This is a genomic window from Morganella sp. Je.2.23 (genome assembly GCF_051129855.1).
GTDB classification, from domain to species: Bacteria; Pseudomonadota; Gammaproteobacteria; order Enterobacterales; family Enterobacteriaceae; genus Morganella; species Morganella sibonii.
Genome location: NZ_JBCPSQ010000008.1, coordinates 1 through 57,671, shown reverse-complemented (window position 1 = coordinate 57,671; position 57,671 = coordinate 1). Strand labels below are relative to the sequence as shown.

At 52.3% G+C, this 57,671-nt stretch carries 53 protein-coding genes and 3 tRNA genes (1 of these 56 running past the window's edge); 34 read left to right on the top strand and 22 right to left on the bottom strand.

The genetic code is table 11. The features are described from left to right. The 3 genes in view from ptrA to recD are tightly spaced (at most 4 nt apart) and all read left to right on the top strand, a layout consistent with a single transcriptional unit that may run on beyond the window. A protein-coding gene (gene ptrA / locus AAZR23_RS18700; protein WP_434694291.1) for a pitrilysin crosses the window boundary here: on the top strand, window positions 1-611 show its 3' end. It extends 2,281 nt beyond the left edge of the window; only the last 611 of its 2,892 coding nucleotides appear in the window; its start codon lies off the left edge, out of view; its stop codon occupies window positions 609-611. A gap of 4 nt (window positions 612-615) precedes the next feature. After that, window positions 616-4,248, top strand: coding sequence for an exodeoxyribonuclease V subunit beta (recB, locus tag AAZR23_RS18695; protein WP_434694289.1), 3,633 nt, complete (start codon window positions 616-618; stop codon window positions 4,246-4,248). After that, window positions 4,248-6,080, top strand: a complete 1,833-nt coding sequence (gene recD / locus AAZR23_RS18690; RefSeq protein ID WP_434694288.1) for an exodeoxyribonuclease V subunit alpha — start codon at window positions 4,248-4,250, stop codon at window positions 6,078-6,080. Before recB ends, recD begins: the two co-directional genes overlap by 1 nt. A gap of 9 nt (window positions 6,081-6,089) precedes the next feature. On the opposite strand, the gene argA is transcribed toward recD, so the two are convergent. Further along, the gene (argA, locus tag AAZR23_RS18685; protein WP_046894167.1) at window positions 6,090-7,418 is read right to left on the bottom strand and encodes an amino-acid N-acetyltransferase; all 1,329 of its coding nucleotides are present in this window, start codon (window positions 7,416-7,418) and stop codon (window positions 6,090-6,092) included. Window positions 7,419-7,698: 280 nt separating this feature from the next. Between argA and amiC the strand changes: the two genes are divergently transcribed. Beyond that, on the top strand, window positions 7,699-8,949 hold the full coding sequence (amiC, locus tag AAZR23_RS18680) for an N-acetylmuramoyl-L-alanine amidase AmiC (RefSeq protein WP_046894168.1): 1,251 nt from the start codon (window positions 7,699-7,701) through the stop codon (window positions 8,947-8,949). 157 nt (window positions 8,950-9,106) lie between these two features. Here amiC and AAZR23_RS18675 read toward each other — a convergent pair. From AAZR23_RS18675 to AAZR23_RS18665, 3 genes are all read right to left on the bottom strand, one after another. After that, window positions 9,107-9,183 (bottom strand) — tRNA-Met (locus AAZR23_RS18675). A gap of 26 nt (window positions 9,184-9,209) precedes the next feature. Further along, a tRNA-Met gene (locus AAZR23_RS18670) sits at window positions 9,210-9,286 on the bottom strand. Between the two features lie 83 nt (window positions 9,287-9,369). After that, window positions 9,370-9,446 (bottom strand) — tRNA-Met (locus tag AAZR23_RS18665). 229 nt (window positions 9,447-9,675) lie between these two features. On the opposite strand from AAZR23_RS18665, the gene mltA reads away from it, so the two are divergent. Then, window positions 9,676-10,773: a murein transglycosylase A gene (gene mltA / locus AAZR23_RS18660; RefSeq protein WP_054425217.1), complete on the top strand. Its 1,098-nt coding sequence runs from the start codon at window positions 9,676-9,678 to the stop codon at window positions 10,771-10,773. Between the two features lie 94 nt (window positions 10,774-10,867). Next, window positions 10,868-11,683: a tRNA cyclic N6-threonylcarbamoyladenosine(37) synthase TcdA gene (gene tcdA / locus AAZR23_RS18655; RefSeq protein WP_166706991.1), complete on the top strand. Its 816-nt coding sequence runs from the start codon at window positions 10,868-10,870 to the stop codon at window positions 11,681-11,683. Window positions 11,684-11,688: 5 nt separating this feature from the next. On the opposite strand, the gene csdE is transcribed toward tcdA, so the two are convergent. Further along, window positions 11,689-12,135 carry a cysteine desulfurase sulfur acceptor subunit CsdE gene (gene csdE, locus AAZR23_RS18650; protein ID WP_218427411.1) on the bottom strand — a complete coding sequence of 149 codons (447 nt, stop codon included), beginning with the start codon at window positions 12,133-12,135 and terminating at the stop codon, window positions 11,689-11,691. 9 nt (window positions 12,136-12,144) lie between these two features. Further along, entirely contained in the window at window positions 12,145-13,356 is a 1,212-nt protein-coding gene (csdA, locus tag AAZR23_RS18645) for a cysteine desulfurase CsdA (protein ID WP_434694286.1), read from the bottom strand. A 510-nt stretch (window positions 13,357-13,866) separates the two neighbouring features. On the opposite strand from csdA, the gene AAZR23_RS18640 reads away from it, so the two are divergent. From AAZR23_RS18640 to rlmM, 3 genes are read left to right on the top strand one after another with little or no spacing between them, the layout of a single operon-like run. Next, complete coding sequence (locus AAZR23_RS18640; RefSeq protein ID WP_046894173.1) at window positions 13,867-14,793, top strand: transcriptional regulator GcvA; 927 nt, start codon at window positions 13,867-13,869, stop codon at window positions 14,791-14,793. A 26-nt stretch (window positions 14,794-14,819) separates the two neighbouring features. Next, on the top strand, window positions 14,820-15,215 hold the full coding sequence (locus AAZR23_RS18635; protein ID WP_107680648.1) for a DUF423 domain-containing protein: 396 nt from the start codon (window positions 14,820-14,822) through the stop codon (window positions 15,213-15,215). After that, the gene (gene rlmM, locus AAZR23_RS18630; RefSeq protein WP_107680647.1) at window positions 15,208-16,305 is read left to right on the top strand and encodes a 23S rRNA (cytidine(2498)-2'-O)-methyltransferase RlmM; all 1,098 of its coding nucleotides are present in this window, start codon (window positions 15,208-15,210) and stop codon (window positions 16,303-16,305) included. The genes AAZR23_RS18635 and rlmM overlap by 8 nt, the downstream gene beginning before the upstream one ends. Window positions 16,306-16,369: 64 nt before the next feature. Here rlmM and AAZR23_RS18625 read toward each other — a convergent pair whose 3' ends face one another. Genes AAZR23_RS18625 through queF form a run of 4 tightly spaced genes read right to left on the bottom strand, consistent with a single transcriptional unit; the run spans window position 16,370 to window position 20,186 of the window. After that, on the bottom strand, window positions 16,370-17,065 hold the full coding sequence (locus AAZR23_RS18625; RefSeq protein ID WP_166706994.1) for a DUF3592 domain-containing protein: 696 nt from the start codon (window positions 17,063-17,065) through the stop codon (window positions 16,370-16,372). Window positions 17,066-17,085: 20 nt separating this feature from the next. Then, window positions 17,086-17,850, bottom strand: a complete 765-nt coding sequence (xni, locus tag AAZR23_RS18620; protein WP_434694284.1) for a flap endonuclease Xni — start codon at window positions 17,848-17,850, stop codon at window positions 17,086-17,088. A gap of 56 nt (window positions 17,851-17,906) precedes the next feature. Then, a complete protein-coding gene (gene ppnN, locus AAZR23_RS18615; RefSeq protein WP_434694282.1) occupies window positions 17,907-19,274 on the bottom strand; it encodes a nucleotide 5'-monophosphate nucleosidase PpnN in 1,368 nt (455 codons plus the stop codon). Window positions 19,275-19,334: 60 nt separating this feature from the next. Beyond that, window positions 19,335-20,186 (bottom strand): NADPH-dependent 7-cyano-7-deazaguanine reductase QueF, encoded by an 852-nt coding sequence (queF, locus tag AAZR23_RS18610; protein ID WP_434694281.1) that lies wholly within the window; start codon window positions 20,184-20,186, stop codon window positions 19,335-19,337. A 108-nt stretch (window positions 20,187-20,294) separates the two neighbouring features. On the opposite strand from queF, the gene syd reads away from it, so the two are divergent. The 4 genes from syd to AAZR23_RS18590 all read left to right on the top strand — a co-directional run bounded on the left by syd (window position 20,295) and on the right by AAZR23_RS18590 (window position 22,861). Beyond that, a complete protein-coding gene (gene syd / locus AAZR23_RS18605; protein WP_112550048.1) occupies window positions 20,295-20,846 on the top strand; it encodes a SecY-interacting protein in 552 nt (183 codons plus the stop codon). A 415-nt stretch (window positions 20,847-21,261) separates the two neighbouring features. Beyond that, a complete protein-coding gene (locus tag AAZR23_RS18600) occupies window positions 21,262-21,585 on the top strand; it encodes a YqcC family protein (RefSeq protein WP_052926351.1) in 324 nt (107 codons plus the stop codon). Between the two features lie 8 nt (window positions 21,586-21,593). Further along, the gene (gene truC, locus AAZR23_RS18595; protein ID WP_434694362.1) at window positions 21,594-22,370 is read left to right on the top strand and encodes a tRNA pseudouridine(65) synthase TruC; all 777 of its coding nucleotides are present in this window, start codon (window positions 21,594-21,596) and stop codon (window positions 22,368-22,370) included. Window positions 22,371-22,411: 41 nt separating this feature from the next. Continuing rightward, window positions 22,412-22,861 carry a flavodoxin gene (locus AAZR23_RS18590; protein ID WP_046892779.1) on the top strand — a complete coding sequence of 150 codons (450 nt, stop codon included), beginning with the start codon at window positions 22,412-22,414 and terminating at the stop codon, window positions 22,859-22,861. A gap of 55 nt (window positions 22,862-22,916) precedes the next feature. On the opposite strand, the gene AAZR23_RS18585 is transcribed toward AAZR23_RS18590, so the two are convergent. The 5 genes from AAZR23_RS18585 to map form a co-directional block, all read right to left on the bottom strand. Next, the gene (locus AAZR23_RS18585; RefSeq protein ID WP_004237217.1) at window positions 22,917-23,303 is read right to left on the bottom strand and encodes a DUF3461 family protein; all 387 of its coding nucleotides are present in this window, start codon (window positions 23,301-23,303) and stop codon (window positions 22,917-22,919) included. A gap of 106 nt (window positions 23,304-23,409) precedes the next feature. After that, window positions 23,410-24,234: a 2,3,4,5-tetrahydropyridine-2,6-dicarboxylate N-succinyltransferase gene (dapD, locus tag AAZR23_RS18580; RefSeq protein ID WP_004242209.1), complete on the bottom strand. Its 825-nt coding sequence runs from the start codon at window positions 24,232-24,234 to the stop codon at window positions 23,410-23,412. 37 nt (window positions 24,235-24,271) lie between these two features. Then, complete coding sequence (gene glnD, locus AAZR23_RS18575) at window positions 24,272-26,926, bottom strand: bifunctional uridylyltransferase/uridylyl-removing protein GlnD (protein WP_434694277.1); 2,655 nt, start codon at window positions 26,924-26,926, stop codon at window positions 24,272-24,274. Window positions 26,927-27,010: 84 nt separating this feature from the next. Continuing rightward, complete coding sequence (locus tag AAZR23_RS18570) at window positions 27,011-27,727, bottom strand: hypothetical protein (RefSeq protein ID WP_218427423.1); 717 nt, start codon at window positions 27,725-27,727, stop codon at window positions 27,011-27,013. 76 nt (window positions 27,728-27,803) lie between these two features. Then, window positions 27,804-28,601, bottom strand: coding sequence for a type I methionyl aminopeptidase (map, locus tag AAZR23_RS18565; protein ID WP_054425207.1), 798 nt, complete (start codon window positions 28,599-28,601; stop codon window positions 27,804-27,806). An 88-nt stretch (window positions 28,602-28,689) separates the two neighbouring features. Here map and AAZR23_RS18560 point away from each other — a divergent pair, with 88 nt between their 5' ends. The 19 genes from AAZR23_RS18560 to tilS all read left to right on the top strand — a co-directional run bounded on the left by AAZR23_RS18560 (window position 28,690) and on the right by tilS (window position 49,813). Further along, window positions 28,690-28,830 carry a hypothetical protein gene (locus AAZR23_RS18560; protein ID WP_166707002.1) on the top strand — a complete coding sequence of 47 codons (141 nt, stop codon included), beginning with the start codon at window positions 28,690-28,692 and terminating at the stop codon, window positions 28,828-28,830. 133 nt (window positions 28,831-28,963) lie between these two features. Beyond that, window positions 28,964-29,683, top strand: coding sequence for a 30S ribosomal protein S2 (gene rpsB, locus AAZR23_RS18555; protein ID WP_004242214.1), 720 nt, complete (start codon window positions 28,964-28,966; stop codon window positions 29,681-29,683). Window positions 29,684-29,823: 140 nt separating this feature from the next. Beyond that, the gene (gene tsf, locus AAZR23_RS18550) at window positions 29,824-30,675 is read left to right on the top strand and encodes a translation elongation factor Ts (protein WP_046892783.1); all 852 of its coding nucleotides are present in this window, start codon (window positions 29,824-29,826) and stop codon (window positions 30,673-30,675) included. 120 nt (window positions 30,676-30,795) lie between these two features. Continuing rightward, window positions 30,796-31,524: a UMP kinase gene (pyrH, locus tag AAZR23_RS18545; protein ID WP_107680637.1), complete on the top strand. Its 729-nt coding sequence runs from the start codon at window positions 30,796-30,798 to the stop codon at window positions 31,522-31,524. Window positions 31,525-31,641: 117 nt separating this feature from the next. Continuing rightward, complete coding sequence (frr, locus tag AAZR23_RS18540; protein ID WP_052926354.1) at window positions 31,642-32,199, top strand: ribosome recycling factor; 558 nt, start codon at window positions 31,642-31,644, stop codon at window positions 32,197-32,199. 155 nt (window positions 32,200-32,354) lie between these two features. Beyond that, on the top strand, window positions 32,355-33,551 hold the full coding sequence (gene ispC, locus AAZR23_RS18535; RefSeq protein ID WP_046892786.1) for a 1-deoxy-D-xylulose-5-phosphate reductoisomerase: 1,197 nt from the start codon (window positions 32,355-32,357) through the stop codon (window positions 33,549-33,551). 265 nt (window positions 33,552-33,816) lie between these two features. Next, window positions 33,817-34,530 carry a polyprenyl diphosphate synthase gene (gene uppS / locus AAZR23_RS18530; protein ID WP_230061373.1) on the top strand — a complete coding sequence of 238 codons (714 nt, stop codon included), beginning with the start codon at window positions 33,817-33,819 and terminating at the stop codon, window positions 34,528-34,530. Beyond that, complete coding sequence (gene cdsA / locus AAZR23_RS18525) at window positions 34,523-35,380, top strand: phosphatidate cytidylyltransferase (protein ID WP_166708907.1); 858 nt, start codon at window positions 34,523-34,525, stop codon at window positions 35,378-35,380. Before uppS ends, cdsA begins: the two co-directional genes overlap by 8 nt. 26 nt (window positions 35,381-35,406) lie before the next feature. Next, window positions 35,407-36,762 carry a sigma E protease regulator RseP gene (rseP, locus tag AAZR23_RS18520; RefSeq protein ID WP_080947971.1) on the top strand — a complete coding sequence of 452 codons (1,356 nt, stop codon included), beginning with the start codon at window positions 35,407-35,409 and terminating at the stop codon, window positions 36,760-36,762. A gap of 41 nt (window positions 36,763-36,803) precedes the next feature. Beyond that, the gene (gene bamA / locus AAZR23_RS18515) at window positions 36,804-39,200 is read left to right on the top strand and encodes an outer membrane protein assembly factor BamA (protein ID WP_052926356.1); all 2,397 of its coding nucleotides are present in this window, start codon (window positions 36,804-36,806) and stop codon (window positions 39,198-39,200) included. A 110-nt stretch (window positions 39,201-39,310) separates the two neighbouring features. Then, a complete protein-coding gene (locus AAZR23_RS18510) occupies window positions 39,311-39,811 on the top strand; it encodes an OmpH family outer membrane protein (RefSeq protein WP_046892788.1) in 501 nt (166 codons plus the stop codon). A 3-nt stretch (window positions 39,812-39,814) separates the two neighbouring features. Beyond that, window positions 39,815-40,843: a UDP-3-O-(3-hydroxymyristoyl)glucosamine N-acyltransferase gene (lpxD, locus tag AAZR23_RS18505; RefSeq protein WP_107680630.1), complete on the top strand. Its 1,029-nt coding sequence runs from the start codon at window positions 39,815-39,817 to the stop codon at window positions 40,841-40,843. Window positions 40,844-40,946: 103 nt separating this feature from the next. Further along, window positions 40,947-41,399 (top strand): 3-hydroxyacyl-ACP dehydratase FabZ, encoded by a 453-nt coding sequence (fabZ, locus tag AAZR23_RS18500; RefSeq protein ID WP_004237234.1) that lies wholly within the window; start codon window positions 40,947-40,949, stop codon window positions 41,397-41,399. A 3-nt stretch (window positions 41,400-41,402) separates the two neighbouring features. After that, window positions 41,403-42,194 (top strand): acyl-ACP--UDP-N-acetylglucosamine O-acyltransferase, encoded by a 792-nt coding sequence (lpxA, locus tag AAZR23_RS18495; protein WP_046892790.1) that lies wholly within the window; start codon window positions 41,403-41,405, stop codon window positions 42,192-42,194. A 14-nt stretch (window positions 42,195-42,208) separates the two neighbouring features. After that, on the top strand, window positions 42,209-43,363 hold the full coding sequence (gene lpxB, locus AAZR23_RS18490; RefSeq protein ID WP_434694273.1) for a lipid-A-disaccharide synthase: 1,155 nt from the start codon (window positions 42,209-42,211) through the stop codon (window positions 43,361-43,363). Next, the gene (gene rnhB, locus AAZR23_RS18485; protein WP_434694271.1) at window positions 43,363-43,959 is read left to right on the top strand and encodes a ribonuclease HII; all 597 of its coding nucleotides are present in this window, start codon (window positions 43,363-43,365) and stop codon (window positions 43,957-43,959) included. The genes lpxB and rnhB overlap by 1 nt, the downstream gene beginning before the upstream one ends. A 10-nt stretch (window positions 43,960-43,969) precedes the next feature. Then, window positions 43,970-47,449: a DNA polymerase III subunit alpha gene (dnaE, locus tag AAZR23_RS18480; RefSeq protein WP_166707005.1), complete on the top strand. Its 3,480-nt coding sequence runs from the start codon at window positions 43,970-43,972 to the stop codon at window positions 47,447-47,449. Window positions 47,450-47,461: 12 nt separating this feature from the next. After that, complete coding sequence (gene accA / locus AAZR23_RS18475; RefSeq protein ID WP_166707006.1) at window positions 47,462-48,421, top strand: acetyl-CoA carboxylase carboxyl transferase subunit alpha; 960 nt, start codon at window positions 47,462-47,464, stop codon at window positions 48,419-48,421. Window positions 48,422-48,430: 9 nt separating this feature from the next. Next, window positions 48,431-49,813, top strand: a complete 1,383-nt coding sequence (gene tilS / locus AAZR23_RS18470; RefSeq protein ID WP_434694269.1) for a tRNA lysidine(34) synthetase TilS — start codon at window positions 48,431-48,433, stop codon at window positions 49,811-49,813. Here the strand turns inward: tilS and rof are convergent. After that, on the bottom strand, window positions 49,791-50,057 hold the full coding sequence (gene rof / locus AAZR23_RS18465) for a Rho-binding antiterminator (protein WP_046892795.1): 267 nt from the start codon (window positions 50,055-50,057) through the stop codon (window positions 49,791-49,793). The two genes, tilS and rof, sit on opposite strands and share 23 nt — an antisense overlap. A gap of 268 nt (window positions 50,058-50,325) precedes the next feature. Between rof and nlpE the strand changes: the two genes are divergently transcribed. After that, on the top strand, window positions 50,326-50,985 hold the full coding sequence (gene nlpE / locus AAZR23_RS18460) for an envelope stress response activation lipoprotein NlpE (protein ID WP_046892806.1): 660 nt from the start codon (window positions 50,326-50,328) through the stop codon (window positions 50,983-50,985). A gap of 73 nt (window positions 50,986-51,058) precedes the next feature. Here the strand turns inward: nlpE and proS are convergent, their stop codons facing one another. From proS to metN, 6 genes are all read right to left on the bottom strand, one after another. Then, entirely contained in the window at window positions 51,059-52,780 is a 1,722-nt protein-coding gene (proS, locus tag AAZR23_RS18455) for a proline--tRNA ligase (RefSeq protein WP_349417502.1), read from the bottom strand. Window positions 52,781-52,899: 119 nt separating this feature from the next. Further along, window positions 52,900-53,607 carry a tRNA (N6-threonylcarbamoyladenosine(37)-N6)-methyltransferase TrmO gene (gene tsaA, locus AAZR23_RS18450; protein WP_166708909.1) on the bottom strand — a complete coding sequence of 236 codons (708 nt, stop codon included), beginning with the start codon at window positions 53,605-53,607 and terminating at the stop codon, window positions 52,900-52,902. Then, window positions 53,600-54,010, bottom strand: coding sequence for an Rcs stress response system protein RcsF (rcsF, locus tag AAZR23_RS18445; RefSeq protein ID WP_052926363.1), 411 nt, complete (start codon window positions 54,008-54,010; stop codon window positions 53,600-53,602). Before rcsF ends, tsaA begins: the two co-directional genes overlap by 8 nt. A 180-nt stretch (window positions 54,011-54,190) precedes the next feature. Continuing rightward, window positions 54,191-55,006 carry a MetQ/NlpA family lipoprotein gene (locus tag AAZR23_RS18440; protein WP_107680621.1) on the bottom strand — a complete coding sequence of 272 codons (816 nt, stop codon included), beginning with the start codon at window positions 55,004-55,006 and terminating at the stop codon, window positions 54,191-54,193. A 59-nt stretch (window positions 55,007-55,065) separates the two neighbouring features. After that, the gene (locus AAZR23_RS18435) at window positions 55,066-55,719 is read right to left on the bottom strand and encodes a methionine ABC transporter permease MetI (RefSeq protein WP_166707009.1); all 654 of its coding nucleotides are present in this window, start codon (window positions 55,717-55,719) and stop codon (window positions 55,066-55,068) included. Beyond that, window positions 55,712-56,746, bottom strand: a complete 1,035-nt coding sequence (gene metN / locus AAZR23_RS18430) for a methionine ABC transporter ATP-binding protein MetN (RefSeq protein WP_107680620.1) — start codon at window positions 56,744-56,746, stop codon at window positions 55,712-55,714. Before metN ends, AAZR23_RS18435 begins: the two co-directional genes overlap by 8 nt. Before the next feature lie 170 nt (window positions 56,747-56,916). Between metN and gmhB the strand changes: the two genes are divergently transcribed. Next, window positions 56,917-57,498, top strand: a complete 582-nt coding sequence (gene gmhB, locus AAZR23_RS18425) for a D-glycero-beta-D-manno-heptose 1,7-bisphosphate 7-phosphatase (RefSeq protein ID WP_434694266.1) — start codon at window positions 56,917-56,919, stop codon at window positions 57,496-57,498. Window positions 57,499-57,671 lie beyond the last annotated feature (173 nt).

Below are 57,671 nucleotides of genomic sequence, written 5' to 3'. Positions count from 1 at the left end.
CCAATATCTTTATTCCGACCGGGTATTCACGGACGGAAGGCGCGGCATTCTCGTCTGTGCTGTCGAAAATTCTGCATCCGTGGTTCTATGATCAGTTGCGGACACAGGAGCAGCTGGGCTATGCCTTGTTTGCATTTAACCCGAATTTCGGCCGCCAGTGGGGGATCGGTTTCCTGCTGCAAAGCAATGAAAAGAACCCGGCGTACCTGTCACAGCGCTTTGATGATTTTTATATTAATGCGGAGAAACGCCTGAAAGCACTGGATAATGCGGAATTCGATAAATACCGTAATGCGCTCCTGACTGAAATGACACAGCCGCCGGAAACCTTTGAGGAAGAGGCCTCCCGTTATTCATTTGATTTCAAAAATAATTACTTTGATTTCAATACCCGCGAGCAAACTATCGCTGCGGTGAAAAAAATGACCAAACAGGATGTGGTGACCTTCTATGAGAACGCGGTGATGTCGAAAAATGGTCTGGCGCTTTACTCTCAGGTGACCGGAACCGGCGGTAAAGCGGATGATTACGCAAAACCGGCCGGATGGACCACTTATCCGTCCGTAACGGCGTTCCAGTCGCTGTTACCTGTCAAAGAAGAAATACGGTAAGGCAATGGCGGCTGAATCTTTAAACCCGATGACAATACCGCTGCAGGGGCAGCGGTTAATTGAGGCATCTGCCGGTACAGGAAAAACCTATACGCTGGCACGGCTCTATCTGCGTCTGCTGCTCGGAATCGGTGACGGGGCCTTTGTCCGGCCGTTATCGGCGGAAGAAATCCTGGTGGTGACCTTTACCGAAGCCGCAACGAATGAGCTGCGCGGGCGTATCCGTGAGAATATTCATCAGCTGCGGATAGCCTGCCTGCGTCATGAGGAAGGCGGGGAACCGGCGGATGATGACGGGTTTGGTCCGCTTCTGGATCTGATTGAAGATAAACAGAGTGCGGCTCATCGCCTGCTGCTGGCTGAACGGCAGATGGATGAAGCCGCCATTTTTACCATCCACGGTTTTTGTCAGCGAATGCTGACTCACAACGCTTTTGAATCCGGCGTACTTTTTGAACAGACACTGATTCAGGATGAGCACCCTGTCCGTAAGCAGGCCTGTGAGGACTTCTGGCGGCGTCATTGTTATCCGCTGCCCGTAGAGCTGGCCAGAGCCATTAAACAGCTCTGGTCTGATCCTGAGGCGCTGCTGCGGGATATTTACCCCTGGCTGCAGGGCGAATTACCCGGAATTACCGATGCACCGGAATCCGATGAAACATTGCTGTCCCGCCATGAGCAGATTATTGCCGCGATTGATGAGGTTAAACAGTGCTGGCGGAAAAGTGATGTTGATTTTGTCAGCCTTATTCAGAACTCTGATCTGAATAAAAGCAGTTACCGCGCCAATCTGGTGCCCGGATGGATTGCCGGGATTAATGACTGGGCGGAGGAAGAGGAAACCACACATTACGCACTGCCGAAAAATCTGGAGCGTTTCAGTCAGGCGGTGCTGGATGAAAAAACCAAAAAGGGCGGCACGCCGCCGTCACATCCGGTATTTTCTGCAATTGAAGCACTGACGGAGCAGGCACTGACGCTGGAAGATGTCCTGTTTACCCGTGCGGTATACGAGATCCGTCAGACCATCACAGAGGAAAAACAGGCCCGGGGTGAAATGGGGTTTGATGACCTGCTGACCCGGCTGGATAATGCGCTGCGTCAGGAAAACGGGGCACTGCTGGCACAGACACTGCGCAGACGTTTTCCGGTGGCGATGATTGATGAATTCCAGGATACCGACCCCCAGCAATACCGGATCTTCCGCACTATTTATCAGGAAACGGCGTATCAGGAGACGGCCGGTGATAACGGCACTCCGGCAGAGCCGTACGGACTGTTGTTTATCGGTGACCCGAAACAGGCGATTTATGCTTTCCGGGGGGCGGATATTTTCACTTATATCAAAGCGCGCCGGGATGTCAGTGCGCATTATACCCTCGGGACTAACTTCCGTTCCGCAAAGACGATGGTCGACAGCGTCAACAAGCTGTTTTTACAGGCGGATGAGCCTTTCTGCTTTAAACAGATCCCGTTTCAGCCGGTCAGTTCCGCACCTGCAAATGATGATGCCGCTTTTATTATTGCCGGAAAAACACAACCGGCAGTGCAGTTCTGGTGGCAGGCCGCGGAGGGCGTCAGCAGCGGTGATTATGAACGGACAATGGCCGGCGTGTGCGCCGGACAGATCCGTGACTGGCTGGATGCCGGACAAAACGGTACAGCCCTGATTGGCCCCCCCGGGAAACAACGTCCGGTCAGTGCGGCGGATATCACCGTACTGGTGCGCAGCCGCCGGGAAGCTCAACTGATAAAAGATGCGCTCAATCAGCGGGCGATCCCGTCCGTTTTTCTTTCAAACCGCGATAGTGTATTTGAAACGCCGGAAGCCCGTGAACTGTTGTGGCTGCTCCAGGCGGTGCTGAATCCGGAAAAAGAACGGCTGCTGCGCAGTGCGCTGGCTTCCGGGCTGTTTGGCCTGAACGCGGCGGAGATTGATGCGCTCAATCAGGATGAAGCCGCCCGCGACAGGCTGGTGGATGAATTCGCCGGTTACGGGCAGATCTGGCAGCAGCAGGGCGTTCTGCCGATGCTGCGCCGGGTACTCAGCCAGCGCAAAATAGCTGAAAACCTGCTGGCGGGGCCGGACGGCGAACGGCGCTTAACCGATATTATGCATATCAGCGAATTACTTCAGGAAACATCCCTGACGCTGGAAAATGAACATGCACTGGTGCGCTGGCTTGCACAGCAGGTATTACGGCCGGATGCGCAATCGGAAAGTCAGCAGATGCGGCTGGAAAGCGATCAGCATCTGGTTCAGATCTGCACGATCCACAAATCCAAAGGGCTGGAATACCCGCTGGTGTGGCTGCCGTTTATCTGTAATTTTCAGGCAGGCGGCCAGCGTCTTTACCATGACGAAACCACCTTTGAGCCCTGTCTGACACTGTCACCGGATGAAACTCAGGTTGCGCTGGCGGATAAAGAACGTCTGGCAGAGGATTTGCGCCTGCTGTATGTGGCGGTGACTCGGGCGGTTTATCATTGCAGTCTCGGGGTTGCGCCCATTATCAAAGGGAACCGTAAAAAAACGGGCAATACCGATTTGCATCTTAACGGGCTGGGGTATCTGCTTCAGAACGGACAGGCGTGTGACAGCACTGCACTGGCGGAGCGGCTGGATGCCTTTTGCCGGAGCGACAGCGCGGCTGCCGTTACCCGGATAACAGAACCGCAGCTGCAACTGTGGCAGCCCGGCGTTTCACTGCCGCCGTCCCTGGCGGTGAAGCCGTTTACCCGGACTGTCAGCAGCCGCTGGCGGGTAACCAGTTACAGCGGCCTGAGTTACGGCGCATCATCCGGTGGCAGCGTATATACACAGGACAGGCAGGAAGAGATGATGGCGATGATCCGCTCTCTCAGCCCGTCACTGGACACCGATACCCTCGGAGAAGTACAGGACGAAACGGTAACGCAGCAGACGGCTTATACCTTCCCGCGTGGTGCACTGGCGGGGACATTCCTGCACAGTTTATTTGAAGAGCTTGAATTTGATAGTGAGCCCTCACTTGAGTGGCTCACTGAACAGTTGTTGTCATACGGATTTTCAGCGGAGTGGGCGCCGTTTCTGCAAACCTGGTTTACGGATCTGGTGAATACACCACTGTCAGCAGAAGGGCCGGTGCTCAGTGCGATCCCGGTGCGTTACAAACAGGATGAAATGCAGTTTTTCCTGCCGATAGACGGCGACCTGACTGCGCAAAAACTGGATGCACTGACGCGGCAATATGATCCGCTGTCAGCGCAGGCCGCACCGCTGGATTTTGCTGCGGTGACGGGCATGCTGAAAGGCTTTATCGACCTTGTGTTTTATCACGAGGGTAAATATTACATCGCTGACTATAAATCAAACTACCTGGGAGACAGTCCGGCAGATTATCAGCCGGAGGCTCTGGCTCAGGCTATGCTGGAACACCGCTATGATTTGCAGTATCAGCTGTATACGCTGGCGCTGCACCGCTATCTGCGTCACCGGCTGCCGGATTATGACTATCAGACGCACTTCGGCGGCGTGTATTACCTTTTCCTGCGCGGCATGACACCGGAATACCCCGGTCAGGGGATCTGGTTTTATCGTCCGGAGCAGGCATTCACTGAGCAGCTGGATGTCCTGTTTAACGGGGAGGAAGGTTAATGAATACTCACTTACAAACCTTGTGCGCAGAGCAGATCCTGCGTCCCCTGGACTGTCAGTTTGCGGCGATGCTGGCACCGGACACTGATCCGCTGCTGCAACTCGTGTTTGCTCTGCTCAGTACACAAACCGGCGGCGGACATGTCTGTCTGCCGCTGTCGCGGATTCTTCCTCAGCCGGAACAAGGCGGACGGCATGCTGAGATCATGCTGTCAGTCTGGCGGTCACTGGGTGATCCGGGACTGCCTGAGATAAAAGCAGCGCTGTCTGCGTCGGATGCGGTTAGTGATGGCTCACTTCCGGCACCGGTCGTGCTGTCAGACGCGAATTTGTATCTGCACCGGATGTGGCAGTATGAGTGCCGTGTGGCTGAATTTTTCTCCCGGCCGCAGGCTGTTGCGGCAGACGCGGAGAAACTGCGCCCGGTTCTGGATGCATTGTTCGGTACGGAAGAGCAGGAAGACTGGCAGAAAATTGCCGCCGCTGTGGCGGTCAGCAGCCGGACTGCCGTTATTTCCGGCGGGCCCGGTACCGGTAAAACCACAACCGTTGCCCGTATTCTGGCGGCTCTGGTGCAATCCGCGGCGGAGCCGCTGCTGATTGAACTGGCGGCACCGACCGGTAAAGCGGCAGCCCGCCTGACAGAATCACTGGGAGACGCAATTGCACAGCTCGACCTGACAGATGTTCAGCGGGCAATGATGCCGGATCAGGCCAAAACACTGCATCGTCTGCTGGGCGCTCAGCCGGACAGCCGCCGGTTACGTCATCACCGGAAAAATCCGCTGATGTCAGACGTGCTGATTGTGGATGAAGCATCCATGGTCGATTTACCGATGATGGCGGCTCTTATTGAGGCACTGCCGGAGAAAGCAATACTGATCCTGCTGGGGGATAAAGACCAGCTGGCGTCAGTGGAAGCGGGAGCCGTGCTGGGGGATATCTGCCGCTTTGCTGAAGCCGGTTATACACCGCAGCGGAGGGAAATGCTGGAGGCAATGACCGGCTGCGTGCTGCCGGATAAATGTCCGGAAAACCCGGTCAGTGTGCAGGATCATCTCTGTCTGCTGCGCAAAAGTTTCCGCTTTGATGCGGCTTCCGGTATCGGACAGCTGGCCACTGCCGTTAACCATGGTAATGTCCGGGAAACGATGGCAGTTCTCAGCGGACAGCGGCCGGATGTGCGTTATGTGCCGCTGGAAGATGAAGACGGGTATGCGCAGGTACTGACGGATACCATGAATGCCTATCAGCCGTTTTTATCACTGGTAAAACAGCATGCCGACCCGGCTGCAATACTTGAGGCTTTCAGTCAGTTCCGGCTGCTGTGCGCCCTGCGTGAGGGGCCGTTCGGTGTGGAAGGACTGAATGAGCGTATTGAGCGGCTGCTGCATCAGCAGGGGCATATCCGCCGTCCGCAGATACACCGGCATCGCGCGTATCACGGTAAACCGGTGATGATAAGCCGCAATGACAGCCCGCTGGGGCTGTTTAATGGTGATATCGGGATCATGCTGACGGATGAAAACTATGAGCTGCGGGTCTTTTTCCGGCTGCCGGACGGTACCATAAAGAGCATCCGCCCGAACCGTCTTCCGGCACACGAAACCGCTTATGTGATGACGGTACACAAATCGCAGGGTTCTGAGTTTGCCCATACCGCACTGGTATTGCCGGTGCAGCCTTCGCCGCTGGTCAGTCGTGAGTTGCTGTATACGGCACTGACGCGGGCGAAAAAGTTTCTGACAATTTACAGCCGGGAAGAGTGCGTTAAGCGGGCCGTGAAAACCCCCACTCAGCGGTACAGCGGGCTGAGTGAGCGTTTACGTTAGCCGGAAGAACTACTGAAAGCCGAGGATCAGGATTTTGGAGCGCCGCTGGTAGTTATACAGCGCCTGTTTTTTGACCGGCAGATTTTCAATTTCTGCCGGTACAAAGCCGCGTTCCTGAAACCAGTGAATACTGCGGGTGGTGAGTACAAACAGTTTTTCCAGTCCGATCTGTTTTGCCTGCTGTGTGACCCGGTGCAGTAATTCCTCGCCGCGTGCCGAGCTGCGGTAATCGGGATGCACTGCCACGCAGGCCATTTCACCGATTTTTTCTTCCGGATAAGGATAGAGTGCGGCACAGGCGATGGTGGTGTTATCGCGTTCAATAATGGTGAATTTGTCTATCTCCATTTCCAGTTGTTCGCGGGAGCGGCGCACCAGAATGCCCTGCTGTTCCAGCGGGCGGATAAGTTCGAGTATCCCGCCGATATCGTTGATATTGGCGCGGCGTGTCTGCTCTGAACTCTCCATCACAATCTGTGTTCCGATACCATCACGGGAGAAGAGTTCCTGGATGAGCGCTCCGTCTTCCTGATAACTGAGCAGATGGCTGCGTTTTACGCCCCGGCGGCAGGCTTTAACGGCACCGCGCAGGAAACGGACTGTTCCGGAATAGTAATCACCGCTGCCTTCCATTGCGTGCACATAATGTTCCGCATCATTCGGGTGCATCTCGGAGATAATTCCGCCGTCGTCTGCCACCACACCTTGTGCAGAGCAGAAACCAATCAGTTTTTCCGCTTTCAGTTTGATCGCAATCTGTGTGGCAATTTCCTCAGACGTCAGGTTAAAGCTTTCCCCGGTGACTGAAACAGCGACCGGGCCTATCAGTACAATACCGCCGTTATTAAGCTGACGGTTGATAGCATCCTCATCGATACGGCGGATACGCCCGCTGTGGCAGTAATCAATGCCATCATCGATTCCCAGCGGCTGGGCTATCACAAAGTTTCCGCTGACCACATTGATATGCGCACCCTGCAACGGTGTGTTACTCAGACACATCGACAGACGGGCGGTGATATCCAGTTGTAACTGACCGGCTGCCTGTTTGACCAGTTCAAGGGTACGGGCGTCCGTCACACGGGTGTTTTTGTGATAAACCGGCTCACACTGATGGGCCAGCAGATTTTTTTCAATTTGCGGGCGGGCGCCGTACACGACAATCAGACGTATACCCAGGCTGTGCAGCAAACCGATATCATTGACAATACCGGGAAAATTTTCATGCTCGATAGCTTCGCCGCCCAGCATCACCACAAATGTTTTGCCATGGTGAGCATTAATATAAGGAACTGACTGACGGAATCCGTCCACCAGTTCGATACTGCGCTCTTTCATAACACCCTCGCAAGTGAATTATTATTCGTAATTTATGTATTTTTATTCTTTTTGGGCGGGAATAGCAAGCGCAAATTTTAGTCGCCGGTCAGGATTTCGCCGGGTTTTATGTGGTGTTATCGCCATATAAGCCAAAAATGCATAATGACAGGGCGCAAATGATTAGATAAAGTGCCGTTTAAATTATTTACGGAATAAATTGTTCTGTTTCTTTAATTTTCCGGTTTTCACCACCTGCGCCGGTTATTGTTGATTTGATTTACGCTATGGATATTTTTTCATGAGTCATTCTGAACATGATGCGTCACGCCGTCTGTTACTGAAAGGAGCTGCGGCGTTTTGTCTGCTGAGTATCAGCCCGTTCGGCTTTGCGGCGTCGCCACAGATTGTGGCGGTGCGTATCTGGCCGGCATCCAGTTATACCCGTGTGACTATCGAGTCAGATCATCCGCTGAAATATAAGCAGTTTTCACTGCAAAACCCGGAACGTATTGTTGTTGATCTGAAAAATGTGCATCTCAACAGTGTGCTGAAAGGAATGGATAAACAGGTGCAGGATCGCGATCCGCATCTGAAGCTGATCCGTGTCGGTCAGAACGACCCGCAGACTGTCCGTCTGGTATTTGAAGTGAAACAGGCGATGAGCCCGCAGGTACTGGAGCTGACGCCGGTTGCCGAATTTAAAAACCGTCTGGTACTGGATTTTTATCCGAAAAATGGTGCGGCAACGGAAGATGATCCGCTGCTGGCGCTGCTGGAAGATTACAACCGCGGTGACCTGGAAGAGAGTCTGCCGCGTGAAACGCCGAAACCGGGTAAAGCCGGTCAGGACAGGCCGGTTGTTATTATGATTGACCCGGGCCATGGCGGGGAAGACCCGGGGGCTATCGGGAAATACAAAACACGCGAAAAAGATGTGGTGCTGCAAATTGCCCGCCGTCTGAAATCGCTGATCGATCGTGAGCCGGGTATGCGCGCTTATATGACGCGTAATGAGGATGTGTTTATCCCGCTGTCGGTGCGTGTGGCCAAAGCCCGTAAAATGCGGGCGGATCTGTTTGTCTCGATCCATGCGGATGCGTTCACCAACCGATCTGCCAGAGGTTCGTCTGTTTTTGCGCTGTCGACACGGGGCGCGACCAGTAATACTGCAAAATTCCTGGCACAGACCCAGAACGATGCGGATAAAATCGGGGGCGTCAGCAAAAGCGGCGACAAATACCTCGACCAGACCATGTTTGATATGGTGCAGAGCGCGAGTATCAAAGACAGCCTCAAATTCGGTTCAGAAGTGCTGAAACGGATGGGGAATGTGAACAAACTGCATAAACGCACGGTTGATCAGGCCGGGTTTGCGGTACTGAAAGCACCGGATATTCCGTCAATTCTGGTGGAAACCGCCTTTATCAGTAACCTTGAGGAAGAGCGTCTCCTGAAAACGGCCAAATTCCAGCAGGGAATGGCAAATTCTATTTTTCAGGGGATTAAGGCCTATTTTGCCAACGGTGGTGCTGTCGCACGGCGCAACTGAGAATATGACAAAGACAGACATCACAAGGATGTGGTGTGAAACGGGCAGATACAGCGCAGATATAGCACAGACATAGTTATGCACTGAAATAATCGTATTTCAGGGATAAATTTTTGTGTTTTTTCAGGAAAAGTGACAGGAGAGTCTGTCAGAAGAATGGTTGCGGGGGCCGGATTTGAACCGACGACCTTCGGGTTATGAGCCCGACGAGCTACCAGGCTGCTCCACCCCGCGTCCGATTTTGTTAATGATAAGAAGGTTGGTTGCGGGAGCCGGATTTGAACCGACGACCTTCGGGTTATGAGCCCGACGAGCTACCAGACTGCTCCATCCCGCGTCCGAATATCATTAACTTAGCACTTCACAAATACGATACTTCACAAACATCATATTTCACAAACGTCGCACATCACAAAAGATTGGTTGCGGGAGCCGGATTTGAACCGACGACCTTCGGGTTATGAGCCCGACGAGCTACCAGGCTGCTCCATCCCGCGTCTGTGAGGCGCCCACTATACTCAGGATGAGAGCTGATGCAAGTTTTTTCTCGATAAAAAGCTATCCTGCCCCCTGATTTGGTTAATTATCCGGCTTATCGCCGTTTTTTTGTTCATTCAGCCGGATGATTGTTCAGAGGAAAAAATGAAACCGGTTGCATAATGAAAGCGATTTGATATCGTTCGCATACATATTGTATTAATTCAAATTATTGGTTGGCGGATGGGTATGAGCAAAACCGGCAGGTATTTGTTGTGCGGTGCATTGTTTTCGTTATTGGTTGGCTGTGAATCACGCCCGACGGACAAAGGTCAGCAGTATAAAGACGGGCACCTGACGCAGAATTTACAGGAAGTGGCTAACGTCAACAGTCCCGGCGTGCCGGTCAACGGCCCGGACTTTCTGAAGCAGGTGGATGCCATCCGGACAACCTCACCGCGTCTGTACAATCAGTACAGCGAAAATTTCCGTGCGGTTGAAAACTGGCTGCGCTCCGGTGCGGATACCGCACAACTGCGGCAGTTCAATCTGCACACATATCAGATGGAAGGCAAAGATAACTACGGAAACGTGCAGTTCACCGGTTATTACACTCCGGTTGTTCAGGCCCGTCATACCCGTCAGGGCGAATTTCAGTACCCCATCTACCGTATGCCGCCGAAAAAAGGCAGCCGCCTGCCGAGCCGTGCTCAGATCTATCGCGGTGCGCTGAGTGATAACTATGTTCTCGCCTACAGCAATTCACTGATGGATAACTTCCTGATGGATGTTCAGGGCAGTGCCTATATCGATTTTGGTGATGGTTCGGAGCTGAACTTTTTTGCGTATTCCGGGAAGAACGGGCACGGCTATACCAGTATCGGCCGTGTTCTGATCGAACGCGGAGAAGTAGAGAAGAAAGATATGTCGATGCTGGCAATCCGTCAGTGGGCTGACAATCACTCGCCGCAGGAAGTGCAGGAATTACTGGAGCAAAACGCCTCTTTTGTCTTTTTCACACCGAAACAGTATGCGCCGGTGAAAGGAGCGAGTGCGGTACCGCTGATTGCCAAAGCGTCGGTGGCGTCGGATAAAACGCTGATCCCGCCGGGCACAACGCTGCTGGCAGAAGTCCCGGTGCTGGATAATCAGGGTAATTTTACCGGCCGTTATGATATGCGCCTGATGATCGCGCTGGATGTCGGCGGGGCTATCAAAGGACATCACTTCGATATTTATCACGGTATCGGCCACGATGCCGGGCTGATGGCCGGATTCTACAACCATTACGGCCGGGTCTGGGTACTGAAAAAAGGTATCCCGCCGATCCTGAACCCGGCACTGTAGTCTTTTATTCCCGGGGTGTATACTTTGCGACGAAGTATGCACCCGCATTATTTCTCCGTCATTTCTGTCATTTTTCACCGCAGGTTTCTGTATTATGCAAACCCTTTTATCTGATGCTTATCTGCAGCGTTTTGCCGGTATCGGGCGTCTTTATGGTCAGCAGGCACTCCGTTTATTTGCCCGCTCTCATTTTTGTGTTGTCGGCATCGGCGGTGTCGGCTCGTGGGCAGCGGAAGCGCTGGCGAGAACCGGAATCGGTGCTATTACACTGATTGATATGGATGATGTGTGTGTGACCAATACCAACCGGCAGATCCATGCGATGCAGGGAACCGTCGGGCAGCCGAAAATTGAGGTGATGCGGGAGCGGATTCTGGCGATTAATCCGGAGTGTGAGGTGCATTGCACGGATGATTTCGTCACCCCGGAGAATGTCGCGGAAATGATGAGCCCCGGATTTGATTATGTGATTGATGCTATCGACAGCGTCCGCCCGAAAGCGGCTCTGCTGGCCTATTGCCGGCGCAACAAAATTCCGCTGGTGACCACCGGCGGTGCGGGCGGGCAGATTGATCCGACACAGATTCAGGTCGCGGATCTGGCCAAAACCTTGCAGGACCCGCTGGCGGCAAAACTGCGTGAGCGTCTGAAATCAGACTACGGTGTGCGCAAAAATGGTAAAGGACGTCTCGGGATCGATTGTGTCTTTTCGACAGAGCCGCTGCGGTATCCGCAGGCGGACGGCAGCGCGGCCTGCGGGATGAAAAACAGCGCGGAAGGCAGTATGCGGATGGATTGTGCCGCCGGGTTTGGTGCTGCGACCGTGGTGACGGCATCCTTTGGTTTTGTGGCGGTTTCTCACGCACTGAAAAAACTGGTGGCAAAAGCAGAGCGTGCCGCCGCGGAATAAGCCGGTCAGGCGCTGAAACGCTGCGCGACAGCACGTGCGGCATCAATCAGTGCCTGAATTCCGTTCTGTCTGGACTGGCTGAGCTGCGCGCTCAGTCCGTACTGCTCATACGCTGCTGATAAATCAGCGGACAGCAGCGCCTCCGGTGTCAGCCCTTCCGCTTCAGTCAGTAATACCGCCAGAAGACCTTTGACAATCCGCCCGTCGCTGTCACCCCAAAAATGCAGCGTGCCGTTGCTGCTGAGTGCACCATCCAGCCAGACACGGTTTTCACAGCCTTTAATTTCAGTTTCTTCACGTTTATTTTCCGGCGGCAGCGCCGGTAACTGACGTGCCAGCATCACCAGCTGACGGTATTTTTCTTCCCACGAGCGGCAGGCGGAAAAGGTTTCCGCAAGCTGCTCACGGCGGATAGTGTAGCCGAACGGATGTGCCGGAAATGTGTGTGTCATTTTTTTCTCTCAGTCGTCAGCCAGGATTTCAAGGGCAAATTGCACGGCCTGAACCAGCAGGCGGATATCATCCGGCTGATTATACGGCATAAAGGAGGCCCGCAGGCAGCCTTCCGTATCCAGTGCCTGACACAGCGGCTGTGCACAATGCTGTCCGTGGCGCAGGGCGATATTTTTCTCCGCCAGCAGTGTGGCGATATCACTGTGATGAATACCATCGATATTAAAGGCCAGCAGCGGGCTGCCGGGGCTGCGGTAACTGCGGAAACCGGGCAGTGACGCGAGCTGCTGCTCCGCACTGTCACACAGTGCAATGGTGTAATCATGGGCGGCGGTGAGATCGATTGTATCCAGCCAGCGCAGCGTTTCCCCGAATGCAGTGACACCGGCAACGTTTGGTGTGCCGGCTTCAAAACGGGCGGGAACCGGCGCGGGGGTAAAGCTGAAAAAATCGGTGTCTGTCAGCATCTTGCCGCCGCCCTGCCACGGCTGCATATCACTGAGCAGTTCCGGGCGGCCGTACAGAACACCCAGCCCGTTCGGGCCATAGAGCTTATGGGCTGAAAATGCATAGAAATCGACATCACAGAGCGTGACATTCAGCGGATGATGAACCACGCCCTGAGCACCGTCAGCGACAATCAGCGCACCGTGCTGATGCGCCAGTTGTGCCGCGCGGGCGATATCCGGCCGGTATCCGGTAACATTAGACATCTGCGTGATAGCCACCAGCCGGGTGCGCGGTGACAGCAGGGCTGCCAGCTGATCGCAGCAAAGAGTTCTGACCGCCGTCAGCGGCCATTTCACCAGTTTTGCCCCGGTCTGCTGTGCCAGCATGATCCACGGGATCAGGTTGGAGTGGTGCTCAAATTCACTGACAATGATTTCATCCCCCGGTTGCAGACGCGGGCGGAAAAAGCCCTGAGCTGCGAGATTAAGGGATTCGGTCGTGCCTTTTGTCCAGATACAGCTGCGGGCATCCTCCGCCTGAATCAGTTGCCGTACGGCTTCGCGTGCCTGCTCAAACTGCTCAGTGACGGCTCTGGCCTGCCGGTGATGGCTGCGGTGAACAGTCGCGCCGCTGTTATTCTGATAATAGCGGGCGGTTGCCTGTATCATCACATCCGGTTTAAGCGCAGTGGCTGCGCTGTCGAGAAAGACAGTGTCACCGGAAGTCACGGGAAAGGCGCGGCGGAATGTATCGGGAGAGAAGGTTTTCATCAGTGTAACCAACAGCTGTCTGAGATAAACAGAACTTATGCAAAAAGTGCGGTATCCGGTACATCAGAGGCGGCAGCCTGCCGGTGACCGGCCGGATCGCAGCGGTAGCACCGTCAGCGACGGTTTACTATAATCAACATCGTGGCAGCTTTCCAGACGGGGAAAAGGTATCTGCGGGCGGAAGGCAAAAAAAAGCACCGCAATCGGCGGTGCATTCAAAAAATCACTATGGACAGACAGGGTAAATGTACAGGAAGTGAAAAAAACAGTAGCTTAAGCTACTATGTCCGGAACTCCCGGACAACTTGCAAACACAACATCACAACCACATAGCCAAAAGTTTTGCAGTATCGCTACCGTTCAACTTTTCGTTCCGGCTTAGGAAGTGGGCATACTATAGGTATTTGCTGGTGTATCATCAAGGGACAATTTATAATGCTTCGGATTACAAAAACTAATCCAGACTAAACTTACGTTACCGGTATCCGGATCAGACAGAAAAACCAGAAAATGTCCAAACGATTGCCTCCGCTCAATGCTTTGCGTGTCTTCGATGCTGCCGCCCGCCATTTAAGTTTTACTAAGGCGGCGGAAGAACTTTTTGTGACTCAGGCCGCCGTGAGCCATCAGATGAAAAGCCTGGAAGATTTCCTCGGGCTGAAATTATTCCGCCGCCGGAACCGTTCGTTGTTGCTGACGGAAGAGGGGCAGAGTTATTATCTCGATATTAAGGAGATCTTCTCAGCGATAAATGATGCCACGCGCAAACTTCAGGCACGCAGTGCCAAAGGAGCGCTGACCGTCAGCCTGTCACCGAGTTTCGCTATCCAGTGGCTGGTGCCGCGTCTTTCCGGTTTCCATCAGGCCTATCCGGGGATTGATGTGCGTATCCAGGCGGTCGACCGCGAAGAAGATAAACTGGCCGATGATGTGGATGTGGCGATTTTTTACGGCAAAGGTAACTGGCCGGGTCTGCGGACAGACCGGCTGTATGCGGAGTATCTTATACCGGTGTGCGCGCCGTCACTGATGACCGGTGAACGACCGCTCAAAACGCTGACCGATTTGTCGTATCATACACTTCTGCATGATTCATCCCGCCGTGACTGGCAGGCGTATATCCGCCAGGCGGATTTACAGCAGCAGGTCAATGTGCAGCACGGGCCGATTTTCAGCCACAGTGCGATGGTGATTCAGGCCGCAGTACACGGACAGGGCGTGGCACTGGTCAATAATGTTATGGCAAAAAATGAACTGGATGCCGGTCGCCTGGTGTGCCCGTTTAAAGATATTCTGGTCAGTAAAAATGCGTTTTATCTGGTGTGTCAGGACAGTCAGGCTGATTCCGGTAAAATCGCAGCATTCCGTCAGTGGATTATGGCGCAGGCGGCGAGTGAACAGGAAAAACTAGGTTGGATGACAAGTGAGCAGGATTAACCTGAACATCACATAAGGTATGGCAAATGAATAGTCGGTTGATGTTAATTTTTGCCGGTTTCAGCGGCTTTTTTTATGTTGCATTCGGCGCGATCGGATCGCACCTTTTAACGCCGTTACTGGCAAAGCACCAGATGGACTGGATTAATCTGGGTCTCCAGTACCAGATCTCACACACACTCGCTTTGATCGGTCTTGCCGCTGTGCTGATGCGCAAAGTGGTCTTGTGGTTTTACTGGAGCGGACTGTTTTTCGGGATCGGCATTTTGCTGTTCTCCGGCAGCTTGTATTGTATGGCGCTGTTACAGATGAAATATTTTGCCTATTTTACGCCGGTTGGCGGGGTAAGTTTCCTGTTAGGCTGGTTTTGTGTATTAATTGGCGCATTGCGTCTAAGGAAAGTGGCTTCCGGCCATGAATAAAATAGCATTATATTGCCGCCCGGGTTTTGAAAAAGAGTGTGCGGCAGAGATTACGGATAAAGCCGGTCGTCTTGAGATTTTTGGTTTCCCGCGGGTTAAAGAGAACAGCGGTTATGTCATTTTTGAATGTTATCAGCCGGATGATGCCGATCGCATTGCAAAAGAGATCCCGTTTAAAGAACTGATTTTTGCCCGCCAGATGATCGTTATCGGCGAACTGCTGAAAAATTTACCTGAAAACGACCGGATCACACCGATCATGGGGATGCTGACCGGTGTGGTTGAGCGTGCCGGTGATTTGCGCGTCGAAGTGCCTGATACCAACGAAGCCAAAGAGCTGATGAAGTTCTGCCGTAAATTTACGGTGCCGCTGCGCTCGGCATTGCGTCAGGAAAAACTGCTGCTGGCGAAAGAGAACCGGGGACGTCCGGTTATCCATGTCTTCTTTATCGCTCCCGGCTGCTGCTATGTCGGTTATTCGTATTCAAATAATAACTCGATGTTCTACATGGGCATCCCGCGTCTGAAATTCCCGTCAGATGCACCGAGCCGCTCCACGCTTAAGCTGGAAGAAGCGTTCCACATGTTTATTCCGTATGACGAGTGGGAAGAGCGTCTGGAAGGCGGATTACAGGCGGTGGATCTGGGTGCATGCCCGGGCGGCTGGACGTATCAGCTGGTGAAGCACAGTATGCGTGTTCAGGCGGTCGATAACGGCCCGATGGCAGAAAGTCTGATGGATACCGGGCAGGTACGTCATCTCCGCGAGGATGGTTTCAGGTTTGTGCCGACCTCCAAAAATATTACCTGGCTGGTCTGCGATATGGTGGAAAAACCGGCAAAAGTGGCTGCGCTGATGACCACCTGGATGGTTAACGGCTGGTGCCGTGAGATGATTTTCAACCTCAAACTGCCGATGAAAAAACGCTATGAAGAGGTATCGCATATCCTCGAAAAAATGGCAGCTGAAATGAAAGAGCAGGGCGTAAATGCGCTGATCCATGCGAAGCATCTGTATCATGACCGTGAGGAAATTACGGTACATGTTCAGCGCGTGTGGGGAGCGTATAACCCGGATCGGGTATTCTGATTTACGTCTGTCAGCGGTAAATATCGTTAAAATCCCGGCGGTTCAGATTGCCGGGATTTTTTTATCACTTTACTGCCGGCAGGAACGAGATATCCATGAAATAGTTATCAGGATTTTTCGTGTCCACATAAACCGTGACAAATTCCTGATGAATAAACGGTGCAGGATCAAACTCAATATTGCGGCTGTAATACCGTTTTACGGTGTTTTCGGCACTGTTGTGCACCTGCGCCACAATCCGGTACGGGCAGCGGCCGTTGATACTGATCATCGTGTTCATGTCTGTGCCGGTGATTCCGGCTTTAACCGGTATGCCCTCGCGCAGCAGACGCTGAGCAGATTTCCCCCGCAGATACATGATAATCAGCGGCAGCGTGCCAACCAGTGCAAATATCACTCCCATCCCGAGAAGGATCACGGCACCGCCGTACAGGCCGCCGAAGGAACGGATAACCGCGTCAGCCGGGATGCCGGGCGGATAAATAACCTCAATGTTGTCACCCGATGCATTGCGGTAGCCGCTGCTGCAATAGGAGGACTCCATGACATACGCGTCCTGTCCGTCTGTGTATTTCACCACCGGGCAGTATGAGATGCCGTTATCCGACCGGTGCACCGACAGATCGATGATTTCTCCGGTGGTTACGATTCCGTTTTTTTCCTGCGAATAACCGGAAAGGTATAAGTAACTGCCGCCCGTCAGCAACAGCAGCCCGGTAACAGCAAAAATCCCGAAAATAATGCGCACTTTCGTAAACACAGGCACTCCGTTTGTCTGGTTTAAGAGATATTACCCGCCGGCAGCCGTAACTGGCTGAGATTACCCTGTAAGTGCAAGTCCCGTTTCAGGGTGGCGACATCACGGCAGCTGTAAGCCATTGCTTTTCCGCCGATCAGTTTCTGACGCCATTTTTCCGGCACCTGGTCAATATTACTGTAGAGTGAGTCCAGATCAGCAAAGGTGCCGAGCAGTGTGGCCGCAGTTTTCGGACCGATACCGGTTATCCCCGGAATTTTGCTGCTGCTGATACCGCTTAAGCCCCAGAAATCCGGCAATTGCTGTGCGGTAACGCCAAATTCCGCTGCAATAAACGGCATGTCGAGCCAGCGTTTCTGGAAATAGTCGCGGATCTGAATCTGCGGGGAAAGCAGCTGGCAGTAGCCTTTATCGGTGGAGACAATGGTTACCCTGTGTCCCGCCTGACCGACTTTGTGCGCCAGTGTGGCTGCGAGATCATCCGCTTCATCCCCCTCGGAATGCCATGCCCGGATACCGTGACGGGCAAACATCTCCCGCAGCAGCGGCAATTCCTGCCGGACAACCTCCGGCATTTCACTGCGTCCGGCTTTGTAACCCGGCAGCAGCTGATGACGCCAGCTGTGGCTTCGGTCGTCTTCATCAAAGACCGTGACGGCATGTGTGGGTTGTGCATGACCCAGGATCTGCATCAGCGCCTGTTCACAGACCAGCAGACCGGACTGGCTCTGCACGGCGTAGATCCGGCGGATCAGATTCATTGCATCGATAATCAGTAAATGGATCATAGTCGCTATATATAATTTCCCCGCCGGCGGCGGGGAAACAGTTCAGAGAAAAAGTATCAGCGGATGATTTCGTAGCATGGCTCGTAAGCGGTGCCACCCGGTAACTTCATCCGGTGCTGCTCAACAAACCCGCGCAGCATCACATCCATCCGCTGCATAATGGCTTCTTCGCCGTGGATTTTGAACGGCCCGTGTTGTGCGATGGCCTGCATGCCGTTTTCTTTCACGTTACCGGCGACGATGCCGGAGAAGGCGCGGCGCAGATCTGCCGCCAGTTTTTCCGGCTCCTGATTGCGGTACAGGTTCAGCGCAGCCATATTTTCATGTGTCGGCTCAAACGGATGCTGCAAATCACCGGCGATTTTAATTGACCAGTTGAAGCTGTAGGCATCCCCGGTGCTGCGGCGGTTATCCTTCACTTCAGGCATGGCGCGCTTCATCACGCGGGCAACTTCCACCGGATCATCAATAATGATCTGATAGTGGCGGGTGGCTTCTTCACCCAGGGTGTTGACCACGAAATCATTGAGCACGCGGAAATAATCGGCGCTCTCTTTCGGCCCGGTCAGCACCAGCGGCAGGACCTGGTCCTTGTTATCCGGATGCATCAGAATCCCCAGCAGATAGAGCAGCTCTTCGGCTGTACCGACCCCGCCCGGGAAGATGATGATCCCGTGTGCCAGGCGGACAAAACTCTCCAGCCGTTTTTCGATATCCGGCATGATGATAAGTTCGTTCACCAGCGGGTTAGGCGGCTCGGCAGCAATAATAGACGGTTCGGTCAGACCGATAAAACGGCTGTTTTTGTACCCCTGCTGGGCATGGCCGACAGCAGCACCTTTCATCGGCGCTTCCATTGCACCCGGCCCGCAGCCGGTACAGATATTCAGTTCACGCAGCCCCAGCTCGTTACCGACTTTACGTCCGTAGAGGTATTCGGTTTCATTGATGGAGTGGCCGCCCCAGCAGACGATCATATTCGGATCTTCATCAATATGCAGGGCGCGGGCATTACGCAGGATAAAGAAGATCAGGTTGGTGATATGCGCGCTGTTATCCAGATTCAGGCCGCGGCAGCGTTCCGCATCGGTGATCTGGGTCTGTACGAACAGGATATCGCGCAGCACAGCAAACAGGTTGGCCTGGAGTGAGCGGATAATTTTACCGTCAACAAATGCATTCTGCGGCGGGTTTACCAGTTCGAGTTTTACTCCGCGCTCACGGCGCAGCACGTTAATGTCAAAATCCGGAAAACGGGACAGTAACTCATGACTGTTATCCATTTTACTGCCGGAATTCAGTACCGCCAGTGAGCAGTTGCGGTACAGACGATACAGGTGACTGCTTGCTGTCCGTTTCAGAACATCAACTTCGAGCTGGGAAAGCAGATCCATAGAGCCTAACGGGCTGATATGTGTGATCAAGTAAAACTCCTTGTTATCCCGTGGATAAATTGTAGTCGTACAGGTTGCGCGCTGTTTGCCTTACTGGCGGGCGAGACGATCCGCAGACGGAGTAAAGTCCGTATTGGTGCGCCACGGATTGATATCCAGTCCGCCGCGCCGTGTATAACGGGCATAGACAGTCAGGGCAACCGGGCGGCAATGTGTGTTCAGATCGGTAAAGATCCGTTCAACGCACTGCTCATGAAACTCGTTATGATTGCGGAATGACACCAGATACCGCAGCAATTTTTCGCGATCAATTTTGGGGCCGTGATACTGTATGGCAACCGAGCCCCAGTCAGGCTGCTGTGTAATCAGGCAGTTTGATTTTAGCAGGTGGCTGACTAACGTTTCCTCAACGACATCGTCATTTTCATTGACGGCATCAATAAGATAATCACTGCTGAACTGATAATCCGTAATCGTAATATCCTGATAATCGATACACTCACCGGTAAAATCAATGATTTTTTGTTCCGCGAACTGATCAGGACGCAGCAGCTGCACCGTGACGTTTCCCTGTGCACAGGCGCTTAAATCCTGTTCCAGGGTACGGCGGACATCATCCGCAGAAGCAAAAACAGTCTGGTTAAAGCTGTTGAGGTAGAGTTTGAAGCTCTTGGATTCGATCAGATTCAGACCGGCGGCATCCAGGGAGACATAGCCGAGTGCAATGCAGGGCACGCCGTTCGGCTGTAACCAGGAGAGCTCATAGAGTGTCCACAGATCCGCACCGCGAAAAGGCAGATTATCCGCATGCAGATGCAGTGCATCCCGGTTGAGGCTGCGCGGCACACCCTGTAACAGGGCGGGATTGTAATGCTGCTCATAACCGGTTTTTTTACCGAGCGTCAGTGACGCCAGTTCCGCCTTTCCTTCATACAGAGACATAAATAACCCTTTTACATCAGGTGAAAAATAGTACCGCCTGTCGCCAATACAGTCTGTCATACGTTACTATAGCGGCATGATACTTTTATGTTTAACAGGTTTTGCGATATGACCCGCACAGTTTCTCAGGCGTTACATCAGTTTACCCGGCATTATGTCGGTTTATGGCAGGAAAAAACAGGTTTACCGCCGATCAGTCACGATCTTTATGGTATTCCTTCCCCGTGTATTATCCGCACCGGTGATGAATGTGTATATTGGGAACCGGCGGAATTCACCGCAGACAAACAGTTGCAGCCGGTTGAAAAAGCGCTGGATATTCAGCTGCATCCGGATATCAGTGAATTTTACACGCAGCAGTTTGCCGGGGATATGCAGGCCGTTTTTGAGGATATTCAGCTCAGTCTGGTACAGGTCTGGAGTGAGGACGATTTTATCCGCTTACAGGAAAACCTGATTGGCCATCTGGTCACGCAGCGCCGTCTGAAACTGCCGCCGACACAGTTTATCGCCACGCTGGAATCGGAATTCGATATGATTTCAGTCTGTAATCTGAGCGGTGAAGTGATCCTCGAAACGTTTGGTACCACAAAGCGGCGGGTGCTGGCAGCGGATACCGCATCGTTTCTGTCACAGCTGACAGCGGTATGCCCGGCATAAATATCACTGACAGCGGTGTGGGATTTTACCGGCAATGACTGTAATACGGTTTGCCGGAAATTCCCGGATTACTGAAAATGATAAGTAAATTCAGATAATTAACTCTGCGTTATCATCGTGATTTACCGCCGGTATTATTGCCTGTCACTGCCGTCTGCGGCATGCTGTCTGCGTTCGTAAGGAAGCGGACGAAAATACACGGAAGTATTTTCAGCAGAGACAGGATGTTATTTTATTAGAAACGAGGGGGATTTTTTCCCCCTCGTTTTTAATCCCCCCGCAAATCCCCGTTATGCCTTTTTATGTCTTCCGGACAGGAATTGATTTTTACTTATCTGACCTCAATGTTACGCTACAGATATCAGCGGCACCGGCTGCGGAAAAATAAATTTTACAGCGTAAACAGGTTTCGGTTATGACAAAACATCAGCAGATTACTGCGATCCTGACGGACATTGAAAATGAAATGCGCGCCGTCGATCTGTGGCAGGGGCAGCCTCCGGCAGCAGAAGCATTTGAGAGTGAACTGCCGTTTGCAGTGGATACCATGAACGCCCACGAGTGGTTACAGTGGATCCTTATCCCGCGTCTGTACGCCATGATTGAGCAGGGCGCTGCACTGCCGTCTGCCTTTCAGATAGCCCCGTATTTTGAAGAGCATTACAGCGGGGATGAACAGGCTGCACGCTATCTGGTGCTGCTTAACCATTTACGGGCACTGGACGGGATTTTCGCGTGACACGATCATTGCAGGACACGTCATTACCGGAAAAGTCACTACCGGAAAAGCTATTACCGGAAAAACCATTACTGGAAATCTGTTATCAGGATGAACATATCATCGCGGTGAATAAACCCGCCGGATGGCTGGTTCACCGCAGCTGGCTTGACCGCCATGAAACGGTCTTTGTGATGCAGACTCTGCGTGACCAGATCGGCCAGCATGTTTTTCCGGTTCACCGTCTGGACAGGCCGACTTCCGGCGTCCTGCTGATGGGGCTGTCGTCTGATGTGGCGCGGCTGCTGTCACAACAGCTTGAGCGGCATGAAATGCAGAAAACTTACCATGCGGTGGTACGCGGCTGGATCGAAGAAGCGGCCACGCTGGATTACCCGCTGGTGGAGGAGCTGGATAAAATTGCTGATAAGTTTGCGGCGGAAAAACCGGCGCAACCGGCGGTGACACACTACCGCCCGCTGGCGAAAGTGGAGTGTCCGGTGGCTATCGGGCGTTATTCCACATCCCGTTTTACCCTGACGGAACTGAAACCGGAAACCGGACGTAAACATCAGCTGCGCCGACATATGCGGCATTTGCGGCATCCGATTATCGGTGATACCGCCCACGGCGATCTGCGTCAGAACCGGGGATTCACGGAACATTTCGGCAGCCGCAGGCTGATGCTGCACGCATCGGAGCTGGCGCTGACACATCCGGTCAGCGGAGAACCACTGGTGCTGCGTGCGGGATTTGATGACGCCTGGCAGCAGGTGGCAAAACAGCTGGGCTGGACATTACCCTGATTTGCTAATAATTTGATTTTACTGATTAAAAAGGACGGATAATGGCACGTATCGGTATTTTTATCGGCACAGTTTACGGCAACTCGCTGGCTGTGGGTGAAGAAGCACAGGCTATTCTGGAGCAGGCCGGTCATGAAGTGGTGTTATTTGATGAACCGGAACTGTCACAGTGGAAAGATTATCTCACGGATGTGGCGCTGGTGATCACCTCCACCACCGGGCAGGGCGATCTGCCGGATAATATCCGCGAACTGTTTGCCGGTCTGCGGGATGACATCGGTTATCAGCCGTCACTGCGCTACGGCATTATCGCACTGGGCGACAGCAGTTATGATCATTTTGCCGGCGGCGGCCGTCAGTTCGATGAGTTATTGCAGGAGCAGCAGGCACAGCGCATCGGGGAGATGCTGGTAATTGACGGCACGGAGGTTGACGCACCGGAAGAGTTCGCTCAGCCGTGGCTGACGGCCTGGGCGGCGCTGGTCAGCTGATGACGGAAAATAACGCCGCAGCAGCCTGACAGCACTGCGGCATTGTTTCATCCGGTTACTTGCGGGTCAGTTTTTCCAGATCACTTTCAATTTCAGCGATCTTATTGGACACCACGTGCTCCAGATGGCGGAGATCGTCCAGGATCTTACGCTTCAGATCGATTTCCGGCATTGCGCTTTCTGTCTGCTGGCAAATGGTATCCAGCTCTTCGATGACATAACGCAGGTTGCTGTTGATCTCGTTAATCTCTTTGAAACCCTGTGCATCCTGAATCGTTTTACGCTGACGCGGATACTTGAACTTCACGCTTTTGGCAAAAAATTCACCTTTATCCTTGCGGAAATAGATTTTCAGAATGTCATTGTTCGCTTCCTGACGAAGTGTGTAGCGATCAATATCTTCAGGATGCGTAATTCCCAGACTTTTTAAATTGTCATACATGTGCGCCACCTATTGATTGTTATTCTGTCCTGTTTCCGCCGGAAATGACGGAAGATAAGATGCACGGATAAAAAAATAGCGGAGTTATTATCCGCTATTTCTGAGATTAGTCTATGGTGCGTAACAATTCATTAATTCCGACCTTGCCGCGCGTTTTTTCATCCACTTTCTTGACGATCACCGCACAATAGAGGCTGTAACGGCCATCTTTTGACGGCAGATTGCCGGAGACAACAACGGAGCCTGCCGGGACGCGGCCGTAGTGAATTTCGCCGGTTTCGCGATCATAGATTTTGGTGCTCTGACCGATATACACGCCCATGGAAATCACGGAGCCGGTTTCCACAATCACCCCTTCCACCACTTCGGAGCGTGCGCCGATAAAGCAGTTGTCCTCAATAATGGTCGGATTGGCCTGTAACGGCTCTAATACCCCGCCGATGCCGACACCGCCGGAGAGATGCACATTTTTCCCGATCTGCGCGCAGGAGCCGACTGTCGCCCAGGTATCGACCATCGTGCCTTCATCCACATAGGCACCGATGTTGACATAAGACGGCATCAGCACGGTATTGCGGGCGATAAATGCACCCCGGCGGGCTGCCGCAGGCGGTACCACACGAAACCCTTCGCGCTCAAAACGCGCCTGGTCGTAATCCGCGAATTTCATCGGGACTTTATCAAAGTAACGGGACTCAGCCCCGTCCATCACCTGATTGTCACTGATACGGAAAGAGAGCAGCACCGCTTTTTTCAGCCACTGATGTGTCACCCAGGTGCCGCCGATTTTTTCAGCGACCCGCAGTTTTCCGCTGTCCAGTAACTCAATCACCTGATTAACTGCATCACGCAGTGCCGGCGTGGCGGTGGCTGGTGTAACGGCGGCGCGATCTTCAAAGGCGGATTCAATAATGGCCTGTAATTGCTGCATCGGTGTTTGTTTCCTTTTATCTGGTGCTTTGATGAATTTACTCTGTTTTATCCTTTGAATTGAGGGCTTTTGTCAACCGTTCAGTCAGTTCTTCCTGAATATTTTTATCCAGCGCTTTATTATCCTTATCCGTCAGAATAAAAATATCTTCGACTTTTTCGCCGGTTGTGGTGATGCGTGCACCGTGCAGCTGAAGCCCGAGTCCGGCAAAAATCTGACCGACCTGCGCCAGCAGTCCGGGTTTATCCAAAGCATATAATTCCATGTAACTGCGCAGGCCGCGTTTATTGTGGATAAATTTTACCCGTGTCGGCACATCAAAATGGCGCAGTTTGGCCGGTGCTGTCCGGGTACGGTGATTCGGCACATAATCGGTGGTGACCGCCCCGGCCAGCGATTTACGGATAGTATTATGGCGGTCAGCAGCGAGCGGTTTGCCGTCCGGTTCCAGCACCACAAAGGAATCCATCGCCATATTGTCGCGGTTGGTAAAAATCTGCGCATTCTGCACACTGAGATTGCGGCGATCCAGCTCGCTGACCACAGAGGCAAACAGGGACGGGCGGTCGTCACACCAGATAAAAATTTCACTGCCGCCGTGACTGCGCTGATTACTGATTAGGATCAGCGGGGATGCCATATCATTTTTCAGCAGTGCGCCGGCATGCCAGGCAAGTTGTTCCGGGGTATGACGCAGAAAATAGTCCGCGTGACAGCGCGACCATAACTGATTCAGTTTTTGCTCATCAGCCCCGTCCTGGCGCAGCAGGGCCAGCGCGCGGTCACGGTGGTGGCGGATACGCTGGCGCAGATTGGGTTTATTGTGCACACCGCGCAGTAACTGGTTCTCTGTGCTGATAAACAGTTCACGCAGCAGACTGCGCCGCCAGCCGTTCCACAAAGAGGCATTGGTTGCCCATATATCGGCAACGGTCAGGCAGATAAGGTAACGGAGCCGCTCTGTACTCTGCACTTCAGCGGCAAACGTACGGATAACTTCCGGGTCCTGAATATCGCGGCGCTGCGCGGTCACAGACATCAGCAGATGTTTCTCCACCAGCCAGCTGACCAAATCCGTATCTTTTTCATTCAGGCCGTGATATTCACAAAACTCCCGCGCATCTGCGGCACCAAGAACGGCATGATCGCCCTGTCTGCCCTTGGCAATATCGTGGAACAGTGCCGCCAGTCGCAGCAATTCCGGCTGCGGAAGTTCCGGATAAACATCCACACACACCGGATGATTCACCCGTTCGGATTCCCGCCCGAATGTATCGATTTTTCCAAGTACCCGCAGCGTATGCTCATCCACGGTATAGGCATGGAACAGATCAAACTGCATCTGCCCGACGATATTACCCCACAGCGGCATATACGCCCCCAGCACGCCATGGCGGTGCATCGGGACAAAAGCAGCACTCACACCGCGCGGATGGCGGAGAATCGCAATAAACAGCTTCCGGGCTTCCGGGTACTCCATCAGCGGGCGGCTGAGGTGACGGCGGGCGAGGCGCAGCCGGCGCAATGTGCCGGAATGAATACCGGTGATGGTGTCATCACAGGCCATCCGGTAAAACATCCGCATAATGGCGGCGGGATCCTCACTGAACAGCGAATCGCGGATAAGCCCGATGCGGTGGCCGTACAGCTGAAAATCGGTATCAAGGGGTTTGGGTGTGTCGTGGTGTCCGGCATGTAAAATCGCTTCGTCGAACAGTTGCAGCAGCATCTCATTGAGCTCGGATACCCGGCGGGTGACACGATAATACGCTTTCATCATCCGTTCGACCGGCTGATTGCGTTCACCGTCATAGCCGAGCTGTTCCGCCACACTGAGCTGACGGTCAAACAGCAGGCGGTTATCATAACGGCTCAGGGACAGATGCAGGGCAAAACGGATACGCCAGAGCATATCCAGACACTCATTCAGTTCTTCCCGTTCGGCATCGGTCAGGAAACCGGAACCGGCCATTTCATACAGGGAGGTCGCGCCGAAATGGCGGCGTGCCACCCAGAGAAGCGTGTGAATATCGCGCAGCCCGCCCGGGCTGCTTTTGATATCCGGCTCCAGATTATAACTGGTGCTGTGATAGCGGTCGTGGCGCTCCTTCTGTTCCGCCAGTTTGGCGGCAAAAAAGCGCGGTGACGGCCAGAAGCTGTCATCAAAGATCTGCCGCTGTAATTGCAGAAACAGGGGTAATGTGCCGCAGATAAGGCGGGATTCAATCAGATTGGTTGCGACGGTCAGATCACCCAGCCCTTCACGGATACAGTCATCCAGGGTGCGGACACTGTGCCCGACGGTCAGTTTCAGATCCCACAGCACGGCAATAAACTCACCGATTTTCGGTGTGAGTGCCTCCGGCAGCGGTGTTCTGCTCAGCAGCAGAATATCGATATCTGACAGCGGATGCAGTTCACGGCGCCCGTAACCGCCGACGGCGACGAGGGCAAAATCCGGAACATCATCAAAACTGAAAAACTGCCACAGGCGGATCAGCAACTGATCGATATAATCACTGCGGGTCAGCAGCAGGGTATGAACCGGATGACCTTCACGGAAGGCGCCGGCCTGCCAGCGGCGGTAATGCTCCAGGTGTTCCCGCAGCACCGGCAGCTGCAAATCATCATCGGTAAAGGATAACGGTGAGGCGGGTTTCAGGGCTGATGCGGTATTCCGGGCATTGTCCATACGGAGTCCTTGTGGCAGAGGCGTTCTGCTGCAAGGGTACTTCGTCAGCGGGGAAATAACCAGTTCTTTGCCGGGCGGGCGGGGTTATATCAGTACCGGGCCGGGGATCGGAACAAACTGTAAAATAATGCGTTTGTTTTCGTCATCCACACGGTAGATCAGATTACTGCGGAAGTAATTATGCAGGACATCACTCAGATTAATATAAGTATCTTCAGCAATCCCGCAGCCGTTACTTTGTCCGTCCGTGCGGCACATGCCCTGATTGACGATATCTTTCAGATACGGGGAGGAGTGCAATATTTCCGGTGCGTTATCATCGGTACTGAAGCTGAACAGCGACCGGTCAGGCGGTGCGGTAAGACGGGTGATGCGGTAGCTTTCTCCGGCATTCAGGTATTGTCTGCTCCCGGTCGCCAGTGCGGCAGTATCAATATTCAGGGCTGAGATGCTGATCCGTCCGCTGAAATAAGGATTTTCTGTCGGCAGCAGAATGTCTTTCGCGTTCGGAAATACCTGCTGAGACAAGGTAATCAGTGTGAAGTAGGAACTGAGACTGCCGGCCGGAACATACACGGACTGGTGATCAAACGCCGGTTTGGTAAAGGCCAGATCAAACAGATTCAGTTCATAAACATTCTGATGGATCAGCACACCGACAGCATACCCGCGCGCGACAAATTCTTTCTGCCACCAGCCGGATGATTTGGTCAGAAAATAGAGCGGCAGCAGCATGATAAGCAGAATCAGTGCGGTAACAGCGATAATGATACCGGCAGATTTCCGGGGGGATGTTGTCATTCCGTTCGTTCCTCAGCGTCCCGGCGGGCGGGGAGGTATCATGCCCGGCCTGTGTGCCGGACATGAAACAGGGCTGTTACTGTGCAACGAGAATGCGGGAAAGTGCGCCTTCTTCATCCTTGCGCAGTGTCATAATCTCACAGCCGTCATCGGTGACAACCAGCGTGTGCTCATATTGTGCGGATAAACCGCGATCTTTGGTTTTGACGGTCCAGCCGTCTTTCATGGTACGGATCCGGTAATCCCCGGTATTCAGCATCGGTTCGATGGTAAATGCCATGCCTTTTTTCAGCACCACACCGCCGTCGTCGCCGTCATAGTGCAGCACCTGAGGTTCTTCATGGAAACCTTCACCGATACCGTGGCCGCAGTAATCACGGACGACAGAGTAATCATGGCCTTCCGCAAATTTCTGGATGGCGGCACCGAGAGTCCGCAGACGGATACCCGGTTTTACCATACGCAGGGCCAGATAGAGGCTTTCCTGCGTTACGCGGCACAGACGTTCGCCCTGAATCGTCGGTTTCCCGGCGATAAACATAGCGGAGGTGTCACCGTGGAAACCGTCTTTGATAACGGTGACATCGATATTCACAATATCGCCGTTTTTTAAGATTTTATCTTCGCTCGGAATGCCGTGGCAGACCACATCATTGACGGAGATACAGACAGATTTCGGGAAGCCGTGATAACCGAGACAGGCGGAAATGGCCTGCTGTTTTTCGGTAATATGCTCGTGGCAGATGCGGTCGAGTTCACCGGTACTGACACCCGGCACAACATGCGGGGCGATAATTTCGAGCACTTCGGCCGCAAGACGACCGGCGACACGCATCTTCGCGATGTCGTCTTCTGTTTTGATTGTGATTGCCATAATTATTGATATCCGAACCGGGAATACCCCGTTGCTTTACTTAGGAAACTGGTACTGAGTCGCGGTATGTTATCAGCCGGAGAAAAAGATGCCAATCATTGCGCGGAAACCCGGCGGACGGCAGGCCGCCGCCGGCATGAAAACTGAAGAAAATGTGGTATCGCTGCTGCTTTTATGGTATAAAGCGCGCCGGCATTCCGTGTATTTTGCCCGGTTGCCGGAAACTTAAATTAACTCAACTGTTATAACACACACGAATCGGCACATGCGCCGGGGTGCTCCGAAGCTTTACGCTGACAGGGAGTCGGAAGCATGGGATTCGTGGAGGCATAACCCCAACTTATTATTTACAGAGGTTTAAAATGGCTACTGTTTCCATGCGCGATATGCTCCAGGCGGGCGTTCACTTCGGTCACCAGACTCGTTACTGGAACCCGAAAATGAAACCATTCATCTTTGGTGCCCGTAACAAAGTGCATATCATCAACCTGGAAAAAACTGTTCCGATGTTCAACGACGCGTTAGCTGAACTGAACAAAATCGCTTCACGTAAAGGTAAAATCCTGTTCGTAGGTACTAAACGTGCTGCAAGCGAAGCGGTACAGGAAGCTGCAATCAGCTGTGACCAGTTCTTCGTGAACCACCGCTGGTTAGGCGGTATGCTGACTAACTGGAAAACAGTTCGTCAGTCAATCAAACGCCTGAAAGATTTGGAAGCACAGTCTCAGGACGGTACTTTTGACAAACTGACCAAGAAAGAAGCGCTGATGCGTACCCGTGAACTTGGTAAGTTAGAAAATAGCCTGGGTGGTATCAAAGACATGGGCGGTTTACCTGACGCTCTGTTTGTTATCGATGCTGAGCACGAACACATTGCAATCAAAGAAGCAAACAACCTGGGTATCCCTGTATTTGCTATCGTTGATACTAACTCTGATCCGGACGGTGTTGATTTCATCATCCCCGGTAACGACGATGCAATCCGTGCAATCAAGCTGTACCTGGGCGCAGTCGCGACTTCTGTCCGCGAAGGCCGTTCACAGGATCTGGCTGTTCAGGCTGAAGAATTAGCCGCTGAATAATCTGAGTCTGCTCTCTGAGCGCTCTTATTAACCAGGTATTGCTGCAAATGGTTAGGGAGCCGTCATGGCTCCCTATACGCATCTGATATATGAACAACTCCCCGCAGAAACAGTTTCTGCGAGCTCATCGAGGAAATAACATGTCTGGAATTACCGCTGCATTGGTAAAAGAACTGCGTGAACGTACCGGCGCAGGTATGATGGAATGTAAAAAAGCACTGGTTGAAGCAAACGGTGATATCGAATTAGCTATCGATAACATGCGTAAATCCGGCCAGGCAAAAGCAGCGAAAAAAGCAGGCCGTGTTGCTGCTGAAGGCGTTATCTTATCTGCGATCAGCGCAGATGCTAAATTCGGTGCACTGATCGAAGTTAACTGTGAAACAGACTTCGTTGCAAAAGATACCGGTTTCCTGGCATTCGCACAGGATATCCTGAACTTCGTTATGGCTGAGAAAACTGCGGATGCAGAAGCTATCGTTGCCAAATTCGAAGAACAGCGTGTTACTCTGGTTGCTAAAATCGGTGAAAACATCAGCTTCCGTCGTGCTGCTATCTTAGAAGGCGACATGGTTGGTTCTTACATGCACGGCGCACGTATCGGTGTTCTGGTTGCTGCTACCGGTGCAAACGAAGAACTGATCAAACACATTGCTATGCACGTTGCTGCAAGCAAACCTGAATATACCAAACCTGAAGATGTTCCTGCTGATGTTGTTGCTCACGAGAAACAAATCCAGCTGGATATCGCAATGCAGTCTGGTAAACCTCAGGAAATCGCAGAGAAAATGGTTACCGGCCGTATGAACAAATTCACCGGCGAAATCTCTCTGACCGGTCAGCCGTTCGTTATGGACCCAAGCAAATCTGTCGGCGACCTGCTGAAAGAAAACAAAGCAGACGTGACTGCATTCATCCGTTTCGAAGTGGGTGAAGGTATCGAGAAAGCTGAAGCTGACTTCGCTGCAGAAGTCGCGGCAATGAGCAAATAATCATTGCATATCAGAGCCGCCGGAAGGCGGTTCTGTTTTATCTGTTGTACCCCTGTTTATCATCCGGGCTTTCGTCCGGGTATCTCTGGCAATAAATTCATCTGTTTAGGACAGAACACCATGGCTACCAATGCAAAACCTGTTTATCAACGTATTCTGCTGAAGCTCAGTGGCGAGGCTTTACAAGGGAATGAAGGTTTCGGAATTGATGCGACTGTACTTGACCGTATGGCGCAGGAAATTAAGGAACTGGTTGAACTGCAGATTCAGGTCGGTGTCGTTATTGGCGGGGGCAATCTGTTTCGCGGCGCAGGGCTGGCCGAAGCCGGTATGAACCGTGTTGTCGGTGACCATATGGGTATGCTGGCAACCGTGATGAACGGCCTGGCAATGCGTGATGCACTTCACCGCGCCTATGTGAATGCACGGCTGATGTCTGCAATTCCGCTCAACGGCGTTTGTGATAACTACAGCTGGGCTGAAGGGATCAGTCTGTTACGTCACGGCCGGGTGGTTATTTTCTCTGCCGGAACAGGCAACCCATTCTTTACCACGGATTCTGCGGCCTGTCTGCGCGGGATCGAAATTGAAGCGGATGTGGTTCTGAAAGCCACAAAAGTGGATGGCGTTTACTCAGCCGATCCGGCAAAAGACCCGGATGCAGTGCTGTATGAAAAACTCAACTATCAGGATGTGCTGGAACGCGAACTGAAAGTGATGGATCTGGCGGCCTTTACCCTGGCCCGTGACCATAACCTGCCAATCCGTGTTTTCAACATGAATAAGCCCGGCGCATTACGCCGCGTCGTGATGGGCGAGAACGAAGGTACCTTGATTTCGCGTGACTAAACGCCGGGACACCGGCGGAATTTGACGGTATCATTTAAACATCGATTCGCCAAAATTATATGCGGGCCGCGCGACAGGCACGGTCTGAAAAATTACCCGTTTCCAAGGACTCATAACGTGATTAATGAAATCCAGAAAGACGCGCAGGAACGCATGGAAAAATGCGTCGAGTCGCTGAAATCCCAAATCAGTAAAGTGCGCACAGGCCGTGCTTCCCCGAGCCTGCTGGACGGTATCGTTGTTGAATATTACGGTACACCGACTCCGCTGCGCCAGTTAGCTAACGTGGTTGCGGAAGATTCACGCACCCTGGCTATCACCGTGTTTGACCGTTCAATGTCACCGGCTATCGAAAAAGCGATTATGGCCTCTGACCTTGGTTTAAACCCGTCATCTGCCGGTACAGTTATCCGTGTTCCGCTTCCTGCGCTGACCGAAGAGCGTCGTAAAGACCTGATCAAAGTAGTCCGTGGTGATGCAGAGCAGGGCCGTATTGCGGTACGTAACGTCCGCCGTGATGCGAACGATAAAGTCAAAGCACTGCTGAAAGACAAAGAAATCAGTGAAGATGATGACCATCGTTCTCAGGACGACGTTCAGAAAATGACTGACCTGTTTATCAAAAAAATCGACGATGCACTGGCAGCAAAAGAAAAAGAGCTGATGGAATTCTGATCCGGATGCTGTGCTGAACAGAACATACAGAAATAGTGCCTGACGGCACTATTTTTTTACTTATCAGTCGCGGAAATGACTTCTCACTCTCCGTTCACCAAAGTGCTATACTTTTGCGATTCGAAATAACGATAAAGTAATATTGAGTATTTATCATGAAAGGTTTGGCAATTCTCGGTTCCACGGGATCTATCGGTAAAAATACACTTTCCGTCATTCGTCAGCATCCGGATTTATTCCGTGCCGTGGTTCTGGCAGCCGGAAAAAATGTTCAGACGATGTTTGAACAGTGTCTGGAATTTAAACCCCGCTATGCGGTGTTATCCGATGAAGTGGCCGCCGGTGAATTGCGAATTCAGCTGAAACTCCACGGCAGTGCAACAGAAGTGCTCAGCGGCAGTGCCGCTATTTGCGAGCTGGTTCAGCTGGATGAGGTGGATCAGGTTATGGCGGCAATTACCGGTGTGGCCGGTCTGCTGCCGACTCTTGCGGCGATCCGCGCGGATAAACGTATTCTGCTGGCAAACAAAGAAGCTCTGATCACCAGCGGACGCCTGTTTTTTGCTGCCATGAGCACAAGCCGTGCCGAACTGTTTCCTATCGACAGCGAACATAACGCGATTTTTCAGTCCCTGCCGTCTGCCGTGCAGTTGTCGCTGGGACATGCTGACCTGAATGCCGCAGGTGTTGATTCCGTTATCCTGACCGGCTCCGGCGGCCCGTTCCGTGAAACACCCTTATCTGAACTGGTGAATATGACACCGGATCAGGCCTGTGCACACCCGAACTGGTCAATGGGACGCAAAATTTCCGTGGATTCCGCCACGATGATGAATAAGGGCCTTGAATATATTGAGGCACGTTATTTCTTTAATGCATCAGCAAAACAAATGGAAGTTATTGTGCACCCGCAGTCGGTGATTCATTCGATGGTCCGCTATACTGACGGCAGTATTATTGCGCAGCTGGGGACGCCGGATATGCGCACACCCATAAGCTATTCAATGAGTTATCCCGGACGTATCACCGCCGGGGCTGAACGCCTTGATTTTACCCGTATGGGCGGCCTGACCTTTGAAGAGCCGGATTATAACCGTTATCCGTGCCTGAAACTGGCGATTGAAGCCTGTGATGACGGGCAGGCGGCCACAACCGCGATGAACGCGGCCAATGAAGAAACTGTACAGGCATTTCTGCAAAATAAAATCCGTTTCACAGATATCGCGCAAATAAACCGGATGGTAGTGGAAAATCACCGGTTTACGGAACCTCAGTCGATTGACGATGTCCTTATTATTGATAAACAAACGCGGGAACTGACCCGTAAATCAATCGGAAAAATCGCGAAGTAATTAATTTATATTAACGGGTTGCGTTTGTCGGTGAATAGCGCAAGTGATATAGTTCAGCGTTACGATTTCTGTAAATCAGACTTTTAATGACCGGTTAACGACACTATGACGTTATCACTGACAAACAGAGACAACACCGTGAACCTGCACGGTGTTTTTGTGTCTGACGCCATGTATTAACCGATACCTCAAAGGATTAACTTGCGTGACAGTATCCAGTGAAAATGCCTCAGAAAAGCCGGGACCTCAGCATGTCGCCATTATTATGGACGGCAACGGCCGCTGGGCAAAAAAACGCGGAAAATTGCGGGTTTCCGGCCATCGCGCAGGGATCAAATCGGTCCGCAGTTCGGTCAGTTTTGCCATCAAAAACCAGATAAAATCTCTGACACTTTATGCCTTCAGCAGTGAGAACTGGAACCGTCCTGAACAGGAAGTTCACTCACTGATGGAGTTGTTTGTCTTTGCGCTGGATAACGAAGTCAAAAGTCTGCACAAACATAATGTCAGATTATCCGTTATCGGTGATGTGAGCCGGTTCAGCCCGCGTCTGCAGGAGCGTATCCGCCGCGGTCAGGTGCTGACTGCCAATAATACCGGTTTACAACTGAATATCGCCGCCAACTACGGCGGACGCTGGGATATCACCCACAGTGTTAAACAGGTGATTGCACAAGTACAGCGCGGTGAATTATCCGCTGAAGATGTCAGCGAACAGGATATCAGCCGTCATATCTCTCTTCATGATCAGCCGCCGATTGATCTCGTGATCCGGACCGGCGGCGAGCATCGCATCAGCAATTTCCTGCTCTGGCAGGTTGCGTATGCCGAATTTTATTTTACAGAAGTGCTGTGGCCTGACTTTGATGAAAACGCTTTCAGTAATGCAATAACATCGTTTACACAGCGTGAGCGCCGTTTCGGCGGAACCACACCTGATGATCAGTCTGAGCAGGCTCCGGGAGGAAATGTTGCTTAAGTACCGTCTTATTACTGCCATTATTTTAATTCCGCTGGTACTGCTGGCGATGTTTATGCTCGCGCCGGCACATTTCGGCTGGGTGGTGATCGCCGTATGCGGGCTGGCCGGCTGGGAATGGGCGCAATTTGCGGGTCTGAAAGGTGCCGGACAGCGTATTATCACCGGTGTGGTGTTTGCAGCCGGTCTGACGGCCTGGCAACTGACACTGGATATGACTAACCTGATGGCCGATGCTGCGGTGCAGGGCAGTCTGTGGGCGTCACTGGTCTGGTGGGTATGCGCAGTGCTTCTGGTGATCAGTTTCCCGAAATCAGCCGCGTTGTGGAAAGATTCCGTGATTATCCGCCTTATCTTCGGTGTGGTGACCATTGTTCCGTTTTACAGCGGTATGATGGTGCTGCGCACTCAGGGCTATGCGGGCGGTGATGTGTATCAGGGCGCCTGGTGGCTGCTGTATGTCATGCTGCTGGTCTGGGCGGCGGACTCCGGTGCGTATGCATTCGGCCGTCTGCTGGGCAAACACAAAATGGCACCGCGCGTCTCACCGGGCAAAACCCTGGAAGGTCTGGCAGGCGGTCTGATCACGGCCGGGCTGGTTTCCTGGTTATTCAGTCACTATTCGCCGTTACAGACACTGCCGGAAAATCTGATTATTGTGTCAGTGATTGTGGTGCTGATTTCTGTATTCGGTGATCTGACCGAAAGTATGTTTAAACGTCAGTCCGGCGTGAAGGACAGCAGTCAGCTGATCCCGGGGCATGGCGGCGTAATGGATCGCATTGACAGCCTGACCGCGGCAGTACCGGTATTTGCCGGTCTGATCCTGTTAGTATTCTCCGGCTTTTAAGCACACCGGGAGCAGACAGAAAACGCATGATGACTTTTATCTGGAACTCAGCCGCTTTTATTATTGCGCTGGGAATTTTGGTTACCGTACATGAGTTCGGGCACTTTTGGGTGGCCCGGCGCTGCGGTATTTTTGTCGAACGATTTTCCGTCGGTTTCGGCAAAGCGCTCTGGCGCCGCACAGACAGACACGGAACAGAATTTGTCATCGCGGTAATTCCGCTCGGCGGTTATGTCAAAATGCTGGATGAGCGCGTGGAGCCGGTTGCACCGGAGCGTCGTCATCAGGCGTTTAATAACAAAACGGTCGGCCAGCGGGCGGCAGTGGTCAGTGCAGGGCCGATTGCTAACTTCCTGTTAGCCATCGTGGCGTACTGGATTGTCTTTATGATCGGGGTTCCGGCCGTTCGCCCGGTGGTGGCGGATATCCGCGCGGGATCGGTCGCAGAACAGGCAAATATTTTGCCCGGGATGGAACTAAATGCCGTTGACGGTATCGAAACGCCTGACTGGAGCAGTGTGCGTCTGGCGATGATCAGTAAAATCGGCGACGATTTCACGGTTCTGAATGTGATTCCGGAACCGGGCTCAGCGCCTGCGGAAAAACGTCTGGACCTCACCCGCTGGAAATTTGATCCGGAAAAACAGGACGCTGTTCTGTCTCTGGGTATCATGCCGGTATCTGCACAGGTCAGTAATGAAATTAATGTCCTGACGCCGGGAGGGCCTGCCGAAAAAGCCGGTTTACAACCGGGGGACAGGATCGTTAAAGTAGGCGGGGAACCGCTGACCGTCTGGCAGCCGTTTACGCTTTTTGTACGTAATAGTCCCGGAAAAACACTCGATTTACTGATAGAGCGGGGCGGAGAACATATTCATGTTCCTCTCACGACAGAGATAAAAAACAGCGGCGGCAGTAAACAAATTGGTTTTGCCGGTGTCGAATTAAAGGTGATTCCGCTCGACCCGCAATATATTACTGAGCATCAGTACGGGCCGGTGGAAGCGGTTGCCGAGGCAACCGGGAAAACCTGGCAGTTAATGAATCTGACCGTGAAGATGATCGGTAAGCTGGTGACCGGTGACGTAAAACTGAATAATCTCAGCGGTCCGGTATCGATTGCGAAAGGTGCCGGTATTTCCGCCGATTCCGGCTTAGTGTATTATCTGATGTTTCTGGCGCTCATCAGCGTCAATTTAGGGATCATTAATCTGTTCCCGCTGCCAGTTTTAGATGGTGGACACCTGTTATTCCTGCTTATCGAAAAGATAAAAGGCGGGCCGGTGTCCGAGCGTGTACAAGACTTCAGTTATCGTATTGGTGTAATGGCACTGGTACTGTTGATGGGGCTTGCACTTTTCAATGATTTCTCCCGCTTCTGATTAAGGAAGACCGGGACCGGTAAGGAAAACGCATAACAACGATGGCGATGAAAAAGTTGCTCATAGCGTCGCTGCTGCTTGGCAGCTTCACTGCATACGGTTCAGACGGATTCGTGGTTCAGGACATTCAGTTTGAAGGTCTTCAGCGCGTCGCCGTTGGTGCTGCATTACTGAACATGCCTGTCCGTGTCGGTGACACGGCAAGCGATGAGGATATCGGACGTACCATTCGCGCACTGTTCGCGACCGGTAACTTTGAGGATGTCCGCGTCCTGCGTGATGGTAATGTACTGCTGGTTCAGGTGAAGGAACGTCCGACCATTGCAAATATCACCTTCTCGGGTAACAAATCCGTGAAGGACGACATGCTCAAACAGAACCTGGAAGCATCCCGTATCCGCGTCGGGGAAGCCCTTGACCGGACGATGCTGTCAAACATTGAAAAGGGACTGGAAGACTTCTATCACAGCGTCGGTAAATACAACGCAACAGTAAAAGCTGTTGTCACACCACTGCCGCGCAACCGTATTGACGTGAAATTCGTCTTTGCGGAAGGGGTTTCCGCAACTATTCAGCAGATCAATATCGTTGGTAACACACAGTTTACCACCGCTGAACTGGTTAACCGTTTCCAGCTGCGCGATGATGTGCCGTGGTGGAACCTGGCGGCTGACCAGAAATACCAGAAACAGAAACTGGCCGGTGATCTCGAAACCCTGCGCAGCTTCTATCTGGATCGCGGTTACGCGAAATTCAATATCGATTCGACTCAGGTCAGCCTGACGCCGGATAAAAAAGGTATCTATATCACCATCAACGTGACCGAAGGCGATCAGTATCAGATTGCCGGTGTTCAGGTTGCGGGTGAAACCGCAGGTCACTCCGCTGAAATTACTGAGCTGACTGCGATTGAGCCAGGTTCACTCTATAACGGTGCGCAGGTCACCAAAATGGAGAATGATGTCAAAAATATGCTCGGCCGCTATGGTTACGCATATCCGCGCGTCATGACCCAGCCGGAAATTAATGAAGCCGACAAAACCGTGGTTCTGCATGTGAACGTGGATGCCGGTAACCGTTTCTATGTCCGCCAGATCCGTTTCGCCGGTAACGACGTGAGTAAAGACTCCGTTCTGCGCCGTGAAATGCGTCAGATGGAAGGGGCATGGTTAGGTAACGATCTGGTCGAGGCCGGTAAAGAGCGTCTGAACCGTACCGGTTACTTTGAAACTGTTGAGGTGGAAACCCAGCGTGTACCGGGTGTGCCGGATCAGGTCGATGTTGTCTATAAAGTCAAAGAGCGTAACACCGGTTCCCTGAACTTTGGTGTGGGCTTCGGTACTGAAAGCGGCGTCAGCTTCCAGGTGGGTGTCACCCAGGATAACTGGTTAGGTACCGGTTATCAGGTCGGTGCTAACGCCAGTAAAAACGACTACTCCACTTACGCGGAACTGTCACTGACTGACCCGTTCTTCACCGTAGATGGTGTGAGTCTCGGCGGTCGTATTTTCTATAACGACTTCCGTGCTGATGATGCGGATCTGTCCGGTTACACCAACAAAACCTATGGTGTGGATGGTACGCTCGGCTTCCCGATCAACGAAAATAACTCTTTCCGTTTAGGTCTGGGTTATGTGCATAACACCCTGTCGCGTATGGAACCACAGGTTAATATGTGGCGTTATCTGCACTCAATGGGTGAAGATCCGAACTATAAAGATCGTGCAGAATTCCGTGCCGATGACTTCACGTTTACAACCGCCTGGGTTTATAACAACCTTGACCGCGGTTACTTCCCGACCTCTGGTGTGAAATCCACCGTGAGTGCGAAAGTCACGATTCCGGGCTCTGATAACGAATACTATAAACTGATCGCAGATACCACCGGTTACTACCCGATTGACGAAAACGGCAGCTGGGTTGTGATGGGCCGCGGTCGTTTAGGCTTCGGTGATGGTCTCGGCGGCAAAGAACTGCCGTTCTATGAGAACTTCTATGCAGGTGGTTCCGGTACTGTCCGCGGTTTCCGTTCCAATACTATCGGTCCGAAAGCGGTCTATTATGACGGAGCATCCGATAAGTTACGCAATGACAGCCCGTCCCGTGATGCTATCGGGGGTAACGCAATGGCGGTGGCCAGTATGGAACTGATCACACCGACACCGTTTATCGACGAAAAATACACGAATTCTGTCCGCACATCACTCTTTATGGATGCCGGTACAGTGTGGGATACCAACTGGGACAATACTGAGCTCATGCAGAAGTATGGTATTCCTGATTACAGTAAAGCAGGGAACATCCGTGTCTCCGCCGGTGTCGCGTTCCAGTGGATTTCTCCGCTCGGACCATTGGTCTTCTCGTATGCGAAGCCAATCAAAGACTACCAGGGTGACCGGACAGAACAGTTCCAGTTTAATATCGGTAAGACCTGGTAATTGCGGTACAGGGTTACCATACGTAATAACCAGTACGCTCAGTGTGCAAAGGGAATCTTTACCATTGGGTTTAATATCCAACCAGTAAATGGTGTTTAAGGGGTTTTATTGTGAAAAAGTTATTAACTGCTGCCAGCGTAGGTATGGTATTAGCGATGTCTGCCGGTGCTGCTCAGGCTGCTGACAAGATCGCGGTTGTCAATATCGGTGAAGTTGTCCAGAAAATGCCGGGCCGTGAAGCGGCAGCAAAACAACTGGAAAACGAATTCAAAAGCCGTGGTACTGAACTGCAGAGCTTAGAAAAAGATCTGCAGACCCGTGCTCAGAAACTCCAGAAAGACGGCGCGACTATGAAAGACAGCGAGCGTCAGAAACTGGCCGGTGAATTCGATACCAAACGTGCTGACTTCGCGAAAAAAGCCCAGTCATTTGATCAGGACTTCCAGCGCCGTCAGATGGAAGAGCGTAACAAAGTCATGAAACGTGTTGAAGATGCAGTGAAATCTGTTGCTTCAAAAGGCGGATATGATGTTGTGATCGATGCTAACGCGGTTGCATATTCCGTTTCCGGCATTGATATCACTGCCGATGTTCTGAAACAGGTTAAATAATTAATGTCTTCCATTCGATTAGCTGATCTCGCTCAGCAGTTGAATGCAACGTTACACGGTGATGGCGATCTCGTCATCACCGGTATCGCGCCTATGCATTCAGCAAACAGCGGGCAAATTACCTTTCTGTCTGATGCCCGTTACCGGGAAAAACTGGCCGGTTGTCAGGCGGGTGCTGTGGTATTGCGTGAAGACGATTTACCGTTTTGTCAGGTTGCGGCCCTTGTGGTCAAAGATCCGTACCTGGCGTATGCGCACATGGCGCAGATTATGGATACCACACCGGCTCCGGCTGACAGTATTCATCCGTCTGCGGTGATTGATCCGTCAGCCTCACTCGGGGCGAATGTGTCAGTCGGTGCGAATGCTGTGATTGAGTCCGGCGTTGTCCTGGGTGACGATGTCATCATCGGCGCAGGTTCGTTTGTCGGCAAAAATACCAAAATCGGTGCCAAAACCCGCATCTGGGCAAATGTCACTGTATACCACGGGATTGTGATGGGTGAAGGCTGCCTGGTTCACTCCAACACCGTTATCGGTGCGGACGGATTCGGATATGCCAACGATCGCGGTCAGTGGGTAAAAATCCCTCAGCTGGGTTCCGTCATTATCGGCGACCGGGTTGAAATCGGCTCCTGTACCACTATCGACCGTGGTGCATTAGAAAACACGGTGATCGGTAACGGTGTTATCATTGATAATCAGTGCCAGATTGCCCATAACGTCATAATCGGCGACAACACCGCAGTAGCCGGTGGCGTGATTATGGCCGGGAGCCTGAAAATCGGCCGCAACTGTATGATTGGCGGAGCAAGCGTCATTAATGGTCATATGGAAATCTGCGATCGCGTCGTTGTGACAGGCATGGGCATGGTAATGCGGCCTATCACCGAACCGGGTGTATACTCCTCCGGTATTCCGTTACAGCCAAACAAAACATGGCGTAAAACTGCCGCGCTGGTGATGAATATCAGCGAAATGAATAAACGCCTCAAGGCGGTCGAGCGGCAGCTGGATAACGACGATAAATAACAACGCATTTTGCGGTATTTTTGCGGCCTGCTAACCGCGTGACGGGTATAGCAGGCCGTGTTATTAATAAGACATATGACAAAGAGACAGGAAGAGTATTCTGATGAGTGACAACCATACTCTCAAAATTGATGAAATTTTAGAGCTTCTTCCGCACCGGTATCCTTTTTTATTAGTGGATCGCGTGCTGGATTTTGAAGAAGGTAAATTTTTACGTGCCGTGAAAAACGTATCGTTTAATGAGCCGTTTTTCCAGGGGCACTTCCCGGGCAAACCGATTTTTCCGGGCGTTCTTATTCTGGAAGCGATGGCTCAGGCCACCGGCATTCTGGCGTTCAAAAGCCTGGGTAAATTAGAGCCGGGTGAACTGTATTATTTTGCCGCCATTGATGACTGTCGCTTTAAACGCCCGGTACTGCCGGGAGACCAGATGATCCTCGAAGTGACTTTCCATAAGGAACGCCGCGGCGTTGCCCGTTTCACGGGTGTTGCGAAAGTTGACGGAGAAGTTGCCTGCGAAGCTACCATGATGTGTGCACGCCGCCGTGAGGGGTAATAAATGATCGATAAAACCGCCCGGATTCACCCGTCTTCCATTATCGAAGACGGTGCCGTTATTGGTGCCAATGTCACCATCGGTCCTTTCTGCTGTATTGGTGCGGATGTTGAGATCGGTGAAGGGACTGAAATTAAGTCCCATGTTGTGATTAATGGTCATACCAAAATTGGTCGTGATAACCAGATTTTCCAGTTTGCCTCCATTGGTGAGATAAACCAGGATCTGAAATACAATGGTGAACCGACCCGCGTCGAAATCGGTGATCGTAACCGTATCCGCGAAAGTGTGACTATTCATCGCGGCACCGCGCAGGACACCGGCGTTACCCGTATCGGTAACGACAACCTGCTGATGATCAATGCGCATGTTGCTCACGACTGTGTGATCGGCAACCATTGTATCATTGCCAACAACGGAACCCTGGCGGGTCATGTCACTCTGGATGACTATGTTATCCTGGGTGGTTTATCGGCTGTTCATCAGTTCTGCCGTATCGGTGCCCACGTAATGGTCGGCGGCTGTTCCGGTGTGGCACAGGATATCCCGCCGTTCTTAATCGCGCAGGGTAACCATGTGACCGCTTTCGGACTCAATGCTATCGGCCTTAAACGCCGTGGTTTTGATAAAGATGATATCAGTGCGTTACAGAATGCGTATAAGGTTCTGTACCGCAGTAATCTGACGCTGGCAGAAGCCAAAGTACAGTTAGCTGAACTGGCGAAAGAAAACGTCCACGTAAAAGCGTTCGCTGACTTCCTGGATACCGCTGAACGCGGGATCATCCGTCCGTAATTGCGGGGGCTGCCATGTCGGTATCACCTCGTCCGCTCACGATAGGTATTGTCGCCGGAGAAACCTCCGGTGACATTCTCGGTGCAGGGTTAATGCGTGCACTGAAAGAAAAATATCCGGATGTTCGTTTCATGGGGGTTGCCGGTCCGCTGATGCAGGCGGAAGGCTGTGAAACCTGGTATGAAATGGAAGAACTGGCGGTGATGGGTATCGTGGAGGTGCTTGGCCGCCTGCCGCGCCTGCTCTCCATCCGTCGTGATCTCACCCGGCGTTTCCGTGAACTCAAACCGGATGTCTTTGTCGGCATTGATGCGCCGGATTTTAATATCACCCTGGAAGGGCGGTTAAAATCTTCCGGGATCAAAACGATCCACTATGTCAGCCCGTCTGTCTGGGCGTGGCGGCAAAACCGGGTCTTTAAGATTGCCAAAGCGACCAATCTGGTGCTGGCTTTCCTGCCGTTCGAAAAAGCGTTTTACGATAAATACAATGTGCCGTGCCGTTTTATCGGGCATACCATGGCAGATGCACTGCCGTTACAGCCGGATAAAACCGCTGCCCGTGATGCACTGGGGTTGGATCCGTCCGCGCCGTGTCTGGCAATGCTGCCGGGCAGCCGCCATGCGGAAGTCTCGATGCTCAGCGGTGATTTCCTGAAAACCGCGCAACTGCTGCGGCAATCACTGCCGGATTTACAGATTGTGGTGCCGCTGGTGAATGCGAAACGCCGTGCCGAATTTGAAGCTATCAAACAGGAAATCGCACCGGAACTGGATGTGCATCTGCTTGACGGCCGAGCCCGTGACGCGATGATTGCCTCGGATGCCGCACTGCTGGCATCAGGTACGGCGGCACTGGAGTGCATGCTGGCGAAATGCCCGATGGTGGTGGGCTACCGTATGAAGCCGTTTACGTTCTGGCTGGCAAAACGGCTGGTCAAAACCCCGTATGTGTCGCTGCCTAACCTGCTGGCCGGACGCGAAATTGTACCGGAACTTTTACAGGATGAGTGCCGCAGCGATCTGCTGGCAGATGCACTGCTGCCGCTGTTGCAGGGCGGAGAGGCAGTGGATAAACTCAGAGAAACCTTCCTGGAATTACATCAGAAAATCCGTCTTGATGCGGATAATCAGGCCGCACAAGCCGTATCAGATATAGCGAGTAATTAATGGATTTTGTTTATCCTGACGCGGCACTGATTGCCGGTGTCGATGAAGTCGGCCGCGGGCCGCTGGTCGGCGCGGTGGTGACCGCCGCCGTTATCCTTGATCCGCAAAACCCGGTTGTAGGTCTGGCGGACTCCAAAAAACTCACCGAAAAGAAACGTGAGCGGCTGTTTGCTGAAATTCAGCAAAAAGCACTGTACTGGAGTATCGGCCGTGCGGAAGCCGCTGAAATTGATCAGATCAATATCCTGCAGGCCACATTCCTGGCCATGCAGCGGGCGGTGGCCGGATTACCGGTGCGTCCGGGATTTGTGCTGGTGGATGGTAATAAAGCGCCGGATTTCGGTGTTCCCGCTCAGGCGGTGATCAAAGGTGACGGACTGGTACCGGAAATCAGTGCGGCATCGATACTGGCAAAAGTCACGCGGGATCGTGAAATGGCGGAGCTGGATAAACTATTTCCGCAGTACGGATTTGCAAAACACAAAGGTTACCCGACGGCGCTGCATCTTGAGATGCTGGCGCAGTATGGCGTGACAGAGCATCACCGAACCAGTTTCGGCCCGGTCCGCCGTGCGCTGGCCGGTATCAGTCAGTGAGGATGGCGTAATGGCGGAACCGCGTTTTATTCATCTTAATATTCACAGCGACTATTCCATGATCGACGGGCTGGCGAAAACCGGGCCGCTGGTCAAAAAAGTGGCGTCGATGAATATGCCGGCGATGGCGATTACGGATTTTACCAACCTGTGCGGGCTGGTGAAATTTTATGGCAGTGCGCACGGCGCCGGGGTGAAACCGATTGTCGGCGCGGATTTCCTGATGGAAAGCGAACTGCTGGGTGACGAACTGGCTTCGCTCACGATTCTGGCACGCAATAACACCGGTTATCAGAACCTGACCCTGCTTATCTCAGAAGCCTACCAGAATGGCTACGGTGCGCAGGGGCCGACCATTCAGCGCGACTGGCTGGTTAATCACAAAGACGGGTTGATTATTCTCTCCGGCGGACGTAAAGGGGATGTCGGTAAATTTCTGCTGCGCGGTAACAGCGTGCTGGTGGATCAGGCGCTGGAATTCTGGCAGACCCATTTCCCGGACAGCTTCTATCTGGAGCTTATCCGCACCGGCCGCCAGGATGAGGAAAGCTATCTGCATGCCGCTGTACAGCTGGCGACAGAGAAATCCCTGCCGGTGGTAGCGACCAATGATGTCCGCTTTATCAGCAGTGAAGATTTTGACGCCCATGAAATCCGCGTTGCTATTCACGATGGTTATACATTAGCGGACCCGAAACGTCCGAAACTCTACAGCCCTCAGCAATATCTGCGCAGTGAGGACGAGATGTGCGAGTTATTCGCCGATATCCCGGAAGCACTGCAGAACAGCGTCGAAATTGCTAAGCGTTGTAACGTCACTATCCGTCTCGGCGAGTATTTCCTGCCGCAGTTCCCGACCGGGGATATGAGCACGGAAGATTATCTGGTCAAACGCTCGAAAGAGGGACTGGAGGAGCGCCTGGCGTTCCTGTTCCCTGACCCGGAAGTGCGCGCGCAGCGCCGCCCGGAATATGACGAGCGTCTGGATATTGAACTGAAAGTGATCAACCAGATGGGCTTCCCCGGCTACTTCCTGATCGTGATGGAGTTTATCCAGTGGTCGAAGGATAACAATGTGCCGGTAGGTCCGGGACGTGGTTCCGGTGCCGGTTCACTGGTGGCGTACTCCCTGAAAATCACCGATCTGGACCCGCTGGAGTTCGACCTCCTGTTCGAACGGTTCCTGAACCCGGAACGTGTTTCCATGCCTGACTTCGACGTCGACTTCTGTATGGAAAAACGTGACCGCGTGATTGATCACGTGGCAGAAATGTACGGTCGTGATGCGGTTTCTCAGATCATTACTTTCGGTACCATGGCCGCAAAAGCGGTGATCCGCGATGTCGGTCGTGTACTGGGGCATCCGTACGGGTTTGTCGACAGGATCTCTAAACTGGTGCCGCCTGATCCGGGCATGACACTGGAAAAAGCCTTTGCGGCAGAGCCGCAGCTCGGCGAAGTGTATGAAGCCGATGAAGAAGTCAGGGCGCTGATCGACATGGCGCGTATCCTGGAAGGGGTAACGCGTAACGCCGGTAAACACGCCGGTGGTGTGGTGATCGCACCGACAAAAATTACGGATTTCGCGCCGCTTTACTGCGACCCGGAGGGGAATAACCCGGTCACTCAGTTTGATAAAAACGACGTGGAATATGCCGGTCTGGTGAAATTCGACTTCCTCGGCCTGCGTACGCTGACGATTATCGACTGGGCGCTGGGGATGATTAACCCGCGCAACGAGAAAAAAGGTAAGCCGCCGGTTGATATCGCGGCTATCCCGCTCGATGACCAGAAAAGCTTTGATATGCTGCAACGCTCGGAAACCACTGCGGTTTTCCAGCTTGAATCCCGCGGCATGAAAGATCTGATCAAACGTCTGCGTCCGGACAGCTTTGAAGATATGATAGCCCTGGTGGCGCTATTCCGTCCCGGCCCGCTGCAGTCGGGCATGGTGGATAACTTTATCGACCGTAAACACGGACGGGAGGCTATCTCTTACCCGGATGTGGAATGGCAGCATGAGTCCCTGCAACCGGTACTGGAACCGACGTACGGTATTATTCTGTATCAGGAACAGGTGATGCAGATTGCCCAGGTGCTGGCGGGCTATACGCTGGGCGGCGCGGATATGCTGCGTCGTGCGATGGGTAAGAAAAAGCCGGAAGAGATGGCAAAACAGCGCTCGGTATTTGAAGAGGGCGCAGTGAAAAACGGCGTGGATGCCGAACTGTCCATGAAGATCTTTGACCTGGTGGAAAAATTCGCCGGTTACGGGTTTAACAAATCTCACTCCGCCGCTTACGCACTGGTTTCCTATCAGACACTGTGGCTCAAGGCGCACTATCCGGCTGAATTTATGGCCGCTGTAATGACAGCGGATATGGATAATACGGAAAAAGTTGTCGGGCTGGTGGACGAATGCTGGCGGATGGGGCTGAAAGTATTGCCGCCGGATATCAACAGCGGACTGTATCACTTCCATGTCAATGATGAAGGTGAGATAGTCTATGGTATCGGCGCGATTAAAGGTGTCGGTGAAGGGCCGATTGAAGCGATTCTGGAAGCCCGTAAAGACGGACATTTCAAGGATATCTTTGATTTGTGTGCCCGCACTGACATCAAAAAACTGAACCGCCGTGTAATGGAAAAACTCATTATGTCCGGCGCGTTTGACCGGCTGGGCCCGCATCGTGCCGCGCTGATGTCCTCGCTGGAGGATGCGCTGAAAGCAGCGGATCAGCACGCCAAAGCGGAAGCCACCGGTCAGGCGGATATGTTCGGGGTACTGGCGGAGGCGCCGGAACAGGTGGAACGTTCTTATGCCAATATTCCGAAATGGCAGGAAGAAATTATCCTCGAAGGAGAGCGGGAAACGCTCGGGTTGTATCTTACCGGACACCCGATAAACCGTTATCTGAAAGAAATTGAGCGCTATACTCATGGTTTGCGCCTGAAAGATGTTAACCCGACGCCCCGCGGTCAGATGACCACGGTGGTTGGTCTGGTGCTGGCTTCCAAGGTGATTACCACCAAACGGGGAAACCGGATTGGTGTCTGTACCCTCGATGATCGTTCCGGCCGGCTGGAAATTATGCTATTTTCCGATGCACTGGAACGTTACCAGCACCTGCTTGAACAGGATCGCATTCTGATCGCCTCCGGGCAGGTCAGCTTTGATGATTTCAGCGGCGGGCTTAAAATGGTGGTCAGGGAACTGCTGGATATCAGTGAAGCACGCGAAAAATATGCACGCGGGCTTGCTATCTCGCTTACGGACAGGCAAATTGACGAACAACTGCTGCACCGGTTGCGCGGTGCACTTGAACCGCACCGCTCTGGGACAATACCGGTTCACCTTTATTACCAGAAGGACGATGCCAGAGCGCGGATGCGTTTCGGTGCCACCTGGCGGGTTACTCCGACCGATACCCTTCTGACAGATCTGCGGACTCTGCTGGGTAATGAGCAGGTAGAATTAGAATTTGACTAAAATAGGAACATTATGAGTCTTAATTTTCTGGATTTTGAACAGCCGATTGCCGAGTTAGAGGCGAAAATTGATTCGCTGACCGCGGTCAGCCGCCAGGATGAATCACTCGATATCAATCTTGACGAAGAAGTTGAACGCTTACGGGCGAAGAGTCTGGAACTGACACGTAAGATTTTCGCTGACCTGGGTGCATGGCAGATAGCTCAGCTGGCACGCCATCCGCGTCGTCCGTATACCCTGGATTACGTCAAACTGATCTTTACCGATTTTCAGGAACTGGCAGGCGACCGCGCATATGCGGATGACAAAGCGATTGTCGGCGGGATTGCCCGTCTCGACGGTCGTCCGGTGATGATTATCGGCCATCAGAAAGGCCGTGAAACCAAAGAAAAAATTCGTCGTAACTTCGGCATGCCGGCACCGGAAGGTTACCGCAAGGCACTGCGCCTGATGGAACTGGCCGAACGCTTTAATCTGCCGGTGATCACCTTTATCGACACCCCGGGCGCTTATCCGGGCGTGGGTGCGGAAGAACGCGGTCAGTCTGAAGCGATCGCCCGCAACCTGCGTGAAATGTCCCGTCTGAAAGTACCGGCTGTCTGTACTGTGGTCGGGGAAGGCGGTTCCGGCGGCGCGCTGGCAATTGCTGTCGGTGACAAAGTGAATATGCTGCAATACAGCACATATTCTGTGATTTCACCGGAAGGCTGTGCCTCTATTCTGTGGAAAAGCGCGGATAAAGCGCCAATCGCGGCAGAAGCAATGGGGATCACCGCTCCGCGTCTGAAAGAACTGAAACTGATCGACAATGTGATCCCTGAGCCGCTGGGCGGCGCGCACCGTGATTATGAAGCGGTTGCCGCATCCCTGAAAGCGCAGATCCTGTCTGATCTGGCAGAGCTGGATAAACTGGACAGTGAATCGCTGGTGAATCGCCGCTATGAGCGCCTGATGAGCTACGGCTACTGCTGATAACCGGTTGTGGATACTGCCTTTTGTGAGTCACTGTCTGCCGTGTTCCGCCGTGTGTTTGCCTCCCAGCAGGCAATACTGGCGGGGCTGAGCGGCGGGCTTGATTCTGTTGTCCTGCTGCATGCTCTGCGGCAGTGGCAGGCTGCTGAACGTCCTGCGCTGCGGTTGCGGGCAGTCCACATTCATCACGGATTAAACCCGCTGGCGGATGGCTGGGCGGAGCACTGCCGGACATTCTGCGGGACACTGTCTGTTCCGTTTCAGGTGTGCCGCGTACAGGTGGATCCCCGTAAAAAAGGGATTGAAGCCGCCGCCAGAGATGCCCGTTATCAGGCATTCCGTGATGTGATCGCCCCGGATGAGGTGCTGGTGACTGCCCAGCATCTGGACGATCAGAGCGAAACCTTTTTCCTCGCCTTAAAACGCGGCAGCGGCCCTGCCGGTTTGTCCGCCATGCCGGAACAGATGCCATTTGGCCGTAATCTGCTGATCCGCCCGTTACTTACCTTCAGCCGCGCTCAGCTCGAACAGTATGCGGCGTATCATCACCTTTCCCGGGTGGAAGATGACAGCAATCAGGATATCCGCTATGACCGCAATTTCCTGCGTCATGAGGTATTACCGCAACTGAATGCCCGCTGGCCGCATTTCGCGCAGGTGGTATCCCGCAGTGCTGCGCTTTGCGGCGAACAGGAAGCCCTGCTGGATGAACTTCTGCAACCGGAACTCACGCAGTTAACCGGTTCTGATAATGGCCTGTCTTTTATCCCGCTGCTCAGTGCCGGAACGGCAAAACGCAACGCGGTACTGCGCCGCTGGCTGAAACACTGTGGTGTGCAGATGCCGTCACAACACCAGCTGACGTTACTCTGGCAGGAAGTGGCACTGGCAAAACCGGATGCCGAACCGGGGTACTGTCTGAAACCGGTCACTATCCGCCGCTATCAGAACAAACTGTATGTGACGGAGAAAACCGCAGGGTTATCCGCATATTGCCTGCCGTGGGATCTTCATTCTGCTTTGTCATTGCCGGATGATGCCGGAATTTTGCGGGTGGCGGAAACGCTCAATCCGCAGGATGTGGTATCTGTGGTGCGCCCGCCGCGCCCGGATGAGCAGGTGACTGTCCGGTTCGGTTTGCAGGGGCATTATCATATCAGCGGACGTGATCGCGGGCGTTCCGCCAAAAAGCTGTGGCAGGAATCCGGTGTTGCCCCCTGGCTGCGCGAACGTACACCGCTTCTCTGGTATAACGATACGCTGATTGCGGCGGTCGGGGTCTTTGTGACGAAAGAGGGGGAAGCGGATGAGGCAGAACTGATGATTATGCAGGAAAAAAACAACCCCGCGGACGGGGTTGCAGAGTTATTCAGGACGGTGAGTGATCAATAACCACTGTTCCCAGGTCGGGATGACTGAAGCTGACAATGGCGTCCAGACGAAGCTCCCGTAATTCGTTGTCAATCGTGACAACAAGGTATTCCACTTTCTTCCGGAGCACCAAATCGGTCGCTTTTCCTGTCAGAACATCGCCCCCCTGTAAGGTCACTTCCAGTACCATATGATGCTGGCAGGCCAGTTCGAGGTTGTCATAGTCATCACAATTAATTGGTTGATATTCATTTTCTGCAGACATATTCCCTCACCATACTTTCGCTCGCGGTATCATCCGCGGATGGTTATTCAAATAGCCTCATCGCTCCGGGAAGACTATATCATAGTTATCATATTGGCTATTACTGATTACATTTTATTATCAGCAAAACATACTGTTTATCACTGTTTTGGATAAAATCATTGCCAATTTAAAAATAAAAATGCGTAATTGTCTGAAAACGTATGAATATACAAAAACTGACAATCCTTTTGCTAACATTACCTCATCAGATGTTCAGGGGGAATACATGAAAAATCTAACAAAACTCTTATTGGCAGCAGGTATTTTCAGCATTACGGCCTGTAGTTCGACAGTCGTTGTGCCACCGGCACCGGAAGTCCATGTTCTTGATCGTGCGTATAACGGCGTGGTTCCGTGTGCGGATTGCTCCGGCATGGATGTGACCGTTTTACTGGAAGGTGACGGCACTTATGTTATGCAGCGCACTTATCTGCAAACCCGTGATGGCAACCAGACCTTCTTTGAAACCGGCACCTGGGCGAAAGACGGTGAAAAACTGCGTCTGACCGATACCGCCGGGCAGCGTGCCTATTATGATCCGCAGGATAAATCGCTGGTGATGCTGGATATTGACGGCAATCCGGTCAAATCAGACATGAACTACACCCTGAAAATGGTGAAACCATTACAGCTGAAAGGCGAATACCGCTATATGGCCGATGCGGCAACCTTTAAAGATTGTCAGACCGGCGTGGTTTACTCGGTGCCGGGCAATATTGGTTTAGAGCAGGGCTACGGTAAGCTGGGTGTCGAAGGCGGCAAACCGGTCTATCTGGAAGTGGAAGGGTATTACACCATCCGTCCGTCCATGGAAGACGGTCAGTTTGATCAGGCGCTGATTCAGACCGGTAAATCTGTACTGGATAAATCACGCAGCTGTCAGTAAGTTCTCCGGAATCCGGCAGAAATAAAAAAGGCTGAACAAATGTTCAGCCTTTTTGCATTCACCGCGCTGATAATCAGGCAGTAATGATTTTCTCTTTCAGCACACTGACAATATCATCCAGTGCGATCAGGGATTTATCTTCGCTGCGGCGGTATTTGTATTCCACCACACCGCTGTCGAGGTTACGATCGCCGATAACGATAGTATGCGGGATACCCATCAGTTCCATATCCGCAAACATCACACCCGGACGCTCTTTACGGTCATCAAAGATCACTTCAATACCCTGAGCGGTCAGGTCTGCGTAGAGTTTCTCCGCCACTTCTTTCACGCGGTAAGACTTGTGCATATTCATCGGCAGCAGCGCAACCTGGAACGGAGCAATGGCATCCGGCCAGATAATACCGCGATCATCGAAGTTCTGCTCAATCGCTGCCGCGACAATACGGGTCACCCCGATGCCGTAACAACCCATAAAGACGACTTCATTGTGACCGGCTTCATTCTGAACTGTCGCTTTCAGTGCTTCGGAATATTTTTTACCGAGCTGGAAGATATGACCGACTTCAATCCCGCGTTTGATCATCAGTGTGCCTTTGCCGTCCGGGCTCGGGTCACCGGCGACCACATTACGGATATCAGCGACTTCCGGCAGAGCGGCATCACGCTCCCAGTTGATACCGAAATAGTGTTTGCCGTCGATATTTGCACCGGCACCGAAATCACTCATCATGGCAACGGTACGGTCAGCCACCACCGGCAGCGGCAGATTAACCGGTCCCAGTGAACCCGGACCGGCATTCAGGGCTGTGCGGATCTCTTCTTCGGTTGCAAATTCCAGCGGAGCGGCAACCAGCGGGTGTTTTTCCGCTTTCACTTCGTTGAGTTCGTGATCGCCGCGCACCAGCAGTGCAACCAGTTTGTGACCGCTCTCTTTACTACCGTGAACGATCAGGGTTTTGACGGTTTTTTCAACCGGCAGATTAAACTGTTCAACCAGCTCCGCGATAGTTTTCGCGTTTGGTGTATCAACCAGTTCCATCGCTTTCTGCGGCGCAGGGCGCTCAGTGATATTGCAGACCGCTTCTGCCAGCTCAATATTGGCTGCGTAATCTGATTCAGAAGAGAAAATAACATCATCTTCACCGCTCTGCGCCAGTACCTGGAATTCGTGGGATGCACTTCCGCCGATAGAGCCGGTATCTGCCATTACCGCACGGAAATCCAGCCCGATACGGTTGAAGATCTTGCTGTACGCCTGATACATCGTATCGTACGTTTCCTGCAGTGAATCCTGGGTCAGGTGGAAAGAGTACGCATCTTTCATGATAAATTCACGGGAGCGCATCACGCCAAAACGCGGACGAACTTCATCACGGAATTTAGTCTGGATCTGGAACACATTCAGCGGCAGCTGTTTATAAGATGTCACTTCGTTACGGATAATATCCGTGACCACTTCTTCGTGCGTAGGACCCAGTACAAACTGGCGATCGCCGCGATCGGTGATACGGAGCAGCTCCGGACCGTACTGTTCCCAGCGTCCGCTCTCCAGCCATAAATCTGCGGGCTGAACGACCGGCATGGAAATTTCCAGCGAACCGGCATTTTCCATCTCTTCACGCACGATCTTCTCAACTTTGCGTAATACGCGGACACCGGTCGGCATCCAGTTGTACAGACCTGAGGCAAGTTTACGGATCATCCCGGCGCGCAGCATCAGCTGATGACTGACCACTTCGGCGTCAGCAGGGGTCTCTTTCAGAGTAGAGAGCAGATATTGGGTAGTACGCATTATTTAGGTTCCATTAGAACGACAAACATGTCTTATCGCAGAGGTATTCTGCGCAGAAGTGAAATTAAGCCTGACAGTTTACCAGTGACTGCCGCGCCCCAAAAGAGGGGAATCGCGTTTTAGCGTTTTTCCAGACTGATGACTTCGGTTACGCCATCACGGATATGCCAGCGGACATTTAAATCCAGCAGGTGGACGGCATAGATTTTATCGTCAGCCTGTTGTTTTTTATACGCCGGGCGCGGGTCCTGCGCCAGTACCTGAGTGATAAAACGGGCCAGATCAGGATATTGTGCGGCCTGAGCCGTTATGAATTGCTGTGCCGCAGTACTGAATACGACCGGCATATCCGCCGGGGGCTCTTCCTGAGCAAAACCGGCCAGTGCTCCGGGGACGGATTCAGCATAAGGCAGATAGGGTTTGATATCCAGCACGGGTGTGCCGTTAAGCAGATCCAGACTACCGAGAGAAAGGTAGGCGGTATCGCCGTCGTAACAGACTTCTTTCAGTTCAACCAGCGACATTCCGACCGGATTCGGGCGGAAAGTGGAGCGGGTGGCAAACACGCCCATTTTGGCATTACCGCCAAGGCGCGGCGGACGTACGAGCGGACGCCAGCTGCCTGCCGGAATATCATGGAAGACAAAGATAACCCACACGTGACTGAATTGTTCCAGTCCGCGCACGCAATCGGCGTGATTATAGGGTGCAACAAAGTGCAGCTCCCCTGTTCCGTCTTCAACCAGCCCGGGCTGGCGCGGGATCGCAAATTTTTCCTGCCACGGTGAGCGGATAAAACCCACGGGGGAAAATGAAAACTCAGACATCATCAACCTTAATCGCAGTACCTTCACATACCGTCAGTTGCTTACAACCCTGCGCGGGTGTCACGGCACACTGATGGAGTAACACGGCATCTGCTTTCAGTTTTCCGGCCCGGTAGAGCATTTGCTTCCGGGCTGCCGGAATACCGGACTGTGCAGATTTTGCCGCTTCCGGGCAATTCTGACCCAAAACCACGCCAAGGTCACGGAAAGGTTTACCCAGCAATTCTTCCGGGCGGGTATAGAGTTTGACGCGTGATGCTGCGGATGTTGATTTGGCTTTTTTACCGGCCGGTTTTTTCAGCCGCATATCGGCATATTGCGCTTGTTCCTGCTCAGAATGACTCTGACGGAAAGAACATCCCGCCATAAGAAGAGCAAGCAGGCTGATAATAAGCACTCGCATGGAAAGAAATCCTCTGGCTGTACAAAACAGAAAAGTAAGAGAAGATGAAGTATTATTATTTATAAGAGAGCATTTAATGTTCATAGCAAAACAAAAAGGGTGAACAATTGTTCACCCTCAGTGTAATATTCTTTGATTAAAGAGAAAAGGATTTAGAGGTTATTCTGAATTCCCTGTCTTTTACCAGCCTTTCACCGCACCGCCGTTGAAGACTTTATCTGCTTCGTTAAAGACTTCATCTGACTGATACGCCTGAACAAATTGTTTCACAGCTTCGCTGTCTTTATTATCTTCACGGGAGACAATAATGTTGACGTAAGGTGAATCTTTATCCTCGACAAATAAGCCGTCTTTAGCTGGGGTTAAATTGATCTGGCTGGCGTAGGTCGTGTTGATCACGGCCAGGTCGATCTTATTATCATCCAGTGAACGTGGCAGCTGCGGGGCTTCCAGCTCAATCAGTTTCAGACCTTTCGGGTTTTCAGCCACATCAAGAACGGTCGGCAGCAGACCGGTGCCTTCTTTCAGTTTGATCAATCCCTGCTTCTGTAATAACAGCAGTGAACGGCCGAGGTTGGTCGGGTCATTCGGCAGGGCGATTTGAGCACCGTCCTGTAATTCATCCAGTGATTTGATTTTCTTTGAATAACCGGCAATCGGATAAACAAAGGTATTACCTACAGTGGTTAACTTATAGTTACGATCTTTAATCTGCTGATCCAGGTACGGCTTATGCTGGAATGCGTTCAGGTCGATATCACCACGGCTGAGCGCTTCATTCGGCATGACATAGTCATTGAAAGTAACCAGCTCGACATTCAGACCGTATTTGTCTTTGGCAACTTTCTTCGCCACTTCCGCCACCTGCTGTTCAGCACCGACAATCACGCCGACTTTGACACTTTTCGGATCTTTTTCATTCTGTCCGCAACCCGCCAGTACTAATGAACCCAGCAAAGCCCCGGCAACGACAAGCGATTTTAATTTAAAAGCCATCTTTTTTTTCCTCGTTCTGTGTAATACGCGTTCGCAGTCAGTGCGGCGCGGAGAGTGTTTTACTTGTGGGTTACCGCTTTAACCAGGCGATCACCACATACCTGAATAATAAAGACCAAAACAACCAGCAATGCCAATACCGTATTCATAACAACAGCGTTATATCCGACATAACCATACTGATAACCAATCTGACCTAACCCGCCGGCACCAACTGCACCACCCATCGCAGAGTAACCCACGAGTGTGATCAGCGTAATAGTCGCTGCGTTAATCAGTCCCGGTAACGCTTCCGGCAGCAGGATCTTGCTGACAATCTGCAGTGGTGTGGCACCCATTGAGCGGGATGCTTCGATCAGACCTGACGGTATCTCCAGCAGGGCGTTTTCCACCATGCGGGCAATAAACGGTGCCGCACCGACAGTCAGAGGAACAATCGCCGCTTGTAACCCGATAGATGTACCAACAACTAACCGGGTAAACGGAATCATCCACACCAGTAAGATAATGAACGGGATCGCACGGAAAATATTGACCAGTACGGACAGTATCCGGTACAGGCTTTTATTATCTGCAATCTGACCCGAACGGGTGATATATAACAGTACCCCCACCGGCAGGCCGATTAAAAATCCCAGGAAACCGGATGCAAATGTCATGACCAGGGTTTCCCAGATGCCTTTAATTAACAGTAAAATCATTCCTTCAGACATAACCGAGAACCTCTGTTTTTACGTGGTGTTCTTTCAGAAAATCAATGGCCGCTTCAACATCCTGCGGGCTGTTGCCGTCCAGCTCTGCCAGCATGACACCAAATTTCACACCGCCCGCATAATCCATCTGAGAGCTCAGGATGCTGATATCAATATTGAACTTGCGTGACGCAATCGAGATCAGCGGCGCATCAACGGACTGACCACCAAACTCCAGTTTCAGCAGTGGTCCCAGTCCTTCCGCCGGTTCCGGTTTCAGACGTGCCAGATAATCTTCCGGTACATCCAGGTGCAGAGTAGACTCAATAAATGCCTGCGCCACCGGGGTTTTCGGATGAGAGAACACTTCACTCACCGTATTTTGTTCAATCAGCTGCCCGCCGCTGATAACCGCCACCTGGTCACAAATGCGTTTTACCACATCCATTTCATGGGTGATCAGCAGGATAGTTAACTCCAGCCGGCGGTTGATATCTTTCAGCAGCTCCAGAATCGAACGGGTGGTTGCCGGATCCAGTGCGCTGGTGGCTTCATCACACAGCAAAACCTCAGGTTCATTTGCCAGCGCACGGGCGATGGCAACACGCTGCTTCTGACCACCGGACAGATTCGCCGGGTAAGCATCCCGCTTGTCGGTCAGGCCGACCAGATCAAGCAGTTTCACAACCCGCTTTTCAATTTCCGCAGCCGGGACGCGATCAAGTTCCAGCGGCAGAGCGATGTTCCCGAACACGGTGCGGGAAGATAACAGATTAAAATGCTGAAAAATCATACCGATGCTGCGACGGGCACGGGTTAACTCTTTATCGTTCATCTTAGTGAGATCACGGTCGCCGACGAGTACTTGTCCGGATGTCGGCCGTTCCAGCATGTTCACACAGCGTATAAGCGTACTTTTTCCGGCGCCGGAAGCACCGATCACTCCGTAAATCTGCCCTTGCGGGACGTGCAGGTTAATATCAGAAAGTGCCTGTATTTCGCGATGACCCTGCTGAAAAACCTTATTTATATTCGTCAGCTTTATCATGTAATTATTATTACCTTGTTACGTGAAACTGGTTGTTCACCAGATGATTTTCGGATGTTAAGATGTCTGGACGGCTAAGTCAACAGGATTTAGTTATCAGGCCGCATTCTCATTCCTCATCAAATAAGCGATACTAAATACATTATTGATGACGGACTAAGAGTGTAACCATGGGTATCCCCGCAGTATTTCTGGACAGAGACGGCACCATTAACGCAGACACCGGCTATCTCCATGAGATTGATGATTTCCGGTTTATCGAAAACGCGATTGAAGCAATGCAGGCCATCAAACAGATGGGCTATGCCTTAATCATAGTCACAAACCAGTCAGGTATCGCCCGGGGTATGTTTACCGAAGATCAGTTTATGCATCTGACCGAGTGGATGGACTGGTCTCTGGCGGATCGCGGCGTTGATCTGGATGGTATCTATTATTGTCCTCATCATCCTGAAGGCACAGTTGAAAAGTTTCGTCAGGTATGTAACTGCCGCAAACCGGCACCGGGTATGCTGCTGGATGCGCAGAAACACCTGAAGATCGATATGGGTAACTCTTATATGGTAGGAGATAAACTTGACGATATGCTGGCCGGACGTGCAGCTGAAGTGGGTACAACCGTATTGGTACGCACCGGAAAACCGGTAACAGAAGACGCTGAAGCGGCGGCAGATATTGTGATTAACAGTATTGCGGATCTGCCTGCACTGCTGAAACCCGTACAAAAAAGCGCAAAATCACCTAAAAAATAACCTGATTGGGTGTTTTATCTGCGAACGGAAAAAAAATTGAAATTAACCCTTGCGGTCAGATGAAAACTCCCTATAATTCGCATCCGTTGTCACGGCACAGGACGCTGAGTCCGCTGAGATAACAAGGTGAAAAGTCTGAAATAAATACTTGACACCGAATGAGGAAAGCGTAA

What these genes read in the sequence shown, in the direction of transcription:
- recB (WP_434694289.1), top strand. Translation starts at nt 616, where the DNA reads ATGGCGGCTGAATCTTTAAACCCGATGACAATACCGCTGCAGGGGCAG.
- recD (WP_434694288.1), top strand. Translation starts at nt 4,248, where the DNA reads ATGAATACTCACTTACAAACCTTGTGCGCAGAGCAGATCCTGCGTCCC.
- argA (WP_046894167.1), bottom strand. Translation starts at nt 7,418, where the DNA reads ATGAAAGAGCGCAGTATCGAACTGGTGGACGGATTCCGTCAGTCAGTT.
- amiC (WP_046894168.1), top strand. Translation starts at nt 7,699, where the DNA reads ATGAGTCATTCTGAACATGATGCGTCACGCCGTCTGTTACTGAAAGGA.
- mltA (WP_054425217.1), top strand. Translation starts at nt 9,676, where the DNA reads ATGAGCAAAACCGGCAGGTATTTGTTGTGCGGTGCATTGTTTTCGTTA.
- tcdA (WP_166706991.1), top strand. Translation starts at nt 10,868, where the DNA reads ATGCAAACCCTTTTATCTGATGCTTATCTGCAGCGTTTTGCCGGTATC.
- csdE (WP_218427411.1), bottom strand. Translation starts at nt 12,135, where the DNA reads ATGACACACACATTTCCGGCACATCCGTTCGGCTACACTATCCGCCGT.
- csdA (WP_434694286.1), bottom strand. Translation starts at nt 13,356, where the DNA reads ATGAAAACCTTCTCTCCCGATACATTCCGCCGCGCCTTTCCCGTGACT.
- AAZR23_RS18640 (WP_046894173.1), top strand. Translation starts at nt 13,867, where the DNA reads ATGTCCAAACGATTGCCTCCGCTCAATGCTTTGCGTGTCTTCGATGCT.
- AAZR23_RS18635 (WP_107680648.1), top strand. Translation starts at nt 14,820, where the DNA reads ATGAATAGTCGGTTGATGTTAATTTTTGCCGGTTTCAGCGGCTTTTTT.
- rlmM (WP_107680647.1), top strand. Translation starts at nt 15,208, where the DNA reads ATGAATAAAATAGCATTATATTGCCGCCCGGGTTTTGAAAAAGAGTGT.
- xni (WP_434694284.1), bottom strand. Translation starts at nt 17,850, where the DNA reads ATGATCCATTTACTGATTATCGATGCAATGAATCTGATCCGCCGGATC.
- queF (WP_434694281.1), bottom strand. Translation starts at nt 20,186, where the DNA reads ATGTCTCTGTATGAAGGAAAGGCGGAACTGGCGTCACTGACGCTCGGT.
- syd (WP_112550048.1), top strand. Translation starts at nt 20,295, where the DNA reads ATGACCCGCACAGTTTCTCAGGCGTTACATCAGTTTACCCGGCATTAT.
- AAZR23_RS18600 (WP_052926351.1), top strand. Translation starts at nt 21,262, where the DNA reads ATGACAAAACATCAGCAGATTACTGCGATCCTGACGGACATTGAAAAT.
- AAZR23_RS18590 (WP_046892779.1), top strand. Translation starts at nt 22,412, where the DNA reads ATGGCACGTATCGGTATTTTTATCGGCACAGTTTACGGCAACTCGCTG.
- AAZR23_RS18585 (WP_004237217.1), bottom strand. Translation starts at nt 23,303, where the DNA reads ATGTATGACAATTTAAAAAGTCTGGGAATTACGCATCCTGAAGATATT.
- dapD (WP_004242209.1), bottom strand. Translation starts at nt 24,234, where the DNA reads ATGCAGCAATTACAGGCCATTATTGAATCCGCCTTTGAAGATCGCGCC.
- glnD (WP_434694277.1), bottom strand. Translation starts at nt 26,926, where the DNA reads ATGGACAATGCCCGGAATACCGCATCAGCCCTGAAACCCGCCTCACCG.
- AAZR23_RS18570 (WP_218427423.1), bottom strand. Translation starts at nt 27,727, where the DNA reads ATGACAACATCCCCCCGGAAATCTGCCGGTATCATTATCGCTGTTACC.
- map (WP_054425207.1), bottom strand. Translation starts at nt 28,601, where the DNA reads ATGGCAATCACAATCAAAACAGAAGACGACATCGCGAAGATGCGTGTC.
- AAZR23_RS18560 (WP_166707002.1), top strand. Translation starts at nt 28,690, where the DNA reads ATGCCAATCATTGCGCGGAAACCCGGCGGACGGCAGGCCGCCGCCGGC.
- rpsB (WP_004242214.1), top strand. Translation starts at nt 28,964, where the DNA reads ATGGCTACTGTTTCCATGCGCGATATGCTCCAGGCGGGCGTTCACTTC.
- tsf (WP_046892783.1), top strand. Translation starts at nt 29,824, where the DNA reads ATGTCTGGAATTACCGCTGCATTGGTAAAAGAACTGCGTGAACGTACC.
- pyrH (WP_107680637.1), top strand. Translation starts at nt 30,796, where the DNA reads ATGGCTACCAATGCAAAACCTGTTTATCAACGTATTCTGCTGAAGCTC.
- ispC (WP_046892786.1), top strand. Translation starts at nt 32,355, where the DNA reads ATGAAAGGTTTGGCAATTCTCGGTTCCACGGGATCTATCGGTAAAAAT.
- uppS (WP_230061373.1), top strand. Translation starts at nt 33,817, where the DNA reads ATGGACGGCAACGGCCGCTGGGCAAAAAAACGCGGAAAATTGCGGGTT.
- rseP (WP_080947971.1), top strand. Translation starts at nt 35,407, where the DNA reads ATGATGACTTTTATCTGGAACTCAGCCGCTTTTATTATTGCGCTGGGA.
- bamA (WP_052926356.1), top strand. Translation starts at nt 36,804, where the DNA reads ATGGCGATGAAAAAGTTGCTCATAGCGTCGCTGCTGCTTGGCAGCTTC.
- lpxD (WP_107680630.1), top strand. Translation starts at nt 39,815, where the DNA reads ATGTCTTCCATTCGATTAGCTGATCTCGCTCAGCAGTTGAATGCAACG.
- fabZ (WP_004237234.1), top strand. Translation starts at nt 40,947, where the DNA reads ATGAGTGACAACCATACTCTCAAAATTGATGAAATTTTAGAGCTTCTT.
- lpxA (WP_046892790.1), top strand. Translation starts at nt 41,403, where the DNA reads ATGATCGATAAAACCGCCCGGATTCACCCGTCTTCCATTATCGAAGAC.
- lpxB (WP_434694273.1), top strand. Translation starts at nt 42,209, where the DNA reads ATGTCGGTATCACCTCGTCCGCTCACGATAGGTATTGTCGCCGGAGAA.
- rnhB (WP_434694271.1), top strand. Translation starts at nt 43,363, where the DNA reads ATGGATTTTGTTTATCCTGACGCGGCACTGATTGCCGGTGTCGATGAA.
- dnaE (WP_166707005.1), top strand. Translation starts at nt 43,970, where the DNA reads ATGGCGGAACCGCGTTTTATTCATCTTAATATTCACAGCGACTATTCC.
- accA (WP_166707006.1), top strand. Translation starts at nt 47,462, where the DNA reads ATGAGTCTTAATTTTCTGGATTTTGAACAGCCGATTGCCGAGTTAGAG.
- rof (WP_046892795.1), bottom strand. Translation starts at nt 50,057, where the DNA reads ATGTCTGCAGAAAATGAATATCAACCAATTAATTGTGATGACTATGAC.
- nlpE (WP_046892806.1), top strand. Translation starts at nt 50,326, where the DNA reads ATGAAAAATCTAACAAAACTCTTATTGGCAGCAGGTATTTTCAGCATT.
- proS (WP_349417502.1), bottom strand. Translation starts at nt 52,780, where the DNA reads ATGCGTACTACCCAATATCTGCTCTCTACTCTGAAAGAGACCCCTGCT.
- tsaA (WP_166708909.1), bottom strand. Translation starts at nt 53,607, where the DNA reads ATGTCTGAGTTTTCATTTTCCCCCGTGGGTTTTATCCGCTCACCGTGG.
- rcsF (WP_052926363.1), bottom strand. Translation starts at nt 54,010, where the DNA reads ATGCGAGTGCTTATTATCAGCCTGCTTGCTCTTCTTATGGCGGGATGT.
- AAZR23_RS18440 (WP_107680621.1), bottom strand. Translation starts at nt 55,006, where the DNA reads ATGGCTTTTAAATTAAAATCGCTTGTCGTTGCCGGGGCTTTGCTGGGT.
- AAZR23_RS18435 (WP_166707009.1), bottom strand. Translation starts at nt 55,719, where the DNA reads ATGTCTGAAGGAATGATTTTACTGTTAATTAAAGGCATCTGGGAAACC.
- metN (WP_107680620.1), bottom strand. Translation starts at nt 56,746, where the DNA reads ATGATAAAGCTGACGAATATAAATAAGGTTTTTCAGCAGGGTCATCGC.
- gmhB (WP_434694266.1), top strand. Translation starts at nt 56,917, where the DNA reads ATGGGTATCCCCGCAGTATTTCTGGACAGAGACGGCACCATTAACGCA.